Annotated in this window: 62 protein-coding genes and 1 riboswitch (1 of these 63 only partly in view); of the genes, 39 read left to right on the top strand and 23 right to left on the bottom strand. The window is 46.4% G+C overall.

The features are described from left to right. The 6 genes from argF to AACQ17_RS09455 form a co-directional block, all read left to right on the top strand. Window positions 1-186, top strand: partial view of an ornithine carbamoyltransferase gene (argF, locus tag AACQ17_RS09480; RefSeq protein ID WP_094124232.1) — the 3' end only. The gene continues 819 nt to the left of window position 1, outside the view; 186 of the gene's 1005 nt are visible here — the last part of the coding sequence; its start codon lies off the left edge, out of view; its stop codon occupies window positions 184-186. A gap of 459 nt (window positions 187-645) precedes the next feature. Beyond that, entirely contained in the window at window positions 646-1575 is a 930-nt protein-coding gene (pyrB, locus tag AACQ17_RS09475; RefSeq protein WP_013855987.1) for an aspartate carbamoyltransferase, read from the top strand. A gap of 16 nt (window positions 1576-1591) precedes the next feature. Further along, window positions 1592-2059, top strand: coding sequence for an aspartate carbamoyltransferase regulatory subunit (gene pyrI, locus AACQ17_RS09470; protein ID WP_010318833.1), 468 nt, complete (start codon window positions 1592-1594; stop codon window positions 2057-2059). A 120-nt stretch (window positions 2060-2179) separates the two neighbouring features. Then, the gene (locus AACQ17_RS09465) at window positions 2180-2569 is read left to right on the top strand and encodes a RidA family protein (protein ID WP_013855986.1); all 390 of its coding nucleotides are present in this window, start codon (window positions 2180-2182) and stop codon (window positions 2567-2569) included. A 190-nt stretch (window positions 2570-2759) separates the two neighbouring features. Then, window positions 2760-3311 carry a heme NO-binding domain-containing protein gene (locus AACQ17_RS09460; protein WP_013855985.1) on the top strand — a complete coding sequence of 184 codons (552 nt, stop codon included), beginning with the start codon at window positions 2760-2762 and terminating at the stop codon, window positions 3309-3311. After that, window positions 3304-4251 carry a sensor histidine kinase gene (locus AACQ17_RS09455; protein WP_017049799.1) on the top strand — a complete coding sequence of 316 codons (948 nt, stop codon included), beginning with the start codon at window positions 3304-3306 and terminating at the stop codon, window positions 4249-4251. The genes AACQ17_RS09460 and AACQ17_RS09455 overlap by 8 nt, the downstream gene beginning before the upstream one ends. 8 nt (window positions 4252-4259) lie before the next feature. Here AACQ17_RS09455 and AACQ17_RS09450 read toward each other — a convergent pair whose 3' ends face one another. From AACQ17_RS09450 to mlaF, 8 genes are all read right to left on the bottom strand, one after another. Continuing rightward, on the bottom strand, window positions 4260-5006 hold the full coding sequence (locus AACQ17_RS09450; RefSeq protein WP_088729160.1) for a 1-acylglycerol-3-phosphate O-acyltransferase: 747 nt from the start codon (window positions 5004-5006) through the stop codon (window positions 4260-4262). Between the two features lie 89 nt (window positions 5007-5095). After that, window positions 5096-6361, bottom strand: coding sequence for a UDP-N-acetylglucosamine 1-carboxyvinyltransferase (gene murA, locus AACQ17_RS09445; protein WP_026029130.1), 1266 nt, complete (start codon window positions 6359-6361; stop codon window positions 5096-5098). 9 nt (window positions 6362-6370) lie between these two features. After that, window positions 6371-6625 carry a BolA family iron metabolism protein IbaG gene (gene ibaG, locus AACQ17_RS09440; protein WP_013855981.1) on the bottom strand — a complete coding sequence of 85 codons (255 nt, stop codon included), beginning with the start codon at window positions 6623-6625 and terminating at the stop codon, window positions 6371-6373. 13 nt (window positions 6626-6638) lie between these two features. Next, window positions 6639-6947, bottom strand: coding sequence for an STAS domain-containing protein (locus tag AACQ17_RS09435; protein WP_010318828.1), 309 nt, complete (start codon window positions 6945-6947; stop codon window positions 6639-6641). After that, window positions 6944-7582: a phospholipid-binding protein MlaC gene (gene mlaC / locus AACQ17_RS09430; RefSeq protein WP_026029129.1), complete on the bottom strand. Its 639-nt coding sequence runs from the start codon at window positions 7580-7582 to the stop codon at window positions 6944-6946. Before mlaC ends, AACQ17_RS09435 begins: the two co-directional genes overlap by 4 nt. Window positions 7583-7602: 20 nt before the next feature. Beyond that, entirely contained in the window at window positions 7603-8094 is a 492-nt protein-coding gene (gene mlaD / locus AACQ17_RS09425) for an outer membrane lipid asymmetry maintenance protein MlaD (protein WP_010318826.1), read from the bottom strand. Window positions 8095-8096: 2 nt separating this feature from the next. After that, window positions 8097-8888: a lipid asymmetry maintenance ABC transporter permease subunit MlaE gene (gene mlaE / locus AACQ17_RS09420; protein WP_013855979.1), complete on the bottom strand. Its 792-nt coding sequence runs from the start codon at window positions 8886-8888 to the stop codon at window positions 8097-8099. Then, entirely contained in the window at window positions 8885-9682 is a 798-nt protein-coding gene (mlaF, locus tag AACQ17_RS09415; RefSeq protein WP_026029128.1) for a phospholipid ABC transporter ATP-binding protein MlaF, read from the bottom strand. Before mlaF ends, mlaE begins: the two co-directional genes overlap by 4 nt. A 271-nt stretch (window positions 9683-9953) precedes the next feature. Between mlaF and AACQ17_RS09410 the strand changes: the two genes are divergently transcribed. From AACQ17_RS09410 to mgtE, 12 genes are all read left to right on the top strand, one after another. Then, complete coding sequence (locus AACQ17_RS09410; protein WP_017046459.1) at window positions 9954-10919, top strand: calcium/sodium antiporter; 966 nt, start codon at window positions 9954-9956, stop codon at window positions 10917-10919. 19 nt (window positions 10920-10938) lie between these two features. Next, complete coding sequence (gene kdsD, locus AACQ17_RS09405) at window positions 10939-11913, top strand: arabinose-5-phosphate isomerase KdsD (protein ID WP_094146891.1); 975 nt, start codon at window positions 10939-10941, stop codon at window positions 11911-11913. After that, window positions 11910-12467 (top strand): 3-deoxy-manno-octulosonate-8-phosphatase KdsC, encoded by a 558-nt coding sequence (kdsC, locus tag AACQ17_RS09400; RefSeq protein WP_094124238.1) that lies wholly within the window; start codon window positions 11910-11912, stop codon window positions 12465-12467. The genes kdsD and kdsC overlap by 4 nt, the downstream gene beginning before the upstream one ends. After that, window positions 12464-13027, top strand: a complete 564-nt coding sequence (gene lptC, locus AACQ17_RS09395) for an LPS export ABC transporter periplasmic protein LptC (RefSeq protein ID WP_094146892.1) — start codon at window positions 12464-12466, stop codon at window positions 13025-13027. Before kdsC ends, lptC begins: the two co-directional genes overlap by 4 nt. Beyond that, window positions 13008-13508: a lipopolysaccharide transport periplasmic protein LptA gene (gene lptA / locus AACQ17_RS09390; protein WP_013855972.1), complete on the top strand. Its 501-nt coding sequence runs from the start codon at window positions 13008-13010 to the stop codon at window positions 13506-13508. Before lptC ends, lptA begins: the two co-directional genes overlap by 20 nt. Window positions 13509-13510: 2 nt before the next feature. Further along, window positions 13511-14236: an LPS export ABC transporter ATP-binding protein gene (lptB, locus tag AACQ17_RS09385; protein ID WP_094146893.1), complete on the top strand. Its 726-nt coding sequence runs from the start codon at window positions 13511-13513 to the stop codon at window positions 14234-14236. Between the two features lie 51 nt (window positions 14237-14287). Next, complete coding sequence (locus tag AACQ17_RS09380) at window positions 14288-15748, top strand: RNA polymerase factor sigma-54 (RefSeq protein ID WP_013855970.1); 1461 nt, start codon at window positions 14288-14290, stop codon at window positions 15746-15748. A 25-nt stretch (window positions 15749-15773) separates the two neighbouring features. After that, window positions 15774-16061: a ribosome hibernation promoting factor gene (hpf, locus tag AACQ17_RS09375; RefSeq protein WP_013855969.1), complete on the top strand. Its 288-nt coding sequence runs from the start codon at window positions 15774-15776 to the stop codon at window positions 16059-16061. Between the two features lie 2 nt (window positions 16062-16063). Then, complete coding sequence (gene ptsN, locus AACQ17_RS09370) at window positions 16064-16510, top strand: PTS IIA-like nitrogen regulatory protein PtsN (protein ID WP_013855968.1); 447 nt, start codon at window positions 16064-16066, stop codon at window positions 16508-16510. A gap of 16 nt (window positions 16511-16526) precedes the next feature. Further along, entirely contained in the window at window positions 16527-17384 is an 858-nt protein-coding gene (gene rapZ, locus AACQ17_RS09365; protein ID WP_010318814.1) for an RNase adapter RapZ, read from the top strand. A gap of 10 nt (window positions 17385-17394) precedes the next feature. Beyond that, window positions 17395-17673, top strand: a complete 279-nt coding sequence (locus AACQ17_RS09360; RefSeq protein ID WP_013855967.1) for an HPr family phosphocarrier protein — start codon at window positions 17395-17397, stop codon at window positions 17671-17673. 151 nt (window positions 17674-17824) lie between these two features. Continuing rightward, window positions 17825-19180, top strand: coding sequence for a magnesium transporter (gene mgtE / locus AACQ17_RS09355; protein WP_013855966.1), 1356 nt, complete (start codon window positions 17825-17827; stop codon window positions 19178-19180). 97 nt (window positions 19181-19277) lie between these two features. Here the strand turns inward: mgtE and pmbA are convergent, their stop codons facing one another. After that, window positions 19278-20621 (bottom strand): metalloprotease PmbA, encoded by a 1344-nt coding sequence (pmbA, locus tag AACQ17_RS09350; RefSeq protein WP_013855965.1) that lies wholly within the window; start codon window positions 20619-20621, stop codon window positions 19278-19280. A gap of 108 nt (window positions 20622-20729) precedes the next feature. Here pmbA and yjgA point away from each other — a divergent pair, with 108 nt between their 5' ends. After that, the gene (gene yjgA / locus AACQ17_RS09345) at window positions 20730-21257 is read left to right on the top strand and encodes a ribosome biogenesis factor YjgA (RefSeq protein ID WP_010318810.1); all 528 of its coding nucleotides are present in this window, start codon (window positions 20730-20732) and stop codon (window positions 21255-21257) included. A 55-nt stretch (window positions 21258-21312) separates the two neighbouring features. On the opposite strand, the gene thiQ is transcribed toward yjgA, so the two are convergent. From thiQ to mpl, 5 genes are all read right to left on the bottom strand, one after another. Continuing rightward, the gene (gene thiQ, locus AACQ17_RS09340; RefSeq protein ID WP_094146894.1) at window positions 21313-22017 is read right to left on the bottom strand and encodes a thiamine ABC transporter ATP-binding protein; all 705 of its coding nucleotides are present in this window, start codon (window positions 22015-22017) and stop codon (window positions 21313-21315) included. Then, window positions 22011-23606: a thiamine/thiamine pyrophosphate ABC transporter permease ThiP gene (gene thiP, locus AACQ17_RS09335; RefSeq protein ID WP_094146895.1), complete on the bottom strand. Its 1596-nt coding sequence runs from the start codon at window positions 23604-23606 to the stop codon at window positions 22011-22013. The genes thiQ and thiP overlap by 7 nt, the downstream gene beginning before the upstream one ends. A 13-nt stretch (window positions 23607-23619) precedes the next feature. Beyond that, a complete protein-coding gene (gene thiB / locus AACQ17_RS09330; RefSeq protein ID WP_094146896.1) occupies window positions 23620-24612 on the bottom strand; it encodes a thiamine ABC transporter substrate binding subunit in 993 nt (330 codons plus the stop codon). Between the two features lie 66 nt (window positions 24613-24678). Beyond that, window positions 24679-24798, bottom strand: a riboswitch (TPP riboswitch). A 29-nt stretch (window positions 24799-24827) separates the two neighbouring features. After that, complete coding sequence (locus AACQ17_RS09325; RefSeq protein WP_013855960.1) at window positions 24828-25457, bottom strand: flavin prenyltransferase UbiX; 630 nt, start codon at window positions 25455-25457, stop codon at window positions 24828-24830. Window positions 25458-25486: 29 nt separating this feature from the next. Then, window positions 25487-26845 (bottom strand): UDP-N-acetylmuramate:L-alanyl-gamma-D-glutamyl-meso-diaminopimelate ligase, encoded by a 1359-nt coding sequence (mpl, locus tag AACQ17_RS09320; protein WP_013855959.1) that lies wholly within the window; start codon window positions 26843-26845, stop codon window positions 25487-25489. Window positions 26846-27117: 272 nt separating this feature from the next. Between mpl and fbp the strand changes: the two genes are divergently transcribed. Next, window positions 27118-28128 carry a class 1 fructose-bisphosphatase gene (fbp, locus tag AACQ17_RS09315; RefSeq protein WP_013855958.1) on the top strand — a complete coding sequence of 337 codons (1011 nt, stop codon included), beginning with the start codon at window positions 27118-27120 and terminating at the stop codon, window positions 28126-28128. Window positions 28129-28305: 177 nt separating this feature from the next. Then, entirely contained in the window at window positions 28306-28833 is a 528-nt protein-coding gene (gene ppa, locus AACQ17_RS09310) for an inorganic diphosphatase (RefSeq protein WP_010318803.1), read from the top strand. A 234-nt stretch (window positions 28834-29067) separates the two neighbouring features. Here ppa and AACQ17_RS09305 read toward each other — a convergent pair whose 3' ends face one another. From AACQ17_RS09305 to tamA, 3 genes are read right to left on the bottom strand one after another with little or no spacing between them, the layout of a single operon-like run. After that, complete coding sequence (locus AACQ17_RS09305; RefSeq protein WP_029190032.1) at window positions 29068-29415, bottom strand: gamma-glutamylcyclotransferase family protein; 348 nt, start codon at window positions 29413-29415, stop codon at window positions 29068-29070. A 10-nt stretch (window positions 29416-29425) separates the two neighbouring features. Then, entirely contained in the window at window positions 29426-33223 is a 3798-nt protein-coding gene (gene tamB, locus AACQ17_RS09300) for an autotransporter assembly complex protein TamB (RefSeq protein ID WP_094147501.1), read from the bottom strand. After that, window positions 33220-34932: an autotransporter assembly complex protein TamA gene (tamA, locus tag AACQ17_RS09295; protein ID WP_013855954.1), complete on the bottom strand. Its 1713-nt coding sequence runs from the start codon at window positions 34930-34932 to the stop codon at window positions 33220-33222. The genes tamB and tamA overlap by 4 nt, the downstream gene beginning before the upstream one ends. A 167-nt stretch (window positions 34933-35099) precedes the next feature. Between tamA and msrA the strand changes: the two genes are divergently transcribed. The 8 genes from msrA (at window position 35100) to AACQ17_RS09255 (ending at window position 41290) form a co-directional block, all read left to right on the top strand. After that, window positions 35100-35738, top strand: coding sequence for a peptide-methionine (S)-S-oxide reductase MsrA (gene msrA / locus AACQ17_RS09290; protein ID WP_094147502.1), 639 nt, complete (start codon window positions 35100-35102; stop codon window positions 35736-35738). A 114-nt stretch (window positions 35739-35852) separates the two neighbouring features. Continuing rightward, complete coding sequence (locus AACQ17_RS09285) at window positions 35853-36404, top strand: YtfJ family protein (RefSeq protein ID WP_026027808.1); 552 nt, start codon at window positions 35853-35855, stop codon at window positions 36402-36404. A 140-nt stretch (window positions 36405-36544) separates the two neighbouring features. After that, window positions 36545-36838: a DUF2607 family protein gene (locus tag AACQ17_RS09280; RefSeq protein ID WP_083248854.1), complete on the top strand. Its 294-nt coding sequence runs from the start codon at window positions 36545-36547 to the stop codon at window positions 36836-36838. Window positions 36839-36919: 81 nt separating this feature from the next. Then, window positions 36920-37543 carry a zinc uptake protein ZrgA gene (zrgA, locus tag AACQ17_RS09275; RefSeq protein WP_170935194.1) on the top strand — a complete coding sequence of 208 codons (624 nt, stop codon included), beginning with the start codon at window positions 36920-36922 and terminating at the stop codon, window positions 37541-37543. 69 nt (window positions 37544-37612) lie between these two features. Beyond that, a complete protein-coding gene (locus AACQ17_RS09270; protein ID WP_013855948.1) occupies window positions 37613-38329 on the top strand; it encodes an ABC transporter ATP-binding protein in 717 nt (238 codons plus the stop codon). Beyond that, a complete protein-coding gene (locus AACQ17_RS09265; RefSeq protein WP_017046979.1) occupies window positions 38326-39585 on the top strand; it encodes an ABC transporter permease in 1260 nt (419 codons plus the stop codon). Before AACQ17_RS09270 ends, AACQ17_RS09265 begins: the two co-directional genes overlap by 4 nt. 9 nt (window positions 39586-39594) lie before the next feature. Continuing rightward, a complete protein-coding gene (locus AACQ17_RS09260) occupies window positions 39595-40095 on the top strand; it encodes a DUF3299 domain-containing protein (RefSeq protein ID WP_013855946.1) in 501 nt (166 codons plus the stop codon). A 295-nt stretch (window positions 40096-40390) separates the two neighbouring features. After that, window positions 40391-41290 (top strand): TIGR03899 family protein, encoded by a 900-nt coding sequence (locus AACQ17_RS09255; RefSeq protein WP_013855945.1) that lies wholly within the window; start codon window positions 40391-40393, stop codon window positions 41288-41290. A gap of 43 nt (window positions 41291-41333) precedes the next feature. On the opposite strand, the gene cysC is transcribed toward AACQ17_RS09255, so the two are convergent. From cysC to cobA, 4 genes are all read right to left on the bottom strand, one after another. Beyond that, a complete protein-coding gene (gene cysC / locus AACQ17_RS09250; protein ID WP_013855944.1) occupies window positions 41334-41951 on the bottom strand; it encodes an adenylyl-sulfate kinase in 618 nt (205 codons plus the stop codon). Window positions 41952-42029: 78 nt separating this feature from the next. Further along, complete coding sequence (gene cysN / locus AACQ17_RS09245; protein ID WP_094146934.1) at window positions 42030-43460, bottom strand: sulfate adenylyltransferase subunit CysN; 1431 nt, start codon at window positions 43458-43460, stop codon at window positions 42030-42032. Between the two features lie 17 nt (window positions 43461-43477). Then, on the bottom strand, window positions 43478-44386 hold the full coding sequence (gene cysD / locus AACQ17_RS09240) for a sulfate adenylyltransferase subunit CysD (protein WP_029190035.1): 909 nt from the start codon (window positions 44384-44386) through the stop codon (window positions 43478-43480). 91 nt (window positions 44387-44477) lie between these two features. Continuing rightward, window positions 44478-45356 carry a uroporphyrinogen-III C-methyltransferase gene (gene cobA, locus AACQ17_RS09235; RefSeq protein ID WP_019281492.1) on the bottom strand — a complete coding sequence of 293 codons (879 nt, stop codon included), beginning with the start codon at window positions 45354-45356 and terminating at the stop codon, window positions 44478-44480. Between the two features lie 289 nt (window positions 45357-45645). Between cobA and cpdB the strand changes: the two genes are divergently transcribed. The 8 genes from cpdB to AACQ17_RS09195 all read left to right on the top strand — a co-directional run bounded on the left by cpdB (window position 45646) and on the right by AACQ17_RS09195 (window position 53682). Next, a complete protein-coding gene (cpdB, locus tag AACQ17_RS09230; RefSeq protein WP_019281493.1) occupies window positions 45646-47607 on the top strand; it encodes a 2',3'-cyclic-nucleotide 2'-phosphodiesterase in 1962 nt (653 codons plus the stop codon). A 319-nt stretch (window positions 47608-47926) separates the two neighbouring features. Continuing rightward, complete coding sequence (locus AACQ17_RS09225; protein WP_019281494.1) at window positions 47927-48514, top strand: DedA family protein; 588 nt, start codon at window positions 47927-47929, stop codon at window positions 48512-48514. Continuing rightward, window positions 48511-49644: a hypothetical protein gene (locus AACQ17_RS09220; protein WP_019281495.1), complete on the top strand. Its 1134-nt coding sequence runs from the start codon at window positions 48511-48513 to the stop codon at window positions 49642-49644. The genes AACQ17_RS09225 and AACQ17_RS09220 overlap by 4 nt, the downstream gene beginning before the upstream one ends. Before the next feature lie 34 nt (window positions 49645-49678). Continuing rightward, the gene (locus tag AACQ17_RS09215; RefSeq protein ID WP_019281496.1) at window positions 49679-50227 is read left to right on the top strand and encodes a hypothetical protein; all 549 of its coding nucleotides are present in this window, start codon (window positions 49679-49681) and stop codon (window positions 50225-50227) included. A 1-nt stretch (window position 50228) separates the two neighbouring features. After that, window positions 50229-50996, top strand: coding sequence for an NRDE family protein (locus AACQ17_RS09210; RefSeq protein WP_094146935.1), 768 nt, complete (start codon window positions 50229-50231; stop codon window positions 50994-50996). Between the two features lie 10 nt (window positions 50997-51006). Next, window positions 51007-51444, top strand: coding sequence for a YHS domain-containing (seleno)protein (locus AACQ17_RS09205; RefSeq protein WP_094146936.1), 438 nt, complete (start codon window positions 51007-51009; stop codon window positions 51442-51444). 13 nt (window positions 51445-51457) lie between these two features. Continuing rightward, window positions 51458-51910, top strand: a complete 453-nt coding sequence (locus AACQ17_RS09200) for a hypothetical protein (RefSeq protein ID WP_094146937.1) — start codon at window positions 51458-51460, stop codon at window positions 51908-51910. Window positions 51911-51912: 2 nt separating this feature from the next. Continuing rightward, a complete protein-coding gene (locus tag AACQ17_RS09195; protein WP_094146938.1) occupies window positions 51913-53682 on the top strand; it encodes a lysophospholipid acyltransferase family protein in 1770 nt (589 codons plus the stop codon). Between the two features lie 50 nt (window positions 53683-53732). On the opposite strand, the gene dbpA is transcribed toward AACQ17_RS09195, so the two are convergent. Then, a complete protein-coding gene (gene dbpA, locus AACQ17_RS09190; protein WP_017042859.1) occupies window positions 53733-55118 on the bottom strand; it encodes an ATP-dependent RNA helicase DbpA in 1386 nt (461 codons plus the stop codon). Window positions 55119-55295: 177 nt separating this feature from the next. On the opposite strand from dbpA, the gene AACQ17_RS09185 reads away from it, so the two are divergent. Then, entirely contained in the window at window positions 55296-55748 is a 453-nt protein-coding gene (locus AACQ17_RS09185) for a GNAT family N-acetyltransferase (RefSeq protein ID WP_013855931.1), read from the top strand. Between the two features lie 23 nt (window positions 55749-55771). On the opposite strand, the gene AACQ17_RS09180 is transcribed toward AACQ17_RS09185, so the two are convergent. After that, window positions 55772-56335, bottom strand: coding sequence for a LysM-like peptidoglycan-binding domain-containing protein (locus AACQ17_RS09180; protein ID WP_026027801.1), 564 nt, complete (start codon window positions 56333-56335; stop codon window positions 55772-55774). A 235-nt stretch (window positions 56336-56570) separates the two neighbouring features. Here AACQ17_RS09180 and AACQ17_RS09175 point away from each other — a divergent pair, with 235 nt between their 5' ends. Next, complete coding sequence (locus AACQ17_RS09175) at window positions 56571-57191, top strand: FKBP-type peptidyl-prolyl cis-trans isomerase (RefSeq protein WP_010318783.1); 621 nt, start codon at window positions 56571-56573, stop codon at window positions 57189-57191. Window positions 57192-57288 lie beyond the last annotated feature (97 nt).

Raw genomic sequence — 57288 nt, 5'->3', positions numbered from 1 at the left:
CACTGCTTGCCTGCGTTTCATAACGACGAAACCACCGTAGGCAAAGAGGTGGCGGAAAAATATGGTATGAAAGGTTTGGAAGTCACCGAAGAGGTGTTTGAGTCTGAATATTCGATTGTGTTTGATGAAGCTGAAAACCGCATGCACACCATCAAAGCTGTGATGGTCGCGACTCTCGGCGCTTAAAAAAACAAGGCAACAATGGATCGAAGCCCGATGAACTTACATGAGTAAGTGATTTGGGTGAGTGAAAGCAGCTAACGCCGCGACAGTGCCAAAGCGACTTTTAATCCTCAAAATCATTGGTGCTGTCGCAAGGCAGCAAGAGAACGAAGCCCGATGAACTTACATGAGTAAGTGATTCGGGTGAGTGAAAGCAGCTAACGCAGCGACAGTGCCAATGATGAAGAGGATTGTGAGGTAATCGCTTGCGCTCACACAACGAAAGCGTATAATTCCCAGCAATTTGTCTGAGGGGTAGCTATGAAAACGGACGTTGTTATTCACATCTACAACGCAATTCGATTCAATGTAGGTCAGCGTGCTGACTTACTGGGCGCGTTATTTTTCCCCTCTCTTGATTTTTAAAGCCTCCCTATTGGGGGGCTTTTTTATGGCTACTAGAAAATTATAGGGAAGACGACCATGGTGAATTCGCTTTATCAAAAGCACATTATTTCGATTCCGGAGCTCTCTCGTGACGAGCTGGAATTGATTGTGAAAACCGCAGGCCAACTCAAAGCGGAACCAAAACCAGAGCTGATCAAGCACAAAGTGGTAGCAAGCTGCTTTTTTGAGCCGTCGACTCGTACTCGTTTGTCTTTTGAAACTGCTATTCAACGCATCGGCGGCAGCGTGATTGGCTTTGATAATGGTGGCAATACGTCACTGGCGAAAAAAGGCGAAACATTGGCCGATTCAGTACAAGTGATCTCCTCTTATGTGGATGCGTTTGTGATGCGCCACCCCCAAGAAGGCGCAGCACGTTTAGCCTCTGAATTTTCAAACGGCGTTCCTGTGATTAACGCTGGCGACGGCGCTAACCAGCACCCAACCCAAACACTGCTTGATTTGTTCACCATTGCCGAAACACAAGGCCGTTTAGATAACATTAATATTGCCTTTGTTGGCGACTTGAAATATGGCCGTACCGTCCATTCTTTAACCCAAGCTTTGGCTAAATTTAACCACATTCGCTTCTTCTTTGTTGCGCCGGATGCGCTGGCTATGCCTGACTATATTTGCGAAGAGTTAGATGATGCAGGCATTGAGTACAGCCTGCACACCGATATGGAAAGCGTTATTCCACAGTTAGATATTCTGTATATGACGCGCGTCCAAAAAGAGCGCTTTGATGAATCAGAGTACGCGCACATTAAATCGGCGTACATTTTGACAGCCGCCATGCTTGAAGGTGCGCGCGATAACTTAAAAGTGCTACATCCGCTTCCGCGTGTGGATGAAATCACCGTTGATGTGGACAAAACGAAGCACGCTTACTTCTTCCAACAAGCAGAAAACGGGGTCTACGCCCGTGAAGCTTTGCTGGCGCTTGTGTTAAACGAAACCCTGTAATAAAGGAGCCACAACCATGACTAAAGAGACTCAATTGCAGGTTGAAGCCATTAAAAACGGCACGGTTATCGACCACATTCCTGCGCAAATCGGTATTAAAGTATTAAAGTTATTCGATATGCACAATTCTCATCAACGTGTCACGATTGGCTTAAATTTACCCTCTTCCGCGCTGGGCGCAAAAGATCTGCTGAAGATTGAAAATGTGTTCATTAATGAAGCCCAAGCCAATAAATTAGCACTTTATGCACCGCATGCGACTGTCAACCAAATCGAAAACTACCAAGTGGTGAAAAAGCTAGCGTTGACACTGCCTGAGCAGATCAATGATGTTTTTGCCTGCCCAAACAGCAACTGTATTTCCCACAATGAACCGGTCGAAAGCAGCTTTAAGGTTTTCGAAAAGAAAAACGATATTCGTTTGAAATGTAAGTATTGTGAGAAAGTTTACTCACGTGAGATTGTGACCGAACGCGAGTCATAATATAACCCCATTTAAGTCTATCGATGCCTCACTTTAGTGGGGCATTTTGCACTTTACCTGCCGTTTCTTTAAAGGCAAACTGACGCCTACCCTTCCCATAAAAACAGATGGAACATAATCATGACTAAAGTACTTCATACCGAATCCGCTCCTGCCGCAATTGGCCCTTATGTACAAGGTGTCGATCTTGGCAATATGGTGCTAACTTCAGGGCAAATTCCAGTCAACCCAGTCACCGGCGAAGTGTCAGCAGATATCGCAGTGCAGGCTCGTCAATCTCTCGACAACGTAAAAGCCGTGGTGGAGTCTTCTGGCTTAACGGTTTCTGACATCGTAAAAATGACTGTATTTGTTAAAGATCTGAATGATTTTGGCACGGTGAATGAAGTCTACGGTAAATTTTTTGATGAGCATAACGTGGCAAACTACCCTGCGCGTTCATGCGTAGAAGTCGCTCGCTTACCTAAAGATGTGGGTATTGAAATTGAAGCGATTGCGGTACGTAAGTAAGCATTGCTCATAATCAGCACAGTGTAAGCACCACCAGCATGCCACTCTGACGTGAATGTGCTTTTTCAAACCTCGAACCCCGTTCGAGGTTTTTGTTTAATCCAAAAAATCAATTTTTACACCTCATACTTGCTACTTTAGGGTTAGTCACCAACACTTATCGTACTTTTGAACCGTTCGAGGTAGTGAGATGCAAGGGATTATCTATACCGTTCTTTCTGATTTAGTCATCGAAAAATTTGGCGCACTGTTTTGGGATCAAATGCTCGAGGATTTAAAACCTAGCTCTCAAGGCATCTACACCGCTGGAGAGCAATACTCCGATGACGAACTGCTTGCAATGGTGGCTTATTTGAGCGAGCAGAAAAACATCCCCACCGATGATTTAGTCCGGCTTTATGGGCAATACCTATTTTCTCGCTTGTACAACAGCCTTCCTGAAAATTATCCAAATAAAAACAATTTATTAGAGTTTTTGATTTCGGTCGATCAAGTGATCCATAAAGAAGTGAAGCGGCTCTACCCCGATGCCTATTTGCCGCAATTTCAATGTAAAAGCGAGGGCGATCGATTAACCATGTATTACACCTCGAAAAGAAAATTGTGCGCTGCGGCGGAAGGACTCATCATCGGCGCTTCAGAACAATTTGGTGAAGAAGTCGAAATCGAGCAGCCCCAATGCATGCATCATGGTGCTTCATTTTGTGAAATTGTTGTCACCTTTAAGGGCAAACATGAGTGAAATAGAACAATACCAACGCATTTATGAGCGTGAGCGTCAGGCTCGTTTGCTGGCAGAGCGGTTACTGCAAGAAAAAAGCCGCGAGCTTTACGATAAAATTTTAGAGCTGCAAGAGACTCTAGATCAACTTCATAGCGCGCAAGCACAGCTTGTACAATCAGAAAAAATGGCCTCCGTCGGTCTGCTGGCGGCTGGCGTTGCTCACGAGATCAATAACCCAATCGGTTTTTGTCTGAGTAATTTAAATACGCTGCGTGATTACTCTCACACCTATATAGGAATTGTCGCTTTGGTAGCACAGCACAAAGCCGAAATTGCTAACACGGATTTCTACCGCAATTATCAAGATTATTATCAACGACATGATATTGGTTTTGTCGAAAGTGATTTAACTGACATGCTTCAAGAGACTTCGGGTGGATTGCTCCGCGTAAAAGACATTGTCACTAGCCTACAAAGCGTTTCTCACTCCAGTGATGGCCGATTTGTCGAGTGTGAGTTAAATTCGTGTATTGAATCAACGCTACACATGGTCTGGAACCAATTTAAATATACGATGGAGGTCGAGCAGCGATTGGATGAGGCTTTGCCGAAAATCAATGGGATATCAGCAGAGCTACAACAAGTGTTTATGAACCTATTTATTAACGCCTCTCACGCTTGCGAAGCACAAGGAAAGTTAACGATTAGCACAGATTCTGTGGTCGAAAAAGGGAAACGCTGGGTGAGGGTGACAGTGGCAGATAATGGGCATGGCATGAATCAAGACATCATCAACAAGGTGTTTGATCCTTTCTTCACCACCAAACCTGTCGGCGTAGGGACGGGTTTGGGTTTATCGATTTCATACAGTATTGTTGAAAAGCATGGTGGGAAAATGCAGGTCGAATCTGAAGTGGGACAAGGCACCACCTTCATACTTCTTTTTCCCACCATTTAGTAAAGCAGTTACTGACTGCGTGATGTGACCTGCTTACCATCAAGCATCGCGACCTCTTCATCCAGCTGCGCTAATTTGGCCATCATCTGCTCACGGCATAATGTCGCTAATTCCCGTAAATTTTCTTTTCCATATCCTTCAATACTGATCGGTGGCAGCATCTCAACAATCACATGACCATTGTCCCAACGGTTAAGCTTAATATCATTAGTTGAGCTGCAAACGATGGGGATAATCGGTACACCTGCGCCAATTGCCGCATGAAATGCACCCATTTTAAAGGGCAGCATGCCACGGCCACGCGAGCGAGTACCTTCTGGAAACATCCACACAGACACATCACTGGTTTTTATGCTATCGACAACTTGATCAATGGTGCCTTTGGCTTTGTTGCGATTGGATCTATCAATTAAAATATTCCCTGCTAACCAATACAACTGACCAAACACAGGTGTCCAAACTAAACTTTTTTTTCCTACTGTCACGACTTTCGGCGTTACCGCCGCAGCAACAGTACACAGATCCCAGTTATTTTGATGATTCGCAATGTAGATGTGCTGGCCGCGTTGATAAGCATCTTCTGGGATACGCAGTTCTAATTTAATACCCATCAATTTTGACATACGGGCGAATAAACGCCCAAACGTAAATACATGTTTTGGATTGCGTGGACTAAGTAAGCAGTAACCACATCCAAAAACAAACATCACAATGGCAAACAGTGCGACTGCCAATAGACGCAAAAGAGCAATCATTTCAGTTCTCCATGGAACAAAGATAAAAAATGAGCAAGGATAAAAAAGCCGAAACCCAGAGATTTCGGCTCCATTGCATGAGCGAGAGTTTAACTGCTGACTTGAATGCGCTCAATATTAGCGCCAAGAGCCGACAGTTTATCTTCAATTCTTTCGTAACCGCGATCGATATGGTAGATGCGATCGACGATGGTTTCACCTTTTGCGATACAACCGGCAATCACTAGGCTGGCTGAAGCACGTAGATCGGTCGCCATCACCTGCGCGCCACTCAACGATTCCACATCACCACAAATCACGGTATTCCCTTCAATCTCCGCTTTTGCTCCCATACGCATCAGTTCAGGAACGTGCATAAAACGGTTTTCAAAGATGGTTTCAGTGATCTTACCACCACCTTTTGCCATCATATTAAGTAGGGTAAATTGTGCTTGCATATCGGTTGGAAAGCCAGGATGAGGCGCAGTGCGAATCGAAACCGCCTTAAGCTCTTTTCCGGTCATATCAAGGCTTATCCAGCCCTCACCCGTTTCAATCTCAGCGCCCGCTTCTTCCAGTTTTGCTAACACGGCCTCTAACAAATGCGAGTGAGTGTTGTGGCAAACAATTTTTCCGCGAGAAACAGCCGCCGCGACTAAAAATGTGCCCGTTTCAATGCGATCAGCCACAACAGCGTGTTTACCACCACCCAAACGTTCAACACCTTCAATGGTAATGGTATCGGTGCCTGCACCGGACACTTTTGCACCCAGCTTATTCAAAAACAGTGCGGTATCGACAATTTCAGGCTCACGCGCAGCGTTGTCGAGTACGGTTGTGCCTTCGGCAAGGGTTGCGGCGCACATAATGGTAATGGTGGCACCCACGCTCACTTTATCCATGACGATGTGTGCACCTTGTAGACGACCTTCGACACTGGCTTTCACGTAGCCATCTTCTAAGGTGATGGTGGCACCAAGCTGCTCTAAACCGTGAATATGCAGATCGACAGGACGAGCGCCAATGGCACAGCCTCCAGGTAGCGAAACTTGGCCATAACCAAAACGAGCCACTAATGGACCGAGAGCCCAAATAGAAGCACGCATGGTTTTGACTAAATCATACGGCGCGCAATATTCATCAATTTGACTAGGATCGACATGAACTGAGCCATTACGTTCGACTTTAGCGCCTAAACGTTTGAGCAGTTCCATTGTGGTATCAATATCGCGAAGGTGTGGCACATTGGCCACTTCTACTGGCTCAGAGGCCAAAATAGACGCAAATAAAATAGGCAGTGCAGCGTTTTTGGCACCTGAAATGGTCACTTCACCTTGAAGAGGTTGTGTTGACCCAATAACTCGAAACTTTTCCATCAATAAACCTTACAGCGACATCAACTTTTTATCACGAGCCCACTCTGTTGGTGTGAACGCTTTAATAGAAAGGGCATGAATGTCGTTTCTTTGAATGTACTCCATCAGTGGAGCATAAATAAGTTGTTGTTTTTTAACGCGACTCATCCCTGCAAAGCAAGCATCAACAGCGATAACTTCATAGTGGCTACCTTCACCTTTGACGTGGATCTCTTCAAGGTTTAGTGCTTGTTCTAATAACTGTTGTACTTTTGCGCTATCCACAATGTTCCCCTGCTTAATTCTTTATATGTTGAGCCATTAAACGATCAATGTTGCTCAATTGGAATAGTGTGCGCAGTTGCTCTGGCACGAAACTGAGCATTATATGACAGTTTCGTTTTTTTGCATGCTCTATTAGGTGGATTAACATCACCATTCCGGCAGAGTCTATGCGTTCAACGTTTTTCAGTTCAATCTCAAACTGTGTACTCACCGGGTTCCATTTTTGGATAAACGCCCATAAATCAGGCACATGCTCTCTGTCTAATGCGCCCGACAAAGCCGCAATCGGCATATCAGTTTGATGCCACTGCGGATGAATCATTGCGCTTTACCTTCAAAACGGATCGGCTGATCCGCCAATTGTTGCAGTTCATTGGCAACCGCTAAGATACCATCTTGGCGAATTTTACCGCTCCATTCAGATTGCTTACTGGAGAGCAAACTCACTCCTTCTGCAATCATATCAAAGACTTGCCATTCGCCATTTTTCTCTTTGCGCAATTTAAACTCAAGTTTGATGTTCGGTCGTGGCGTATCAATAATATCCACCTTCACGCTGGTAATGCGTTTATCATCCGACACCGCCTGTTCAGGCTCGAACTCAATAATTTGGTTACTGTATTGAGTCAATACTTGCGCGTATGCACTGACAAGATAGGCACGAAATGCGGTGATGAAAGTGGCGACATCTTCACGCTTGGCCCCTTTTAAGTTTGGGCCCAATAACTTCAGTGCCGCATACTGCTCATTGACGTAAGGCATCAGTTCTTGTTCCACGATCTCTTTCAAATATTCAGGATGGTGGTGAATCGCTTCTTGTTCGGCTTTCAAACGAGTAAATGCCGTTTCAGACACCTGCTTCATCATGGTATAGGGCTGGGTTTTATCCACATTGGCCGCTTGCACAAACATAGCGGCAAAGAGGGTAAATACAAAAATCAACGTCCGTTTAAACACTGTTTTTATAAACACTGTTGTTACTCCTTACCTTTTTCTTGTGAGCCACCACCGACGCTATACAGCACTTGGCCAATCAAATCTTCTAATACGAGGGCGGATTTTGTGTCTTCAATTAAGTCGCCCTCTTTTAACATCTGTTCATCTTCAAAGACAAAACCGGGCACAAGCCCAATGTACTGCTCGCCAATCAATCCAGAAGTTAGAATTTGCACACTCGACGTTTCTGGAAATTGATCATATTGACTGTTAATAGCCATAGTAACCACAGGCAGCAAGCTCTCTCTATCGAGTTTAATCTCGGCCACTCGCCCAACGACTACACCACCCACTTTGACTGGCGAGCGCACTTTTAAACTACCGATATTGTCAAATTCAGCTTTCAATTGGTAAGTATGGTTGGAACCCAACCCTTTTACGTCAGCGACCTGAAAAATCATCACCAGAATTGCGCAAATTCCAGCAAGGACAAAGCTACCGACCCAAAGTTCTATTTTTCGTGTTTGCTGCATGATTAATTCCCAAACATCAATGCGGTGAGTACAAAGTCTAGCCCTAAAACAGCTAAAGACGAATGCACTACGGTTCTTGTGGTGGCACGGCTAATACCTTCCGAGGTTGGAATAGCATCGTAACCGTTAAACAGTGCAATCCAAGTCACTGTGATGGCAAACATCACGCACTTGATCATACTGTTGCCAATATCTTGCCCTAGCTCTACCGATGACTGCATCGCAGACCAAAAACTGCCGTGATCAATCCCTTTCCAATCCACGCCAACAAGCTGGCCTCCCCAAATGCCGACCGCCATAAAAATCATCGCTAGCAACGGCATTGATATTAGCCCAGCCCAAAAGCGAGGAGCGATAATACGTTTGAGCGGATCAACCGCCATCATCTCTAAACTGGAAAGCTGCTCGGTGGCTTTCATCAGGCCGATCTCAGCGGTAAGTGCAGAACCAGCACGCCCAGCAAACAGCAGCGCAGTCACCACGGGCCCAAGTTCACGCAATAAAGAGAGCGCGACCATCTGCCCAAGGCTACCTTCCGCGCCGTAATCGACCAAAATCACATAGCCTTGCAGGCTCAACACCATGCCAATGAACAAGCCAGAAACGACAATAATCGCCAGCGACTGAACACCAACACTGTAGAGCTGCTTCACTAACAATGGAAAATTCTGAATAGGCCGTGGGCGGCTCACTAATGCGCCAAACAGCATCAAGCTCGCTTTGCCAAAGGCTTGGCAAAATTCGAGCGTACGGCGACCGAGCCCTTCAATCCAGTCAGTCAATGTAGACATCATGAGAATAAATCCTTTTCTAGGCTTTGCGCTGGAAAGCGAAATGGTACTGGGCCATCAGCCTCGCCTTGTAAAAATTGTTGTACGCGAGGATCGCTATTTTGATAAAGATCGTTTGGCGTTCCTTTGGCAATCACTTTGCCGTCAGCCAGCAAATAAACCCAATCGGCAATGCTCATCACTTCAGGAACATCATGAGAGACCACTATCGAGGTCACCCCCAAAGCTTGATTCAAATTGCGGATCAATTCCACCAGCACGCCCATGGTGATCGGGTCTTGCCCCACAAACGGCTCATCATACATGATCAGTTCCGGATCCAGCGCAATCGCGCGCGCTAATGCAGCCCTTCTTGCCATACCACCGGATAATTCGCTCGGCATGAGCAAGGCGGCACCGCGCAGACCAACCGCTTCTAATTTTAATAAAACTAATGTCTTAATCAGCGATTCATCTAATTGAGTGTGTTCACGTAAAGGGAAAGCCACATTATCGAACACATTTAAATCGGTGAATAACGCGCCCGACTGAAACAACATGCTCATTTTTTTACGAGCTTGATACAGCTTTTTGCGACTGAGCATCGGGATGTTTTGTTTGTCGAACCAAATCTCACCTTGTTCAGGAAACAGTTGTCCGCCAATAAGACGTAGCAAAGTGGTTTTACCAATACCCGATGGCCCCATAATGGCGGTAATTTTTCCTTGCGGAACGCTGAGACTCACGTCATCGAAAATCTTCCGTCCTGAACGGGAGAAGGTTAAATTCTTGATTGTGACAAGATCGTTGATTGGCATCATGAGTGTTTCACTATTGTTGTCCGCCCCAAAATGATGGGCAATCATAAGCATAACGTTCTAAAATTAAAAGCACTGTTCAATTACATCCTAAAGTAAAGCATCATCTTTCGCCAAAACAATCTTCCGGTCATTTATTGATGGATAGCTAACTAAACCATGAATTGAACGTAATTAATTGGATCTTCAGCTTCCCTTTTCGCAACCAACACGTCAAAATTAGCGGTTAATTGCATCATTTTTTCACTCATTTCATTAATTAGGTATCATCATGATCGAAGCGGTAGCGTTTCTCATTGTAGGTTTGGTGTTTTTAGTCTGGAGCGCTGACAAGTTAGTCTTTGGTTCTGCCGCGCTTGCTCGCAACTTCGGCATCTCGCCATTAGTGATCGGCATGACTATTTTAGCAATGGGATCATCAGCACCAGAGATGATGGTATCGGCAACGGCCGCTTTGGATGGGAAAACCGATACTGCCGTCGGTAACGTGCTCGGTTCTAACATCGCTAACATTGCTTTGATCTTGGGTATTACAGCACTCATCAAACCGCTTTCCGTCAGTTCTGCGGTACTCCGCCGTGAACTGCCGCTGATGATTGCGGTCACACTACTTGCTGGTGCGTTATTGTGGGATAACCACTTAGGATTCTATGAAGGTGTGTTGCTGTTTGCACTTTTCGCCGTGTTTATCATCGCGATGCTCCGCATTAGCCGTAACGAGCAAAAAAATGGTGACGCGCTGCTTACCGAGCAGGAATCTGAAATACCGCAGGGCGTGAGCAACGCAAAAGCGGCTATTTGGGTAGTGATTGGGCTTATCATTCTGCCGATTGCTGCCAGCGTGTTAGTCGATAACGCCGTCATTATCGCTAAGTTTTTTGGCATGAGCGACTTGGTAATTGGCCTGACAATCATCGCTGTTGGGACCAGCTTGCCAGAATTGGCCGCCTCACTCACAAGTGTGTTGAAAGGCGAAGATGATATGGCTGTGGGCAACATTATTGGCTCGAACGTATTCAATATTCTTGCCGTGATGGGCTTACCCGGCATTCTTAATCCATCGATACTCAGTGAGCATGCGATGGGACGCGATTTTTGGGTAATGCTTGGCGTATCTCTGCTACTGGTTGCCATGGCTTTAGGGAAATCGCGTAGTATTAACCGCATTGAGGGAGGCGTGCTCTTCCTCGCTTTTATCGGATACCAAGCTTATCTACTTATGAATATGACCGCTTAACCCAAACTCGGAGTATCGAATGTCGAATCAGTTTGATTATCGCAGTGTTGCACAGCAAGTTCTCGCCACCGAAATGGCGGCTTTACAGCAGCTAGAGCAATACTTTGACGACTCATTTTGCCAAACGTGTGAAATGATCATTGCCAATGATCACGGCAAAGTGGTGGTGATGGGTATGGGTAAATCAGGCCATATCGGTAAAAAAATTGCCGCGACCTTAGCCAGTACTGGCACTTCGGCATTTTTCGTACATCCAGGAGAAGCGGCGCACGGTGATCTTGGTATGATCGAGCGTGGCGACATCGTAATTGCTATTTCAAACTCTGGCGAATCCTCGGAAATTTTATCACTGTTTACTGTGCTAAAACGGCTCAATATTCGCATCATTAGCATAACAGGCAACCCGTCATCGAATATGGCAAAGTTGGCCGATCTTCATTTGCAAATCACTGTCCCACAAGAAGCATGCCCGCTTGGCCTTGCGCCAACCTCCAGCACCACCGCAACGCTAGTGATGGGCGATGCGTTAGCCGTCGCACTCTTGCAAGCACGCGGCTTTACCGCTGAAGATTTTGCGCTGTCTCATCCCGGTGGGGCTTTAGGTCGAAAATTGTTGCTCAAGCTCTCTGATATCATGCACATTGGCGATGCACTACCAACAGTGCAACCAAATGCATTGATCCGCGATGCCTTACTTGAGATCAGTCAAAAAGGGTTGGGGATGACCGCGATAGTTGACAGCAACATGCAGCTTATTGGCATCTTTACTGATGGCGATTTACGCCGCATCTTAGACAAACGAATCGATATTCACAGCGCGGCAATCAGCGAGGTGATGACGCAAAACCCAACGGTAGCAAACCCTAACATGCTCGCGGTCGAAGGGTTAAACCTAATGCAAGATAAACGAATCAATGGCTTGATGCTGTGCGAAAATGGCACATTGGTCGGTGCATTAAACATGCACGATTTGCTCAAAGCAGGAGTGATGTGATGACCATGATTGATACACTCTACGGCCCGGTCTCACTGCCTATTCTCGACATAGCCAAGCAGATAAAACTGCTGATCTGCGATGTGGATGGCGTCTTCTCTGATGGCTTAGTTTATATGGGCAATCAAGGCGAAGAGCTAAAAACCTTCCACACTCGAGATGGCTACGGCATAAAATCATTGATGAATGCTGGCATTGAAGTGGCGATCATTACAGGTAGGCAGTCAAAAATTGTCGAAAACCGTATGGCCGTATTAGGCATTACATTGGTTTATCAAGGTCAGGATGACAAGGTCAAAGCCTATAACGATATTTGTCGCCAGCTCAATATTGCCCCAGAACACACAGGGTATATCGGTGATGACTTGATTGATTGGCCGGTAATGGAAAAAGTCGCGCTGAAAGTCTGTGTCGCGGATGGTCACCCGCTATTAGTTAAACGCGCAAACTACGTGACCCATATAAAAGGTGGGCATGGCGCTGTACGCGAAGTGTGTGATTTGATTTTGCAAGCTCGCGGTGAGTTAGATGTGCACAAAGGCTTAAGTGTATGAGTTTATCTCGTGTCCTCTATGTGATACTGATTTTTATCGCATCGTGGTCAGCCTATTACTTGTTCGATAAAGAACAAAATACCGATATACAAATTGCTCCGAACTTGGAGTTACCGTCGTTTAGTGGAAAAAATCTCGACAACACCACCTATAACGAGCAAGGTATCCGCAGCTACATCATTCAATCGACGCATCTGGATCATTACGCAAAAAGTGGCGACACCATTTTCGAGTACCCGATACTCAAAGTCTTCCGTGATGGTATTTTGCAAGAGTGGGAGATTACCGCTAAACGCGGCGTACTCGATGAAGAGCAAGTACTCACACTGTATGACGACGTACTGGCAAAAAACCTATTAGCAGATTCTGGTTTTGATACGCTTTCAACCATTAAGATGAGCATTCAACTCAATAATCGCGATTTTTGGGCCGATAATCAGGTCGATTTGGTTGGGCCACAATTCGAAACACAAGGACAAGCGATGAAAGGCAACTTTGCCGACAATACCGCTATTCTTTATAACCATGTACAAGGTAGATATGAAACTCTCACACCTTAGTCTTATTGCTTGTTTAGCGATTTCTGGTCACGCATTGGCATTGTCCACCGATAATGCTCAACCAGTTTACATCGATTCTGACAGCCAACAGCTCGACATGAAAAGCAACAAAGTGACTTTCCTTGGTGATGTCAAACTCAAACAAGGCAGTATCAGTATCAACGCCGACAAAGTGATTGTAACCCGTGATGCAAAAGATGGCTCAATTCAAGAAATTGAAGGATATGGCAACCTCGCCACTTTTTCGCAATTAACCGACGATGGCAAAACCTTGTATGGTGAGGCGAAAGAGCTCTATTACAAATTGGCCGATGATCAGTTGACGATGATCGATCAAGCCATGTTGTCACAAGATGATAGCATCATCCGTGGTACGAAAATTCGCTACAAAATTTCGTCACAGAAGCTGATGGCTGATGGTAACTCTAACGAGCGAGTATCGACCGTGCTTCAACCGCAAGCCACTACGACACAAGAATAATTATGGCCATACTTAAAGCAGAACATTTAGCGAAAAGCTATAAAAAACGCAAAGTCGTCTCTGACGTCAGCTTGCAAGTAGAATCGGGGCAGATTGTTGGCTTACTCGGCCCTAACGGCGCAGGAAAAACCACATCGTTTTACATGATCGTCGGCCTTGTCGCTCGTGATGAAGGTAAGATCAGCATTGATGATCACGACATCAGCATTTTACCTATGCACAGTCGCTCACGCTTAGGGATCGGCTACTTACCTCAAGAAGCGTCTATTTTTCGAAAATTATCGGTCGAAGATAACATCATGGCGGTACTTGAAACCCGTGAATCAATGAGCCGTGAAGAGCGCCAAGATAAACTCGAAGATCTACTAGAAGAATTTCACATTCAACATATCCGCCATAGTGCGGGGATGGCGCTATCGGGTGGTGAACGTCGTCGAGTTGAAATTGCCCGCGCTCTTGCCGCAAACCCACAATTTATTTTGCTTGATGAACCCTTTGCAGGGGTCGACCCCATTTCCGTTATCGACATTAAAAAGATCATCCAACACCTGCGAGATCGTGGCTTAGGCGTTTTAATCACAGACCACAACGTTCGAGAAACATTGGACGTCTGTGAAAAAGCCTATATTGTAAGCCAGGGTCGTTTGATCGCAGAAGGTACACCACATGACGTGCTCAATAATGAAGAGGTAAAACAAGTTTATCTCGGTGAACAATTCCGTCTATGATTAAGTAGAGAGTGACATCAATTCTAAAAATAATAAGGTAACTGGCACTGAATGAAACCCTCATTACAACTGAAGCTCGGCCAACAATTAGCGATGACACCGCAGTTACAACAAGCCATTCGTTTGTTGCAACTCTCCACATTGGAACTCCAGCAAGAGATCCAAGAGGCTCTAGAGTCTAATCCATTATTGGATGTTGAAGAGGCCTATGAAGAGAATGCCACCGCTGATGTTCATAGCATCAATGAGGAGAAAGAAGCCAGTGCTGAGGTGTTAGATATTGAGCCACAAGACAGCTCTGACTTAATTGAAAAATCCGAAATCAGCAGCGAGCTTGAGATCGACACCACATGGGATGATGTCTACAGCGCGAACACAGGCAGCACAGGGATCGCCCTTGATGATGACATGCCCGTGTACCAAGGTGAAACAACGCAAACCCTGCAAGATTATCTACTGTGGCAATTAGATCTCACACCGTTTAGCGACACCGACCGCAGCATTGCTCTTGCCTTGATTGACGCCATCGATGACTACGGTTATCTCACCGTTTCTTTGGATGATATTTTAGAAAGCTTTGCCGATGAAAATATCGAGCTTGATGAAATTGAAGCCGTTCGTAAACGTGTTCAGCAGTTTGATCCCCTCGGTGTGGCTTCAGTCAACCTTCAAGACTGCCTGCTTTTACAATTAGCGACCTACCCTGCCAGTACCCCTTGGTTAGAAGAAGCTAAACAGCTGCTGATCCAACACATCGATCTGCTCGGCAACCGTGACTACAAGTTGATCATCAAAGAAACCAAGTTAAAAGAAGAAGATCTGCGAGAGGTATTGCAGCTCATTCAACAACTTGACCCAAGACCGGGAAATAACATTTCAACCGAGCACGCCGAATACGTTGTGCCCGACGTGTCTGTTTACAAAGATCACGGCAAATGGGTGGTAACAATAAACCCAGATAGCGTACCAAAACTTAAGATAAATCAACAATATGCAGCATTAGGCAAAGGTAACAGTGCCGATAGCAACTACATTCGCAGCAATTTGCAAGAAGCAAAATGGCTTATTAAGAGTTTAGAAAGTAGAAACGAGACACTGCTCAAAGTTGCCAAGTGTATTGTTGAACATCAACGTGATTTCTTTGAGTATGGTGAAGAGGCGATGAAGCCAATGGTACTCAATGACGTTGCTTTAGCGGTAGAAATGCATGAATCCACCATATCAAGGGTGACAACGCAGAAGTACATGCATACTCCGCGTGGTATTTTCGAATTGAAATACTTCTTCTCCAGCCATGTCAGTACCGACAGCGGGGGAGAGTGTTCATCGACTGCAATACGAGCACTGATTAAAAAACTGGTGGCCGCTGAAAATACAGCCAAACCATTAAGTGACAGTAAAATTGCAGATCTACTGGCTGACCAAGGGATTCAGGTAGCTAGACGGACGATAGCTAAATACCGTGAATCGTTGGGCATTGCTCCATCGAGTCAGCGCAAACGCCTACTGTAAGGCACAAAACAGAGAAGGAAAGTCTATGCAAATCAACATTAATGCCCATCACATTGATCTGACCGATTCAATGCAAGACTATGTAAACTCGAAGTTTCAAAAACTTGAGCGATTTTTTGACCATATCAATAACGTACAGGTTGTTTTACGTGTTGAAAAAGTACAACAGATCGCTGAAGCTACGCTCCACATAAATCAAGGTGATATCCACGCCGTGGCCGACAATGAAAATATGTATGCTGCCATTGATAGTTTGGTGGATAAACTCGTAAGACAACTCAACAAGCATAAAGAAAAGCTAAGTAGTCATTAATCATGCAATTAAGCGAAGTACTCTCATTGGACTGCACGAAAAGTGCGGTCCAATGCACCAGTAAAAAAAGAGCCCTAGAAATCATTAGCGAAATCGCTGCTGAGTATTCAGGTCAAAATTCCACCGAGCTGTTTGAATGCATGCTCAGCCGAGAAAAAATGGGCAGTACTGGTATTGGTAATGGCATCGCCATTCCTCATGCAAGAATGACCAACAGTGATCGTGCCATTGCCGTTTTGCTGCAGTGTGAAGAACCGATTGAGTTTGATGCCATTGATAATCGACCTGTCGATCTACTGTTTGCGTTGCTCGTTCCTGAAGAGCAGTGCAAAGAGCATTTAAAAACGCTTGCTTGTATGGCCGAGCGCCTCAATGACAAACAAGTTTTGAAACAGCTTCGAAGTGCACAAAGCGATCAAGAGCTGTACGACATCATGACTAACCAATAACCACCGAGCCGAAACTATGCGTTTAATCGTTGTGAGTGGTCAATCAGGCGCAGGGAAAAGCGTTGCTTTACGAGTACTGGAGGATCTCGGCTACTATTGTGTCGATAACCTTCCCGTCAACTTGTTGGATGCGTTTATTCAATCAGTCCAAGGCAGCAAACAAAATGTCGCGGTAAGTATTGATATCCGTAACTTGCCTCAGGAGCCTAGTTTGGTTGCGGATGTTTTAGAGCAGCTAAAACAGAATAACGACGTTAGTGTACTGTTTCTCGATGCCAGTAAAGAGACACTACTCAAGCGCTACAGCGAAACGCGTCGTATCCATCCTCTCTCATTAAACGCCGATAAACCTTCACTTGCGCAAGCGATTGAATTGGAAAAGTCGCTGCTTGCACCGCTCAAAGAGCAAGCCGATTTAGTGCTCGATAGCAGTAATCAATCGTTGCATGAGTTAAGCGAAACCGTACGCATGCGAATTGAAGGACGTGAGCGCAAAGATCTGGTGATGGTCTTTCAGTCTTTTGGCTTCAAATATGGACTACCCAGTGATGCAGACTACGTGTTTGATGTCCGTTTTTTACCCAACCCACATTGGGAACCCGATCTTCGCCCATTAACAGGCCTGGATGCGCCAATTAAGTCGTTTCTTGAACGCCATAGTGAAGTAATTGAACTTAAACAACAAATTCAAAAGTTTGTTGAATACTGGCTGCCGATGCTCGAAAAAAACAACCGTAGTTATCTCACAATTGCGATTGGTTGCACCGGTGGTAAGCACCGCTCCGTTTACCTGACTCAACAGCTTGGCGAGTACTTTGCTCAATTGGGTCACCAAGTACAGATACGCCATACATCATTAGAAAAACAGCAATAGGAGCGATGGTATGCCACTATTAAGTAAAACGGTTTTAATCCAAAATCGCTTGGGCCTTCATGCTCGTGCAGCCGTTAAGCTGGTTGAACTGTCGCAATCTTTTGATGCGGTGGTCACCATTCAAAGTGAAGAAGGAAAAGAAGCCACTGCAGACAGTGTAATGGGTTTATTGATGCTCGAATCCGCACAAGGTCAATACATCACCATCAATGCTGAAGGCTCACAAGCAGAGCCTGCTTTGCAAGCGGTTAGTTCGCTGATTGAACATAAATTCGATGAAGACGAGTAAGCACAAGGCTTACACTCCACTCTCCCACAGACAGCGCATGCGCGCCCCTGATAGTCAAAATAAATTCAGTGCTTAATAAGAACTTATTAAATAAGGCCTAGAATTAAGTTACTATTCAACACATTGTAAGAATCCTAAGTAGGGGGAAACCATGGCCGAGCAAATTGAATTTGATCAAGCTCACCTAACCCTCCAAGAAGTCAGCGAAGCTTTAGAAAATGGTCGTTTTGTCCATGTCCGTCGCCAATTGCAGGACATGGAGCCAGAAGATATTGCTCACCTCTTAGAAGCCTCTCCACGTAAAAGCCGGGAGGTGTTATGGCAACTCACCGACCCAGAAGACTACGGTGAAATCCTTGATGAGCTCAACGAAGACGTCAAAGATGCCCTAGTTTCCAAAATGGCACCCGAAAAACTGGCGGAAGCGACCGAAGGCATGGACACCGATGACGTGGCCTATGTACTGCGTAGCTTGCCAGATGACGTGTCACGCGAAGTGCTTTCGCAGATGGACAGCGCTGATCGCCAGCGCGTTGAAACCGCGCTCTCCTATTCAGAGGAAACAGCCGGCGGGATCATGAATACCGACGTGATCACCATTCGTGGTGACGTTGATATTGACGTGGTTTTACGCTATTTACGCATGCGCGGCGATCTGCCCGAAGCAACCGATGCACTTTACGTGATTGACGATGAAAGTAAGCTGATTGGGCATCTCTCACTCACCACCTTGCTGACCACGCAACCGGATATTCCAGTAAGTGAAGTCATGGATGATGCCGATGAGGCGATTTTGGTCACCACCAGCGACTCCGATGTTGCCAGCCTGTTTGAACGTCGCAACTGGGTGTCCGCGCCTGTGGTGGATGAAAACCAACACTTGGTCGGTCGGATCACCATTGATGACGTCGTTGACATCATTCGTGAAGATGCCGAACACTCAATGATGAGTATGGCTGGTATGAACGATGACGAAGATACCTTTGCTCCGGTAGTCAAATCCGCACGTAAACGGACCATCTGGCTTGGGGCAAATGTTTTGGCCGCCCTAGCCGCCGCCTCTGTTTCCAACATGTTTGAAGCAACACTGGATCAAATGGCTGCCATTGCCGTGCTAATGACCATTGTGCCCTCAATGGGTGGTGTCGCAGGTAACCAAACCGTGGCCTTGGTCATTCGTGGTTTAGCATTGGGACATATCGGTGACAGTAACCAACGCGAATTGCTATTCAAAGAAGCGGCAATCGGTTTTTTAAATGGCATCATGTGGGCTACCATTATTGGCGGCATTGTGGTGGCATGGAAAGGCAATTGGATGCTTGGCGGCATCATTTCCGCAGCAATGATGGCCAACCTACTCATTGCCGGGATCGCCGGCGTCACCATCCCAATTTTACTGAAAAAAATGAAAATCGACCCGGCTCTTGCTGGCGGAATGGCGTTAACAACCGTCACCGATGTGGTTGGGCTTTCGGTCTTTCTCGGCTTGGCGACCATTTTGATGTAACCCTATTTTGATGTAACCCTATAGTGATACATACCCAAACCACCCATAAAAAAAGCTTGGTTGTTATACCAAGCTTTTTCATATTCAGCTTAAGCGATTATTCGCCCGCAATTTTCATCGATTCAAGTAAAATAGACCCAGTTTGGATTTGCGAGCGTGTTTCGACATCACTCCCTACCGCCACCATTTGCTGGAACATATCTTTCAAATTACCCGCGATAGTAATCTCAGATACAGGGTATTGAATCACACCGTTTTCAACCCAGAAACCAGCGGCGCCACGCGAATAATCACCTGTCACTGCATTAACACCTTGGCCCATCACTTCAGTGACTAACAAGCCTGTACCCAACGCTTTGAGCATCTGCTCAAAATTTTGCCCTGTGGATTGAACATACCAGTTATGGATGCCACCCGCATGACCAGTTGGAGTCATCTTCATTTTACGAGCGGCATAGCTGCTCAGAAGATAAGTCGAGAGCACGCCATCGGTAATAATTTGGCGGTCTTGAGTAAATACCCCTTCACTATCAAATGGGCTTGATGCCAACCCACGTAATACATGGGGTTTTTCGGCAATATTGAACCAATCGGGTAAAATTTTCTCGCCTAACTTATCAAGTAAAAAGGAAGATTTACGATACAAGCTGCCACCACTGATCGCCATCACCAAATGGCCAATCAAACCTGTCGCTACATCTGCGGCAAACATCACCGGAACTTTGCCCGTCTTCAGTTTTTTTGCATCTAAACGGCTGATGGTTTTTTCTGCAGCTTGTTGCCCGACCAGCTCTGGCGACCATAAATCGTCGCGGTGACGTGCAACGGTATAGCTATAATCACGCTCCATCTCACCATTTTTACCCTCACCAATCACGCAGCAGCTAATGCTATGACGGCTAGAGGCATAACTCGCGAGCAAACCATGGCTATTACCATACACTTTCACACCGTAATGGCTGTCATAACTTGCGCCATCACTTTGTTTGATCTTGTTGCTGTAAGCTAACGCTTTCTCTTCTGCAGCAATGGCAATTTTAGCGGCCATGTCCGGGTTAGGTTCATCGGGATGGAAGAGATCTAAATCAGGAATATTTCGCACCATTAACTCTTTAGGTGCAGGGCCTGCATAAGGATCTTCAGAAGTGTAAAGCGCAATATCAAGCGCTGCAGCGACCGTCTGCGCAATTGCTTTTTCACTGAGATCTGACGTCGACGCACTGCCTTTACGTTGCCCACGATACACAGTGATGCCTAATGCCCCATCACTGTTAAATTCTACGTTTTCAACTTCACACATTCGCGTCGAAACACTCAGGCCGGTACTTTTGGTGATCGCCACTTCGGCAGCATCAGAACTGAGCGCAGCCATCTCTAATGCCTTAGCAACCGCCGCTTCAAGTTCGATGCGCTGCTGAGCAACTTGTTGTTTTACGTCCATATCTCATCAATTATTAGCAAACAATGTCATTAGGATAACAAGAATTTCGCTTTCTCCCCACGATTCTTGCTAAAATAGCTGACATACATAACTCAATAGATGAAGAAAATGGCGCGTAAGAATCAAAAAGCTCCTTGGGAAGAAGAAGAGGAGATCATTTGGGTTAGCAAAACCGAAATGAAAAACGACATGACTGAGCTACAAAAACTGGGTGAAGAGCTGGTTGCTCTGAAGCCATCTCAGTTAGCAAAAATTCCGATGTCTGAAGATTTGATGGATGCCATCAAAGATGCTCAGCGTTTTAGCATGGAAGCCAGACGCCGCCAACTGCAATACATTGGAAAAATGATGCGTACCATCGATGCCGAACCAATTCAAGCGGCATTGGATAAACTGCGTAACAAGCACTCACAAAATACCGCCATGCTGCACAAGCTCGAACAGATGCGTGATCGTATTGTGGAGAAAGGTGACAGCGCGATTGAAGATGCGATGGCACTCTATCCAGAGATGGATCGTCAACGTCTGCGCCAATTAGCGCGTCAAGCAAATAAAGAGAAAGCCAACAGCAAACCACCAAGAGCATCACGAGAGATTTTCCAAGTGCTCAGAGAGCATAACGATAAGTCAGTTTAACCTGTCATAGTGCTGATTAGACGCAAAAACCTCACCTAAACGTGTGAGGTTTTTTTTATTCCCCTGCACGCACAAAATCACTGAGCTGCGCGTCTGCGTGTTGCGCGGAAAGTGCCTCAATGCGATCACTCACTAACACATGTCCTTGAGCCATAAACGCAAAATGGCTCGCAATCGCTTTGGCATCACTAATATGGTGCGTCACCATCACAACAGTGATCGCTCGTTCTGCGGCTAACTGCTTAACCAAAAGCAGCATCTCTTCTCTGAGTAGCGGATCCAAGGCGGAAAAAGGCTCATCCAGCAGCCAGATAGGATGTGGTTGTACAAAACAGCGCGCCAGAGCAACTCGTTGACGCTGCCCCCCTGAGAGCTGATCAGGCAAGCGATCAAGTAGCGCTGCCAAACCCACTTGCTGCGCGGCGCACTCAACTAACGCCTTTTGCGAAGTGGTTAATTTCAGCCCCGGATGTAACCCAAGGCTAATATTTTCACGCACAGTGAGATGGGCAAAAAGATTGTGCTCTTGAAACAGCATCGAAAAAGGACGCAAGTGTGGCTCCTGCCCAAGTAAGGATTGCCCTTGCACTTGGATATCGCCGCTTTTCGGTGCAATAAAGCCCGCAACTAAGCTCAGTAAAGTCGACTTGCCCGCGCCACTTGGCCCCATCAAAGAGAGAATCGCCCCTCGCGGTACAGAGAGCGAAAATTCAAACCACTCCTGTTGATACTCATAGTGTACGGCCTTGAGTTCTAACATTGCTTTACCTTTGAATATGAGTGAAATAACCGCTCAATGAGGGCAAAACAACCCACACTGAGTAACAACAGCGTAAGAGAAACCACCGCCGCCGCTTGCATTTGGTAACTGCCCAGCAGTTGGAACAGGTAAAGCGGTAAGGTTCTAAACTCTTGGCTACCAAATAGAGCAATCGCACTTAAATCGCCCATTGAGAGCAAAAAGCTGATCGCAAAGGCATGCGCTAAGGGTTTACGCAACGCACGCAGCTCAATCACTTGCAAACGCTGCCACCCTTTAATGCCAAGGCTGGCACATAACCATTGATATTGCTGCGCGATATGCAGCATAGGTTGCGCCAATGTTTTCAACACATACGGCAATGCCATTAAGCCATTGACGAAAAAAACCACCCAATACGCTAGGCTAAATGCATCGGTCCAGATACGCAGCAACAGAAAAAGCCCGGTGCTGATAACAAGCCCTGGCGTGACCAAAATAATCGCGCCAATCAACTCTAGTTGGTCCGCCTTACGGTTGTGCTGCTGCAGGCGCAAAGCGCGAGTCGTGATGAGTATGGCAACCCCAGCCGAAACAGCAACCACGCTTGCCAATAACGCCACTTGCAGTGAAGCCCAAAGCGCACGCCAGAATTGCTCATCGCTCAAGACGTGAAAAAGCTGCGAATTTAAACCGCTCAAGATGACCATCACCAGCGGCGGAAGTACTAACAGCAACGCAAGGAAGATCCATGCGCCGTCCCAGCATTGTGCTTTTCGATTGTCTCGACTAACCACATAATCACTCGCTTGACGCCCTGTGGTGATGGCTAACGGCTTCGCTAAGCGTGAAATGGATAGAGACAGCAGCCCGCATAACAACATCTGCCACAGCGCAAGCAGCGCGCCAGCTTGTAAATCAAAATCAAATTTGATCGCCTGATAAATCGCCAGCTCAATCGTGGTTGATTTAGGCCCGCCGCCAAGTGCCATCACAGTGGCAAAACTGGTAAAACAGAGCATGAACACCAAACCACAGACATGAGGAAGCTGCTGACGTAAACGTGGCCATTCAACCCAACGAAATTTGTGCCAATGACTCATGCCAAGATGCGCGCATAACTTATGTTGTTCTGCCGGGATCGACTCTAACGCTTGCAGCAATAAACGGCTGGCATACGGGAGATTAAAAAACAGATGCGCCAGTAAAATACCGTTTAATCCGTAAATGGAAAACGGCAGTTTGCTATCAAACCACGCAAGCAGCGAGGCGAGCAGGCCGCTATTACCATAAATGGCCAACAAACCAAATACGCCCACCAGCACTGGAAGCACTAAGGTCGTTGCAAACAATTTGATCAGCAGCGCACGTCCGCAAAATCGACGACGGTAAAGTGCGTGAGCGACAGGAACCGCGAAACCAACACTGAGCAGCATCGACGAGCTGGCTTGGTAAAAACTAAATTGAGTAACATGGCGATAATACGGGTCTTGCCATACGTGCATCACATTTAAGCTGGGTGCTTGTAACAGCAACGCCGCCAACGCACTGATGACAAAGGTCGCGACAAGCATCGCGACCCCAATGCCTATTTTAGGAATAGCATTCAAACTTTATCGAACCTTAAAACGTTAAGGCGGTTTGCCACTCACGGATCCACGCTTTACGCATCTCAGACACCTCTTGTGCGCTAAAGGTGAGCGCCTTTGGTGGCACAGCCAGCGTTTCAAAACCTTTCGGTAGCGCGACAGACGTCACAGGATACATCCAGTTTCCGGTTGGCATCACCGACTGAAATTGATCACTTAAAATAAAGCGCATGAACTCATCGGCCAATTTGCCGTTATCACTGTGTTTTACTTTCGCAGCCACTTCCACTTGCATGTAGTGTCCTTCGGCAAAATCAGCAGCCGCGTACTTGGCGTCATTTTCCGCAATCAAATGATAGGCTGGAGAGGTGGTGTAAGAGAGCACCAGATCGGACTCACCTTTTAAAAACATCGCATAGGCTTCTGACCAACCTTTGGTGACTGTCACCGTCTTATTGGCGAGCTGTTGCCATGCTAAATTGGCTTTCTCACCATAGACAGATTTCATCCACAGCAGTAAGCCTTGACCGGGTGTTGAAGTGCGCGGATCTTGATAAATCACTTTAAGATCATCGCGCTTTTCTACCAACTCTTTTAAGCTTTTTGGTGGGTTTGCTAATTTCTCTTTATTGTAAACAAAGGCAAAATAGCCGTAATCATAAGGAACAAATGTTTCATCACTCCAACCACCGGGTAGCGTGACTTGGCCCGTCTCGACATTATGATCTGCCAATAAGCCAGTCTGTTTGGCCTCGGCCATTAAGTTGTTATCTAAACCGAGTACGATGTCTGCTTTACTGTTATTACCTTCAAGACGCAAACGGTTTAGGATCGATACCCCATCATCGAGTGCCACAAACTGAAGATCGCAAGCGCATTGTGCTTCGAATGCTTTTTCAATCGCCGGTCCCGGGCCCCATTCTGATGCGAACGAGTCATAGGTATAAACGGTAAGGATATTGTCAGCGGCATGCGCTGAAAAAGAGGTGATGGTAGCAAGTGCAATGGTATTAAGAGTGGTGTTCAACTGGTCGCTCTCCTTGGTTGAGCGGCACAGGCTTGAGGAGGATGAGAATATTCCATTATTCCTATTCTGAGATCCTAACCCAATTCCTACGCCAGCATTATCTGGTTCAGGTTTACGGGTCCCAAGCTCACGCTTGATCTCAGCAGCATTCATTGAGATGAATGATTTGCTCCCCGTTGAGTGAGGTGGATTGTAATTGGAATTAACGCAATAAGCTATACCGTTGGACGTGAGTCATATCCCCAACGCGGCACAAGCCCTTGTTCAACGCCCAAATGGTCTAAAATACGCGCCACCATAAAATCGACCAAGTCTTCAATTGACTGCGGCTGATGATAAAAACCGGGGGCAGCGGGCATAATGGTGACGCCCATTTGCGACAACTTGAGCATGTTTTCTAAATGTAAGGTGGAAAACGGAGTTTCGCGCACCACTAACACCAATTGGCCACGCTCTTTCATCACTACATCGGCAGCACGTTCGATCAAATTATCGGACATGCCATGGGCAATCGCCGCAACGCTGCCTGCCGAACATGGGCACACCACCATCTGTTTTGGCGCGGCAGAGCCCGAAGCCACTGGAGAGAACCACTCTTCTTTGCCGCACACGACAAGCTGTGAGGCATCGCAGTGTAAATGTTCCACCAACGCTGCTTTGGCTGCCTCAGTCCCACTGGGCAACTTCAAACCGTGCTCGGTTGCAAGCACAACGCGCGCGGCCGAAGAGATCAGCAGATACACTCGGTAATCTGCAGCCAATAAACACTCCAACAGACGAAGTCCGTAAGGAGCACCTGAAGCGCCAGTAAAGGCTAAAGTGATGGCTTTCTGTTGTGTTGTCATAACTCTCTATTTCGTTTGTGTCGCTGGCATTACATGGCTTGATTTAATGCAAGTAGGAGCTTGTTATGAATACCTTCAAAGCCACCATTGCTCATCACCAAAATGTGATCGCCCGGCTGGGCTTCCTGCGCAATTTGCGCGACGAAAGCATCAATATCATCATTCACTTGCGCTGGTTGTGAGCATTGGTCAGCCACATCCTGCACCGACCAAGCAAGATTGTTCGGCTGATAGAGATAAACTGAATCGGCTTGCTGTAATGACGCCGCTAAAGTTTGCTTATGTACGCCCAACTTCATCGTAGCCGAACGAGGCTCTAAAACCGCGATAATTTTCTGATCGCCTACCTTGTTACGTAAACCACCCAAAGTAAGTTCAATGGCCGTTGGATGATGAGCAAAATCGTCATACAACGTAATACTGTTCACTTCGCCTTTGAGCTCTAAACGACGTTTGGTATTGATAAATTTGCCCAAAGCTTGACAGGCTAAATCTGGAGTGACCCCCACGTGACGCGCCGCGCCAATCGCCATTAAGGCGTTATCGACATTATGATCGCCAACCAAATCCCAAGTTACGCGCCCCACGCGTTCATTGCCAAAGAACACATCAAATTGCGAACCATCACGCGTGATTTTTTCAGCTTTCCACTGCGCTTGCTCACCGGTAAACTCGGTTTCGCTCCAGCAGCCACGTGCGAGAACATCCGCTAATGCGCGCTCTTTTTGCGGAGCAAAAATACGGCCATTGCCCGGCACAGTACGCACTAGATGATGAAATTGGCGCTTAATCGCTTCAAGATCGTCAAAAATGTCTGCATGATCAAACTCTAAATTATTCAACACTAAAGTGCGTGGGTGATAATGGACAAACTTAGAACGCTTATCGAAAAAAGCACTGTCATATTCATCGGCTTCAACCACGAAAAACATGCTTTCGCCCAAACGCGCAGAAATGCCAAAGTTGCCAAGTACGCCTCCCACCAAAAAGCCCGGTTGGTAACCACAATCTTCCAAGATCCACGCCAACATGCTCGACGTGGTGGTTTTACCGTGTGTACCAGCCACCGCAAGAACCCAGCGGTCATGCAACAGGAACTCTTGCAACCATTGCGGGCCAGAGGTGTAACGCAAGTTGTGGTTCAGCACATATTCAACACACGGATTGCCGCGACTCATGGCGTTGCCAATCACCACCAAATCAGGCTTGGGCTCTAATTGAGCAGGGTCAAAGCCTTCGATAATCTCGATCCCTTGAGACTCCAATAACGTACTCATCGGTGGGTAAACGTTGGCGTCGCTGCCGGTAACTTTATGACCTAATTGCCGCGCTAAAACGGCAACACCGCCCATAAACGTACCGCAAATCCCAAGAATGTGAATATGCATAAATCCTAGCCTCGCACATGGCGTTGTGAGTGATTGCCTCCATTATCACCATCCATTTAAGAAAAGCGAGCATGTTTGCAACTTCTAAAAAGTCGACAAACAAATTGAGATCTCAATCTGTTACTTCATTACCATTAAAAAGATCTAAGCCCTAGAATCGCAGTGTTACCCAAACGTTATCAAATGGGTCACTCGTTTCGGCCGACATCCCAACAAGAGGATGCGTTGTGAAACAATCACTCCCCCCTATATAGCTATGTTAAGGAAATAACATGTCTGAGATTCGCACTCTTGGCGAGTTTATTGTTGAGAAACAACATGACTTCCCCCACGCAAGCGGTGATCTTTCATCTCTGTTGTCCTCTATTCGTCTTGCGGCAAAAATTGTTAATAGAGAAATCAACAAAGCAGGCCTTGCTGATATTACCGGTGCAGTTGGTACGGATAATATTCAAGGCGAAGAACAACAAAAACTCGATGTGTACGCCAACGAAAAATTTAAAGCGGCGCTTGAAGCGCGCGATCAAGTATGTGGTGTCGCCAGTGAAGAAGAAGATGAAGCGGTTGCGTTCAGCAAAGAACTCAACAAAAACGCAAAATACGTGGTGTTGATGGACCCGCTGGACGGCTCATCTAACATCGATGTCAATGTCTCTGTCGGCACGATTTTTTCTATTTATCGCCGCGTATCGCCAGTCGGCACGCCACCAACACAAGAAGACTTCTTACAACCCGGTAATAAACAGGTTGCGGCTGGTTATGTTATTTACGGCTCTTCAACCATGTTGGTGTATACCACCGGCAACGGCGTAAATGGCTTTACTTATGATCCGTCACTCGGCACTTTCTATCTTTCACACCCCAATATGATGACCTTCGATGATGGTAAAATTTACTCCATCAATGAAGGTAACTACATCCGCTTCCCAACCGGCGTCAAAAAATACATTAAATACTGCCAAGAGAATGTGCCTGAAGATAATCGCCCTTACACGTCACGTTACATTGGTTCGCTAGTGGCGGATTTTCACCGTAATCTGCTCAAAGGTGGGATCTATCTATACCCAAGCACGCAAAGCCATCCAAACGGCAAGCTGCGTCTATTGTATGAATGCAATCCTATGGCGTTTTTGATTGAACAAGCAGGCGGTATTGCTTCTGACGGTGTCAATCGCGTGTTGGATATTAAGCCGACAGAACTGCATCAACGTGTGCCATTCTTCTGCGGTTCAAAAAATATGGTCCATAAATTGGAAGAGTTCTTGGAACTCAATCGCGATTAAATCAGCTCAATGAGCGCCTAACTCTAGGCGCTTTTTTTATCGATAAATATGAGGCAAGACTCTCTTTTTACGGTTTACACCGTTTCCTATTTACCGCTAAAGTTGCAACACAAGCGTTTACGTTCTGTTAATCAACCCAAAACAATTCAAGTCCAGCGACGAAAAAGGAAATGCTAAATGAGCTTAAACAACGTTCCGGCAGGAAAATCACTGCCTGATGATATTTACGTGGTGATTGAAATTCCAGCCAACGCCGACCCAATCAAATACGAAGTCGACAAAGAATCTGGCGCGGTATTTGTGGACCGTTTCATGTCTTCACCTATGTTCTACCCATGCAACTACGGTTATGTGAATCACACCTTATCGCTCGATGGCGATCCTGTCGATGTGTTGGTGCCCACGCCTTATCCGCTCATGCCAGGCTCGGTGATTCGCTGCCGCCCAGTTGGCGTATTGAAGATGACCGATGAGTCTGGTGAAGATGCCAAAGTGGTGGCGGTTCCTCACTCCAAGCTCACCAAAGAGTACGACCACATTCAAGACGTAAATGACCTGCCAGCACTACTGAAAGCGCAAATTACACAGTTCTTTGAACGCTATAAAGAGCTTGAAGCGGGCAAATGGGTCAAAGTCGATGGATGGGAAGATGCCGCTGCCGCGCGAGCTGAAATCCTGACTTCATTTGAACGCGCTCAAAAATAGTCACCATCATTAAACAGTCACGATAGTTATATACCCAAACAACTTGGAGTTGCAGGTAGGCGGCAAGTGAGTGAGTCCCCATGAGCATAGGCAAACTATGTGATTGGGGTGAACGAACGTAGCCAACACCGCTGCAGCTTCAAGTAGGAAGGGGATAAGTGTCGTTATAAATAAAAAGCCACATCCTGCTAATATGCGGTGTGGCTTTTTTATTTCCATTTTCAACGCCGTTCGTTACACCCGTTGGCACCAGTCTCCAGAATCAATCACAGCAGTAAGACGGCTGTGATCTTGATAGAGATAAATCCACGCACGGCCAAATGGGGTTTCGATCGTTTCACGGCGATATTCGATGGGAATATCTTCTAAAAGATCGAGTTTTGCTAGTGTCTGCTCATCCACTCGATATACCTCACCGACTATCGATTGCTGTCCCTGAGCCAAGCCAGGATATGGACCTAGATCATACAGCGCATAGTCAGCTGGCGTGTAGAACGATCCTAACATTTCGCTTGTCTCAAGCAGATGCGCATTACTTTCACCACGGCGTAATGTGCCGTAGACAAAAACCAGATGTTGCATATGACTGTCCCTAGTTAAATTCAAACTGATACAAAAGATCCACCGCGCTATCTAAACCGGATACCGCTTCAACGTACAAATCCCTCATCAAGCGGTAACGCACGGTAAATTCGCCCACCGAGCTGAAAATACCAACACCATATTTCACTTGTAGCCCAGGTAAAATATAGCCGCTTACCGTCACTTGTGAATCATCACCGGAACCGGCCGTATCCAATTGCAGATCTTGCACACCGAAGGCTTGACCAATTTCGCCCACCACCTTACCGCTTTGTGCCAAGCTCAAACCAATCAGTGCAGTGGTCATCGCATTGCCACCCGCCTCGCCATCAATATTCTGACCACGAAGTAGGTAAGAAAGTGCATTAGCTTGTGGCATCGCGGGTTCTGAAAAAATGGAGACTATGGGTTCATCGGCAGAGCCGGTCACTTTTACCCCTGCAATCACGCCATCTTGTGTGTTATCTGGGTTGCGCACCGCTTTAATCGAAACATAAGGTTGATCAACCGGTCCATTCATTAAAATTTTGCCTTCTTGGATCAGCAAATCTTGTCCAAAGGATCGATACGAACCATTTTGGATATTTACTTCTCCAGTAATAAAAGGGCCTTTATCCTTTTGCGCCACATTGAGGCGGCCAATCAAGCCGCCTTGCAAACCAAAGGCACTGAGCCGGAAATCATCACCAATCGAGATGTTTACATTCGTTTCAACGTTAAATGGCATGGTGCTTTGCTCGCTCACAGGCTGTAAAGCAGCGTCCAATATCACTTGATCTTTGGAGACACCAATCGCGCTCGGAGGCAACTCTTCTACCACGATACGTCCCCAAGGCAGGTTAATATTCCCTGTCACAGTGGCCAGTTGAGGTTCTAGTGTGATGCTCATGTCTGGGATAACTTTAATCTTGACGATAGGCGGTAGATCCACCAATAGCTCATCGGCCAACACGCGTAGGTTGGCACGCCACTGCTCTATTTTCTGCCAGTCGGCATCCCCCTTGATACTCAACTCGCCATCCGCAGTTTGAATCGCAGCATTGAGCAAGGCTTGGTAACCATTAAAGTCCATCGCCACTCGGCCCGAGGTAACATCCAGCGGCGAAATATCGCCTTTGACGACAATGTCATCCACCACCACGCTGCCTATCACTTTCGGGTGCAACATCGGCCCACTGAAGGCAAGTTGACTGCTAATCTTCGATTTCGCTTGGCTATAATCCCCAAGCAGCGGCTGTAGAAAATCAATATTAAAAGTGGAAAGCGTTAATGCGCCATCCATCATTTTTTCTTTTGCCATTAGATCCGCAATGGTGATTTGCCCCGACAGATCGCCATTATCGGTCACATCCACTAGCCAACGAGCAAACAGCTTGTTCTGTTCAAGCGTACTTTCAATAGTGACGCTATCCCAACCTAAAGTAATGGCTTGGTCGATGTGCTGCGTGACTGCACCTTGGCTTAAGCTGAGTGACACTTTCGCTTGAGGCGCAGTATTGGGCGCCCATTGAGCTGTGAGACTGACATCGGCTTGGCCTTTAAGTTGAGTCTCTTGCGGTAAAAACATTGCGATTTGCTGAAAATCAAAATGGTTGAGAGAAAGCTCGGCCGCGCCACTTTGCCCCACAGTCGCATCTTTATCTAAGCAGAGCGATGCTCCCTCTTGCTGCCAACAATGCGCGGCAATCGTAGCTTGTTGTTTCTCGATATTAACCGCAACAGGTGTCGCTTGGTTTAATAGCCACGGCCCTTGTTCTGTGGACAGTTGTACTCGTTCCAGCGCACCTTGCCACTGCATCGTCGGCTTATCTTCAAAAGATCCGCTGATCGCCAAGCTGGTTGAAATCAGATTTGAAATGACGTCTAAGCTCAGTTGATGCTGCGCCTGCGTGCCTGAAAAACGCAAGTCCACACTATCAACTAACTGCTGCTGGTAGCCCAACTGGCTCGCCTGCAATTTCACTTCGGCTTGTGGCACAGGAAGTGGCGTAACATCACCAGTTAAAGTCACCTGCTTTAAGGTCGCTTGTTGCTGCCAAGCAAGATCATTTGCATTGAGGCGCAGCTTGATTTGTGGCTGCTGTAAATCACCACGCAGATAAATATCGCCAATCACTTTGCCGTGCAAATCAGGAACACTTTTCACCAGATCCGCAAAATCAACCGATAAGCCCATACGCCACTCTTTATCCAGCTCACCTTTGGCCGTAATCTGGTTGGGTCCATGGGCTAACGTTAAGCCGCTGGTCGACACAGTAAAAGCGCCTTTCCCTGTCATATCTGATGCGTTTAATTGACCTTCAATATTCAGTGGGTAGCCACGCAACACACCCTCAATATCCAAAATAGGCAGCGCAACGTTCCAACCGCCCTGCTCGGTCAGCTCACCCGTGGTTTCGAGCTTACCGCTGATCACGCCTTCGGCTTGCGGCCACTGTAATCCCGGCTGAATCTGTTCTAAATTCAGCGCCGCTTGCCAGTGAATTGGGGCTTGCCAGTTGGCCATCACTTGGCCAGCAATTTGCCCCCCTAAGGTATCGATTAGCAAAGAATCTAAGTTGATTTGCTGTAAAGTACCTTTACCAGCAACATCCAGCGTCACATCGGGCAGATCTTTACCTTGCAGTTGGCCATTGAGCGCCACGCTATATCCGTCGAGTGAGCCTTGAGTTTTTAAACTCGGCACGCGAACAAAATAGTCTCCTTGCCCAATCAATGGCCACTGTGCTTGAACATCATCCAACGAAATATCAAACGGGATCTCAGGTTGCAGTAGCGCCAATTGCGCATTTAAGTTTGCTTGCGCAAGCCCGCCCAGTTTCGCGTTGAGCGTTAAATCACCCAAGCTACCCGAAGCCTCTAGCGCCAGTGTTTGCCCCTGAGCTTCGGCCATTTTGAGCGTGCTTTTTAAAGAGAGATTGAGCGGATAGTCTCCCTTCAACTGCGCATCAGCTTTTAGGTTGGCAATCAATTGTGGCAGCTCAAGCTCAAGTGATTTTAATGAAACACTGCTCTGATAAGCATTGGCGACCAAACCAAGATGCTTGACAACCAAAGGCTCAGCTTGCTGAAGAGTAAACTGGTTGATATCAAAACGCTCCACTTCCAATTGCAGCGGAATGATCACCTCTGGCAAGGTGATGGGCGTTTTCACCGTAGGTGCCACAGTCGATGATACGGTTGTGGATTGAGTGGATTTGGATTGTGCGCTTGAGGCTGAATCGACATCTTCATTGGTCGCAAGCTTCAGTTGAATATCGCTCCAACTGGTTTTGCCAATCCGTAAGCGATTACCTTGAAATGAGGCATGAGTAGAAAATTGCTTCCATGCCAGCGTATTACCCAAAATATCCAGCTGAATATCATTGAGCTCCACACGGCCAACCTTAATTGGCACCGGTGTAGAGATTGACGTAATGGGATCAGAGGCAGACGAAGACTCACCTTGCGTCGAAGGGGGAAGCTCTGGCAGTGCCAGCCTTAATCCACTGATCGCAAGTTCATTTAAGCAAATTGAAGGCTCCAATAAGCAGCTAGCACTTATGGCTAATGTCACTCGCTGCACATCGAGATCGAGCTTTAATGCCTCATCGGAAAAGGTGACTTGGTTGAGCGTGAAACGTGGAAAAATGGCACCTTGAGCGCTGGCAACCTGCAGTTGTGGCAGCGCTTTTTGTGCTCCCCACAATAGGCCGTTAAGCCCTGAGTTGGTAAACAACAAGGCTGCGAGTGCAATAAATACCGCGCCCAACAAGGTGAATAAAATCGCCGATGCCCATTTGGTTATCTTCAACATCACTTTGGTCATAGTTCAGGCCCCAAGGTGAAATGCAGCTGAAATTCATCGCCGGGATTGGCGTCGAGCCCCCATGCAAAATCTAAGCGGATCGGTCCAACCGGAGAAGCCCAGCGAATCCCAGCCCCCACACCAGTTTTCCAATCCGGCGAGTCATTAAAGGCATCGCCATAATCGACAAACAGTGCGCCCCACCAATTTCCAACCAAGCGATATTGATACTCCAACGAACTGGTGGCGATGTATTTGGCCCCAGTCAGTGCGCCGCTGGCATCTTTAGGTGAGATAGATTGATAGCTATACCCTCGTAAATTGTTATCGCCACCAGCAAAGAAGCGCAGAGAAGGCGAGAGTTTGTCAAACTCTTCACTGAAGTTTGCGCCACCGTCTAAACGCAATAAACCACGATGGTTTTGCCCAGCGCTGCGTATCCAAGCCGTGCCCGCCAACAACCGCACCACACGCGTTTCAGAGACGAAATTTGGATCGCCATACTCAAGTGTGATGCTCTGTTTATCGCCCCACATCGGCATTGAACCACCACGAACACGCGTACGAGAATAGGTCGCTCCCGGTAATACAAACTGGCCGACATCGCTTTGCAAACCTTGTTCGTAGTTTTCTATCAAATAACGAACGAATAGGGTTCGATGCCAACCACCATCACGCAGCCAGTGGCGTTCAAACGATAAGTTAGACTCCAAACTCTTCGTATCACGGTTATCGACATTCTTCATTCCATACTGAATTCGATAATATTCACGCCGCACATCTTCTAGCGGTATTTTGTAGCCAGCGGTAATGGTCTGCTCTGGGGCAGAAAGGGAGAAGCTGCTATCAAAACTGTGGCCGAGGCTGTTAACCCAAGGTTTCTTCCACTTGAATGAACCACGCACTCCCACATCCGTTGAGTAACCTAAACCGGTTTCAAGCTGATTTCGAGCTTGCGGTGCAAGGGAAACCTTCATCGGCAGTTCGCGACCGTTCTCCAGTTGGCTAAGATCGGGTTCAACAAAAACAGAGGAAAACCAATCGGTATTGGATAAGTTTTGGTTATATTCCCCTACCTTGGAAACAAGGTAAGGATCATTGGTTTTATAGGGCTGAAGCGAGCGAACTCGCTGATCTTCAATTTGGCTGCCAGTAATGAGCGAAGGACCAAAATGGTAACGAATACCACTGTTAAAATGAAGGCGTACGAAAGCTTCATTCAACTCTGGCGCAACTTCCAAACGGCTTAATTCAAAATTCCCGTTAAAATAACCTTTTTGCAACGCTAAGTTACGGATACCCGATTTCAAAGCATCGTACTGGCCATGATTAACCGCCGCGCCCACTTTAAGGGCATTGCGGTTAATGAGATTGGCAAAATCAGCATCAGATTCAGCTTCCCCGCTAATCACCACATCCATCTCTTTAATGGTTGTTAGCGGTCCAGGATTGATATTGACCATCAGCTCTTGCTCATCGCTCACCACCACAAACTCAAATTGAGGATGGTAGTAACCCAGCGCGACAAGCGCTTCCGTCATGCTTTTCTCTAAACGAGATTGAAAACGAAGATGCGTTGAATAGTCGCTCTCTGGAATCGACGATAAATAGGCTTCAACGTTGTTTTCTAATTCACCCTCTAAACCATTAATGGTTAACGCCACCTTGGCATACGCCGAAGTGGAAATAAGTAGCATCGTGAATAGAACTGGTAATGATTTTCGTCTCATGCTTAATTAAAGGAACAGTTGAGTAAACAGATCGTTAATGGATGGAAATCATACCGCCAATAGCAAGCTCCGTCTGTATGAAATCAGTCAATTATTCGGGCTGAATGTGAAACAGTGGCTCAACAACAATAAATAAAGCCAAAAATCGGTACACAAAAGGAAAGCTCATGCTCAATAAACAAACAATGGTCAGCGCACAAACAGCACTGAAAGGACGAGAAACCCCTATGTCAGTGGAGGAAATTCATTACGTTAACCACAGCAACATCACTGAGCAGCCTAATGAGCATCAGCAACAAATAGTGATTGGTATGGGCTGTTTTTGGGGCGCTGAACGCTTATTTTGGCAACTCGATGGTGTGGTGTCGACTTCAGTAGGCTATGCTGGCGGCTTTACCCCAAACCCAACTTACGAAGAAGTATGCAGTGGTGAAACTGGCCATACTGAAGTGGTACGCGTAATCTTTGATCCACAGCGCTTGCCATTAGAAAATCTATTAAGTCATTTTTGGGAAAAGCACGATCCGACCCAAGGCATGCGTCAAGGTAACGATAAAGGCACTCAGTATCGCTCCGCCATCTATACCTATTCAGAGCAGCAACAGCAAATAGCACAAGCCTCAAAGCAGCGATACCAGCAGGCGTTGTCAGCCAGTCAACGAGCCTTAATTACCACCGAAATTGCACCCGCTGGTCCTTACTACTACGCCGAAAGCTATCATCAACAATATTTAGCTAAAAATCCGAATGGTTATTGTGGGTTAGGAGGAACAGGCATCTGCTTCCCACCCCAGCTCAGCGAATAAAGCGTGTAGAATTGAGGCTTTGTTAGCATTTTGTTAACCGCTTAATGGCCTCTTTTCGTGGTTTTATTGATTCTATGCTATACCTTTGTTGCTCAACTAAAAGGGACCCCTACAATGAAAAGTAAACGAGTGATCGCCATTCTAATGGCCTGCTGTCCAGCGCTTGCCATGGCACACAACATTACCCAAGGTCAGCAAGTTGCTGATGTTTCAGTGGAAAAATATGGTGAAATCATCCTACAAGATGATAAAACGGCCTTTCAAACTTGGGATACCAGCCAACTGCTAGGCAAAGTGCGCGTCATTCAAGCCATTGCTGGTCGCAGCAGTGCTAAAGCGTTAAATGCACCATTGATGGCCGCCATTACGGCCGCACAATTTCCCGCAGAAAGTTATCAAACCACCTCGATCATCAACCAAGATGATGCGATTTGGGGCACAGGATCGTTTGTCAAATCTTCCGCTCAAGACAGCAAGAAAGAGTTTCCGTGGTCTTCCATGGTGCTAGATGAAGCGGGAAATGTAGCCAAAGCGTGGGATTTAAAAGAGGAATCATCAGCGATCATCGTTCAAGATAAGCAAGGTAAGGTACTGTTTGTTAAGGAAGGTGCATTGAGTGATGAGGAAATTCAAACGGTTTTAGGCTTGATCAAACAGAATTTATAATAACCTTAGGTGGCCGATAACACGGCTGCCTTTGCTAAACATATCGTGGTGAAAGGTGCTTTTATAAAAATAAGAGTACGCTTTATTCTCACAATATTGTTATATTATAACAATTATCATTTTACTACTGTATTGGTTTGATGTTTACCCGTCTACGTTGCCCCCATTACCGAGCTCAAAGCATTGCATTATGTGCCATGCTGCTGATGCTATGGTTGAATGTCGCTTATGTAGATCATCACCTCGATACTAATCCTGCACATCACGCGCAGCACCATTGCCAACTTTTTTCTGGCTTTCAAAATGGTCTAAGCAGTGCGCTGCCTATCCTTCCTGCCGTTAGTGGCAGCGAAATTCGATCATCAGTAGAGAAAACTCAGCGTCGCCCCTCAGTTCATTACGCTTATCTTGCTCGCTCGCCTCCTCACTTTTAGACGTCTTATCTAGTTATTTATGATTTGTTACCCAAAGCCAACGCGCTAAGGGCTATTTTGATGTTTAAAAGGAATCACCCAATGTTTATCCAACGTAAACTCGCTCTCTCTATCGGCCTAATCTTAAGCACGCCAGCACTGGCAAATGAAGAGTTTCGCCAACATGAGGCTCATGTACATGGCCACGTCGAGTTCAATATTGCTCAAGATGGGCAAGATTTACTGATTGAAATCACCGCCCCCGGCTCTGATGTAGTCGGCTTTGAACATGCACCACAAAATGATGAACAACAACAGCGCTTAAATAAAGTCCTGGAGCAGTTCAGCCACGCCGATGGCATTTTCCAACTGCCCGCTCCGGCCAAGTGTCATTTAGAAGAAAGTCGTATCGCCCATACGTTAAATGGTGAGCACCACGACCACGACCATCATGAAAAACATGATGATAAACATCAAGATAAAGATGCTCAACACGCACACCATGACCATAAAAAAGATGTGCATGATGAAGGCGAGCACAGTGGTCACGGTGAATTCACGATTCAGTACCAATATCACTGCGATAACATGCCGCAATTGCAGTACCTCGACACGCAATGGTTTAACTTGTTCCCAAATACCCAAACAATCTCTGCCAATGTACTGACAGACAAAGCACAATCTGCCTCTGAGTTGAAAACAAACAGCACTCGCATTACGTTTTAAGGCGTATAAGCAACAACCTAGAGTAAGCACACACTTACTCTAGGTTCATTGTCGTTAAAGGAATTCACAATGAGTGATTTGCATATTCTATCGCTGACGTCTGTCATTGAATTGAAAGAGGTCGAATTTCGTTGGCCGAATAGCTCACAACCAGCCTTATCTATCCAGGATCTTTGTGTAAAACGTGGAGAGCACCTTTTTATTAAAGGGCCAAGTGGTTGTGGCAAATCGACCTTACTGAGCTTGCTGACTGGGATCAACCAAGCACAACGAGGGGAGGTCTCTATTTTAGGCACCAACCTGTCGACGTTAACTTCCCGTCAACGGGATCGTTTTCGAGCCGATCACATTGGCTACATTTTCCAACAATTTAATTTATTGCCTTATCTCTCAGTGATTGAAAACGTTACGCTACCTTGCCATTTTTCCAGCACTCGCAAGCAGAATGTGGCAGGCGATCTGATTGAGAAAGCAAAACAGTTACTCACTCGCCTACATCTTGCACCTGAACTACTGACTAAACCGGTTATCGAACTGAGTATTGGCCAGCAGCAGCGTGTCGCGGCGGCGAGAGCACTGATTGGAGAACCCAAGCTGATCATCGCCGATGAGCCAACCTCGGCGCTGGATCACGACAATCGACTCGCGTTTATCGAACTGTTATTGGAAGAGGCGAATCGGGCAGGTTCAACGCTGGTGTTTGTGAGCCACGATCCCACCTTAGAAGCTTTATTTGACCGCGCAGTTTACCTCCCTCAATTGAATCAGGCAGGAGTGACAGCATGAATGTAATTACCAATCTGGCGTGGAAAAGCGTACTTAACCGCAAAACCACAGCACTACTCTCCATTCTGACGGTTGCCATTTCAGTCATTCTGTTAATGGGGGTTGAACGCATTCGAACTCAAGCTAAAGAGAGCTTTGCCAACACCATTTCAGGGACGGATCTAATCGTCGGCGGCCGCTCTGGACAAGTCAACTTGCTGCTCTATTCGGTATTTAGAATTGGCAATGCCACCAATAATATCGACTGGAAAAGCTACCAAGCCTTCAGTGAGCATCGCAGCGTCAAGTGGGCGATCCCCATTTCCTTGGGTGATTCACACCAAGGGTTTCGCGTTATGGGCACTAATCACCATTATTTCGAGCATTTCAAATATGGAAGTAAGCAACCACTCACCTTCTCTCAAGGCACTGAGTTTCATGGTTTATTTGAAACGGTATTGGGTTCAGATGTCGCCGAAACCTTAGGTTACCATATTGGCAGTGACATCATTATTGCGCATGGGATAAGCGATGTGGGTTTTAGCCGCCACGACAACCTCCCCTTTAAAGTGGTGGGCATTTTAGCGCCAACGGGAACGCCCGTAGACAAAACGGTGCATGTCTCATTAGAAGCGATTGAAGCCATTCACGTGGGTTGGGAATCGGGTGCGCATTTAGGCAATTCACCATCCAAAGAGCAACTTGAACAACACAACTTTCAACCCAAGCAGATCACCGCCATGTTGATCGGTTTAAAATCGAGAATTCAAACCTTTGCACTGCAACGTGAAATCAATAACTATCGCCAAGAACCTTTGAGCGCCATTATGCCCGGCGTCGCTCTGCAAGAACTGTGGGGTATGATGTCAATAGCAGAACAAGCTTTAATGGCGGTGTCGGTCTTTGTGGTGGCGGCAGGGTTACTTGGTATGCTCAGCAGCTTACTGACAAGCTTGCAGGAAAGACGCCGTGAAATGGCGATTCTGCGCGCCATGGGTGCACAACCTAAACATATTTTTGCTCTGCTTATCAGCGAAGCGACGACGCTGACCTTCATTGGCATCTGCGTTGGATTAGCGGGGTTATATTCACTGCTCGCACTGGCGCAACCTTTTATTGCGCAGCATTATGGCATTCAAATCACACTCAGCACCTTAAGCGGCTATGAGTGGCAATTATTAGCTTATGTACAGCTGGCTGGCATTATTATTGGTGTTATCCCGGCTCTACGCGCCTATAGACAATCACTTAGCGATGGAATGACCATTCGAATTTAGGACTTAACGATGAAAAAACTACTGCTTATCAGCACGCTGCTGCTATCAGGCTTGTTACCGATGTACGCACAAAGTAATGAGCAAGTACTGACGCTCGATTGGATCGATCTGATCCCCGAGAACGAACGTAACCAATTCAACGCCGATGGCATGCCAGCATTGAACCATGATGGCGAAATGACGGCTGCACAATCAAAAATCGGCGGGGTTAGAAAAGAGCTCAATGGCAGCGTGGTCAAAATACCCGGCTTTGTGATCCCACTGGAAGGTGACGCCAATAACGTTACTGAGTTTCTACTGGTGCCCTACTTTGGCGCATGCATTCACGTGCCGCCACCGCCACCAAATCAAATTATTTATGTGAAATATCCGCAAGGTGCTCCAATCCAGCAGCTCTGGGATGTAATTTATCTGATTGGGACACTGAAAACCGAAAGTGTTAGCCACGATCTGGCCGAAACAGCGTATGTGATCGAAGGCACTGCGATCGAAGAATACGACGACATGTAGTTAACAAAATAGCAACCTATTGATTCATCTAAACTAAACGATATATTTAGATAAATACGCTAGCAAAGCGACATATATCAACAATAGTAAAGTAATCGATAGGTGCTTTTTCAGTCTATTTTCTTTCCAACACTTCATAAGCGCCCCACAAATTCCGATAACAATTTTAACAAGTTATTATCATTAGGGATAGCGCAAATTTATGATCTAGAACGAATGTTTTTCCTAGATGGAAAATGCGTTACACGTTACATTTTAATCCATGAATGAAATGGGTGATTGAAGCGGACATAAAATGGCAGATACCAACAACCCTGTAGTGATTGAACATCAAGCCAACTCAGGTCAAAGCCACGAAAAAAAATCGAGCTATATCAAAGACAGTGGTAGTCGCATTTTGAATATTGCTCAATATCACGGCTTAGATGCGCTGCTACAAACGGATCCGCCAGAAAAAACCTCGCTTGATCGCGCCTTATTTAGAGAACAGCAACGTAAAGAACAGCGACAAAAAAACCTAGAGCAGATCGTCAAACTGGCGCATATCTCTTGTAAAAATGAGACCGCGGGAGAGCCTGATCAAGATTGGTTACACCGCTTTTTCGATATGGCGCAAGACATCCACAACTCTTCGATGCAGCGACTTTGGGCGCAAGTACTCAAACGCGAGGTGACCAACCCCGGTTCAACCTCAATGAAAGCACTGCAAGTATTACAAGACATGACACCAAAAGAGGCGCAGATACTCCAAAAAGCCTCAGCGTTAGCCTGCTGTTTTGGTAGCGATAACAGCCGCAAGCTGTTGGTCGGCATTCGTGCTACTAACGGTATTTTTAGTTTAGGGAAGCGCATCAGCACATTTGTCATCAATATGGGTAGTTTCCAATTACCCTATTCGAGCCTGTTGGTACTGATCGAGCTTGGCTTACTGCATGCCACTGAACTGGAATCTGGAGAAATTGAACTTGAACCGGCACTGCTGTTGACCTATCAAGGCAAGAATCTGTCACTGCAATCGATGAGTAAAGGGGTAAGGCTGCTCTATTACCGTTTCAGTCCCACTGGCAATGAGCTGTGTAAGCTACTGGGTAATAAACCGAATATGCAGTACTACGATCAGATGTTGGCGGTGCTTAGCCAGAAATTCACTGTCCACACCGAAGTTGCCAGCAGCTCTTTTCATCACGCCGTCTAGCCTCAAAAAATAAAGGGCTCAAGCTGATGAGCCCTCTTCTACATTAGGCGATAATCGCTCGCACTTGCAGCGCTGTTAGGCAAATTTCCACCAGCTCATCAATGCTTTTTTCGCCAGCCGCAAGATCGATCTCAGGGCTTTGCGGCGACTCATACTCAGAGTCAATGCCCGTAAAATTACTGATTTCACCAGCGCGCGCTTTTTTATACAGCCCCTTCGGGTCACGCTGCTCGCACACGTCCAACTTGGTATTGACAAACACTTCGATGAATTCACCTTGTGGCAGCATATCGCGCACTAATTGACGCTCAGCGCGATGCGGTGAAATGAATGCTGATAACACGATTAACCCAGCATCGGCCATCAGCTTCGCGAGTTCACCAATACGGCGAATATTTTCTCGCCGATCTTGCTCTGAGAACCCAAGGTCGCTGCACAAGCCGTGGCGTACATTATCCCCATCGAGTAAATAGGTGTGATACCCGAGTTGAGCTAAACGCTGTTCCAACGCACCAGCAATGGTTGATTTTCCCGCCCCTGACAACCCCGTAAACCACAATACTGCTGGCTGTTGTTGTTTTAAATTGGCGCGGAACGACTTATCCACCGTATGCTGATGCCAGACAACATTTTCATCTTTATTGGCCAAATTCGTACTCATTACTCAATCCTTTTTTGTCTCAAACTAGCCAATAGAGGGACGCTGTAAGCGGCAATCCCTCCCACCGAATCACCACAGTTAAGCCTTGAGTAACTGACGAAGATCTTTGGCTTCCCAGTGTGGAAAGTGCTTGCGGATCAAGGTATTCAATTCCACTTCAAATGCAGAATGGGCGCCTTGAGCATGAGTGATGTTTTGCAAACTATCTCGAACCAAGCCCGCTCCCACCGTCACATTCGTCAGGCGATCGATGATGATAAAACCGCCAGTATTGGCACTGTCTAAGTATTTATCCAGCGCGATCGACTCTGTTAGCGACCATTCACACAAGCCAATGCCATTGAGCGGCAACTCTTCACTGTGATAATTCGATAAATTATTAATATCGTACTGGTGACGCACCGCTTGCAACTGACCGACAGTTTTCTTACCCGCAATTTTGATGTTGTATTCACGCCCGGCTTTGAGTGGTTGTTCTGTCATCCAGACCACATCGGCTAATAGATGGTTAGTTGATTCAACCTGCGCTCCTTGCAGCACAATAAGATCACCACGGCTGATGTCAATTTCATCGCTGAGCGTTAACGTCACCGCTTGGCCTGCTTGCGCTTGCGGCAAATCTCCATCGAAAGTAACAATACGTGCCACGGTGGATGTTTTTCCAGACGGAAGTGCAGTGATTGCATCTCCAACGCTGATGCTGCCCGCTGCAATCGTGCCAGCAAAACCGCGAAAATCGAGATTCGGTCGGTTCACATACTGCACTGGAAAACGAAACTCACCGGCTCCTTTTTGCTGATCAACGTCCACCGTTTCAAGCAGCTCCAGCAGTGATGGGCCTTGATACCAACGCATATGTTGGCTTGCTTCGACCACGTTGTCCCCTTCCAGAGCAGAAAGCGGGATGATCTGAATATCAGTATCACCTTGCAGATGCTTTGAAAATTCCACGTAGTCTTGACGGATCTGCTCAAAACGCTCTTGTGAGTAATCGACCAGATCCATCTTATTCACCGCCACCACAAAATGCTTCAAACCTAACAGATTAGCAATGAATGAGTGGCGACGCGTTTGATCCAAAATGCCTTTACGGGCATCGATCAAAATCACCGCGAGATCGCAAGTGGATGCGCCTGTCGCCATATTGCGCGTGTACTGCTCATGCCCCGGAGTATCGGCAATGATGAATTTGCGTTTTTGAGTAGAGAAATAGCGATACGCCACGTCAATGGTGATCCCTTGCTCACGTTCCGCTTGCAGGCCATCAACTAACAGAGCTAAATCGGGGCGCTCGCCCGTCGTGCCAACACGCTGGCTATCGGAATGGACGGCGGCCAGTTGATCTTCATAAATCTGTTTTGTGTCATGAAGCAAACGACCAATCAAGGTACTTTTTCCATCATCAACTGAGCCACAAGTCAGAAATCTCAGTAACGATTTGTGCTGGTGTTGCGTGAGATAAGCTTCAATACCGATCTCAGAAAGCTGAGCCTGAACTGCACTATTCATAATCTTTCCTTAGAGGCTTAGAAATAACCTTGGCGTTTTTTCAATTCCATCGATCCTGATTGATCGTGGTCGATCGCGCGGCCTTGTCGTTCACTGGAAGTGGCCACCAGCATCTCTTCAATGATGCCCGTTAGCGTATTGGCCTCTGATTCAATTGCGCCAGTAAGTGGATAACAACCTAACGTGCGAAAACGCACACTCTTGTGCTGAACTTCTTCTCCAGGTTGCAGCTTCATCCGCTCATCATCGACCATGATCAGCATCCCATCGCGTTCGACAACTGGGCGAATGTCCGATAAATACAGCGGTACGATCTCGATGTTTTCCAAATAGATGTATTGCCAAATATCCAATTCAGTCCAGTTCGACAATGGGAAAACACGAATGCTCTCACCTTTATTGATTTGGCCGTTGTAGGTTTTCCATAGCTCCGGACGCTGGTTCTTCGGATCCCACGTGTGGTTCTTGTCACGAAAAGAATAAACACGCTCTTTCGCGCGTGATTTCTCTTCATCACGACGCGCACCACCAAAAGCAGCATCAAAACCATATTGGTTCAACGCTTGTTTTAAACCTTGGGTTTTCATGATGTCAGTATGCTTTGAAGAACCATGCTCAAAAGGGCTGATCCCCATCGCGATCCCTTCTGGGTTTTTGTGTACCAAAAGCTCAAAACCATACTTGTGCGCCATACGATCACGAAATTCGATCATTTCACGAAATTTCCAATCGGTGTCCACATGCAGTAGTGGGAAGGGAATTCTCCCCGGATAAAAAGCCTTGCGCGCTAAATGCAGCATCACCGAAGAGTCTTTACCAATCGAATACATCATTACTGGGTTATCAAATTCAGCGGCCACTTCACGTAAAATATGAATACTTTCGGCTTCGAGCTGTTGTAAATGGGTTAAGCGTTGTTGATCCATCTGCATGCTTCCTTTTCGCTCGCATTGCGAGCCTTGTGCAATGAGAAATTGGTTTGAGTATTGAGTTGGAACTAACTGACTAGCCTTGCAATCAGGCGTAATTCACTTGGTTTTGCTGCGCGGGTTGTTCACCAAACCAATGCAGTTTTTCCGACAGCGCCACCACTTCGCCCACCACAATCAAGGCCGGAGCCTGCGCCCGCGCCGCCAGTTGTGATAAGTCACTGAGCTGCCCTTTGAAGACTTTTTGCGAACGCTGAGTACCGCGTTCAATAATCGCGATTGGTGTGTTGGCTTGGCGTCCATGTTCAATCAACTGCTGCTGGATATAACTCGACTTCATCAAGCCCATGTAAATGACTAAGGTTTGATTACCACGTGCCAGTGTTGACCAATCCATGTCATCGTTTTCCGCTTTAAGGTGACCGGTGACAAACAGAGCGGATTGCGCATAATCGCGATGAGTCAGTGGAATTCCCGCATAGGCCGTTGCGCCTGCCGCCGCTGTAATACCGGGGATCACCTGGAATTTCACCCCCGCATCAAACAGCACTTCCAACTCTTCACCACCGCGGCCAAACATAAACGGATCGCCGCCTTTAATACGCACGACTTTGTAACCTTGCTGCGCAAAATCGATCAGCAATTGATTGGTTTTTTCTTGAGGAACACTATGGTGTCCAGCGCGCTTACCCACGCAGACTAAGATGGTATCGCTCGGCACCAGCGCCATAATTTCATCAGACACTAGGTAGTCGTACAACACCACGTCAGCTTGTTGTAGAAAGCTCAACGCTTTGAGCGTCAGCAGTTCTGGGTCGCCCGGCCCTGCACCAATCAAAGCCACTTCACCGCAGGTCAATTGGCTTTTGACGTACGATGGAGCGCTACTTGCCAAAGCATTATTGTTGACCGCAACTAAGCGCGGCCCTTTGATTGGCAACTGAGAAATGGTTTCCGTCGTACTCATTGTTGTTATCCATAACTTAATTCATGGATGCATTATGGCGGGCTCTTCATATTACCTGAAATTCTAAAATTTCATTTTTTATATCAAAAGCTGATAAGGGAATGGATAATTCCGAATAAGAAGTGACTATCTCTCTGATTAAAAGCCAATCAATGATGAGATCTTGTCGACAGAATGCCGGTGAGTTAACGCGTAACATCACAAATTGATATTCATTGAAATCATCGTTTCATAAGATTTTGTTACATTAGACGAGTTATTTGTTCCCTACCCCTAACTGGAGTACACAATGAAAGTGGCAGTGAAACCTCTCTCCATCGCGATTTTGAGCGGTATGTTAGCAATGGCTGGCCCAGCAATGGCGGACACCATTAAACTGCGTATCGTCGAAACGACCGATATTCACACAAATGTGATGGATTACGATTACTACAAAGACAAACCATCGAACCAAATTGGTTTATCTCGTGCGGCGACGTTAGTGAAGCAAGCGCGCAGCGAAGTCGAAAACAGCATTTTGGTCGATAACGGTGATTTGCTCCAAGGTAGCCCAATGGGCGACTATATGGCCGCCAAAGGCATCAAGGTTGGTGAGGTTCACCCAGTTTACAAAGCGATGAATCAGCTCGGCTACGATGTGGGTAACATTGGTAACCATGAATTTAACTACGGTTTGTCCTTTTTAAAGGAGAGTATTAACGACGCCGCATTCCCGTATGTCAATGCCAACGTCTATGACCAACAAACGGGCAAACACCTCTTCAATCCCTATCTCATTAAAACGCACACGTTCAAAGATACCGATGGCAAAGAGCACCAAATTAAAGTGGGTTACATTGGTTTTGTCCCACCACAAATCATGGTGTGGGATAAGAAAAACCTGGATGGCAAAGTGTTTGCCAAAGACATCAAGCAAACAGCCGAGGAGCTGATCCCGCAGATGAAAAAAGAGGGTGCCGATGTGATCGTGGCAATCCCGCACTCTGGTGTCTCAGCTAACCCATATTCCGTTGGTGCAGAAAACTCGGTTTACTACCTCACCCAAGTAGAAGGCATTGACGCGATTGCTTTTGGTCACTCTCACGCGGTATTCCCTAGCCAAGATTTTGCCAAACTGCCAGGAGCAGATGTGACTAAAGGCACCATTAATGGCGTAACCGCTGTCATGCCGGGGCGCTGGGGTAGCCATGTTGGTGTGATGGATCTGACTTTGCAAAGCAAAGATGGCCAATGGTCAGTCGTGAATGGTCAATCCCAAGCTCGCCCAATCTTCGATAAAGCCAATAAGAAATCATTGGCAGCAGCCGATACAGGCATAGTGAAAGCCTTAGAGTCGGACCATAAAGGCACGCGAGATTTCGTGAATCAACCGATTGGCCAAGCGAATGATGTGATGTACAGCTTTTTAGCCTTGGTGCAAGATGACCCAACCGTGCAAATCGTTAACCTTGCACAAAAAGATTATGTGGAACGCTTTATTCAAGGCGACCCTGATCTTGATGGTTTGCCGGTGTTATCGGCCGCAGCCCCTTTCAAAGTTGGTGGCCGTAAAGATGATCCTGCCGGTTTCACCGAAGTCGAAGCTGGCCAACTGACATTTCGTAACGCAGCAGATCTCTATCTTTACCCTAATACATTAGTCGCGCTGAAAATGACGGGTAAAGAAGTGAAGGAGTGGTTGGAATGCAGCGCGGGGCAGTTTAATCAGATTGATCCGCACAGCACTCAACCACAATCCTTGATCAATTGGGCTGATTTCCGCACGTATAACTTTGATGTGATGGATGGGGTGAATTACCAAATCGATGTTACTCAACCTGCCAAATACGATGGTGATTGCAAAGTGGCGAATAAAGATGCTGAGCGCATTGTAGGATTAACTTATCAAGGTAAACCTATCGATGTAAAACAGACCTTTATTGTCGCCACCAATAACTACCGCGCTTACAGCAATAAATTTGCAGGCACTGGCGCACAATTTGTTGCCTTTGACTCACCCGACGAAAACCGCACGGCCGTCGCCAACTACATTTCGCGCGTGAGTAAAGAAAAAGGTCAAGTTACGCCAAGTGCTGATAACAACTGGTCGTTTGCTCCGATTAAAACCAATACTGCATTAGATATTCGTTTTGAAACCTCTCCAAGCGAGAAAGCAGCACAGTTCATCAAAGAGAAAGGCCAATACCCAATGACTTTGGTGGAAAACGATGAGGTTGGTTTTGCGGTTTACAAGATTGACCTTACCCAATAAACCCCCACTCAAATCGATTGAAAGAGGCCTATGAGTTAAGGCGCTTTCACCCCACAAACGCAGCCTTTCGCTGCGTTTTTTATTTCCCGCTCGACAACCCTAACTCTGATCTTGATGGTTCTTGACTATCCACGCTTCATTTAAGGCTCGTTACAACCTCTGTTTAATTTTCAAACATTAGTTTGATTAAATTTAATTATAAAAATTCATCAAACATGCAATTTTTCTATTCTTTGGCAGGTCTTTGTCCTCGTAATGAGAATAAAAGCGCAATCAGCGCCTTATTCTATACTTGATCATAATTTGCTAAGGAGGAAGTGTGGCGCTTGCTATCGACATTCAAACCTTTCTAACAGCCGAAAGTCATTCACTGACTTTACTATTCATCGGCGTAATTTTGCTTTCCTATTTGTTAGAGGATGTCGCTATTGTCACCGCCGCCACACTGGCTTTGCAAAATCTCATGCCCCCCGGCTTGGCGTTGTTGGCTATTTTTGTCGGCATTGTTAGTGGCGATCTCGGTTTGTATTACTTAGGCCAAGTGGCACAACGCGTTCGTCCGCTTCGTTATCAAGCGCTGACCAATAAACATTTTCGAACCGTCCGTCGCAAACTGCACCATCATACTTTTTTAAATCTGTTTATTATTCGCTTTGTCCCCGGCCTAAGAACGGTGGGCTTTACTTTGAGCGGCTTTTTTTCTATTCCGTTGGCGCTATTTCTGTGCTCCGTACTGACGGCCACAGCACTGTGGACACTGATCGTTTTTTCAACGCTTTATTACCTAGGGAGTCAGGTTTGGCAACAGTCCTCTCATTATCAATGGATCATTATTCCTATCGCGGTTGGGCTATTAATGCTCACTAATCGTCTTCTCAACAAATCATTTTCTAAAGGATTGTCATGAACGCCAAATTAGAAATACCTTGCATTACACATGGCAAAATCAACGCGGGTATGCCGCTTTTAGAGCAAGACACCAAACGCAGCATTTCTCCTTATGAATTTCTGCCCAGTTGGTTTTTCTACACTCCGGTGGTGATTCAAAGCCTGCTGCAAGGGCTGCGTTATGGCAACTGGGGCTTACCCTTAATTGCAAACCCCGGCATCAAGCTCAGCGGCATGGTTGGAGAGTCAAAACACGACATTCTTAATCTAGCCGGTGAATACGCTCAGCAGTGGATATCGCCCTTTATCACCCGAACGAAAAGCCATCAAACCGCTCAGCAGCAAACAGCACAGGCTCTGTCTGCAATGCAACAAGCATCGTTGGATTTCCCTCTTGTCGCTAAACCAGATTTAGGCTGCCGCGGCGTAGGCGTAAAACTGCTGCAAAATGAACAGCAACTGAGTGACTACATTCAATCATTCCCAATTAACGCCCGTTTTTTACTGCAACAAAAAGCGCCGTATCAAGCTGAAGCTGGCGTGTTTTATGTGCGCTATCCCGGTGAGGCTCAAGGCAACATTATTTCCATCACGCTTAAATACGCCCCGTTTGTCACTGGGGATGGCATTCACACTTTAAAGCAGTTAATTGAACGCTGCCCACGCGCAGGGCAACTCCCTCATCTCTATTTTCCTCGCCACCTTGAGAAGCTCGATTGGGTTCTTGAAGCAGGGCAAGAGTTTCAACTCGCCTTTGCGGGCAGCCATAGTCGCGGATCGATTTTCCGCAATGGTAACCGTTACATTACTCGCGCTCTCACCAACAAGTTAGATGAGATTTTTAACAATGTTGACGGGTTTCACTATGGGCGGCTCGATATCAAGTTTGCCAATATTCACCAATTGATGGCTGGAGAACAGTTCACGATTTTGGAAATCAATGGCGCAAGCAGTGAAGCCGCTCATATTTGGGATAGAGAAACACCGCTGCGAGAGATCTTCTCGACCTTACTCAGACAGTACCGAATCTTATTCGACATTGGCGCGCAACAGCGAAAGTTAGGCCATCAAACACCCAAAATGGCTGAACTGCTGAACGCTTGGCGCAAAGAAAAGGCCTTAACCGAACACTACCCAAGCACGGATTAACCTTATCCATAAGAACAATCATAGGGATAGAAATATGTTTGCAATCACCACAAGTTCACAACAAAGCGCATCGCAGCCTAATCATGCCCCCGTGATCCAAGGCGGCATTGAAACACTGGAACAAGCGCACCAGTTTCTCGAACAGTTAGAAGATAGGCACTACACCCACTTAGCCACGCCAATTGTCGCCAGTTCAGTGGGGCAACATTTTCGTCATTGGTTGGATCTGTTTCATGCGCTGGCTAACTCAACTAGCACTATTGATTACAACCAACGCCGTCGGGGCCACCTCGTTGAGACGTCCCGCGCTGCGGCCTTGGCCGAAATTGAGTATTTAATTCAATGGTTAACGCAGTGCTCGGCCTCACTCCAAAAATCCGTTACGGTACTTGTTGAAACCTCATTGCAGGAAACGCAAGTGTGCTCTCTCTCATCAACATGGGAGCGAGAGTTAAGCTTCGCCACTTTGCATGCACAGCACCATTTTGCGATGGCTAAAGTGGTCGCTCATTTGCTGCATGTAGAAACCGATGCCGCTTTCGGCTTAGCGCCAGCCACGGCCTCCTTCATTCGGAGGCAATAACATGTGCTCAGTTTCTTGGTTACTCGACAAACACGGCTATCATCTGTTTTTTAACCGTGATGAACAAAAAAACCGCCCATTAGCGTTGCCGCCTAAACAATACACGCAAGCTGGTGTTGAAGTGTTGATGCCGATTGATCCTGCCGGTGAAGGCAGTTGGATCAGCCTTAATGAATGCGGTTTGGCTTTGTGCTTGCTCAATAATTACCAAGGTAAAACCCCCCAAGGAGCCGATGCCGAACGCTTAGTGAGCCGCGGTCAATTGCTTAAGCATTTATCCAGTCAAGTCAGTGTCGAGAAGGTTATCCAAGCGTTTACACAGCTTAATCTTCAGCAATTTGCACCATTCACTTTGCTTGCTTTCGACCCTAATTTAACTGATGTACAAGGCAATGTAATGGCTCTGGCGTGGAATGGTGAACAGAGCCAAATCGCGGTGACGCAATCGCCTCTATTTTCATCCAGTGTCGATTTAGAACAGGTGCAACACTACCGCTCGCAGCTCTATCAAGCTTTAATCGCCGAGGAAGATAGTGTGCAACAGCGACTAAAGTTTCACGCCCACCACCATGTCGCCCATCCACATTGGGCACCCTGTATGCATCGTCAAGATGCGCACACCGTTAGCTTTACCTATTTACGCGTCACACAACAGCAGCAGTATATGACCTATATCTCAGGTTCACCTTGCTTACAGCTCAGTGAGACATCACTCCACCAGCAGCGTGATGAGATCGACAAAACCACACCTTGGGTCGCCAATTTATGAGGAATCAACAATGAAACGTTTACTAGGACTATTACTGCTGTTTGTCAGCAGCGTGAGCCTCGCTGAGGATGAAATTTACACCAGCTTTCTGAGCAATAAAGCGCTGAGTGGTTATGACACCGTCGCCTACTTCACCGAAGGAGAGCCAGTAAAAGGCTCCTCCGATTTTTCGACCCTTTATAAAAATGCGCAGTGGTATTTTTCTTCAAAAGAGAACCTTGAACTGTTTCTGAATAACCCTAACCAATATGCGCCGCAGTATGGCGGCTACTGCGCTTGGGCCGTCTCTGAAAAGAACGATTTTGCTCCGGGAGATCCCAATCAATGGGCGATTGTCGACGACAAGCTCTATCTCAATTACGACAAAAAGATCAAAACATTATGGGATGCCAACCAAGCGGTGCACATCCAACAAGCCGATAAAAATTGGCCCAATTTAATTAAGTAGTAGGAGCCACACCATGACGTTTAAAGCTAGCCAGCATCTCCCCTCAATCTTGATTGCGTTTGTTTTTATTCAATCGCTTGTCTTTAAGTTTTCCGGCTCTTACGAAACCAACTATATTTTTGGCACCTTAGGTGCGTGGTCTGGCCTCGGTTGGTTTGCTGTATATGGCGGGTATTTAATCGGAACGGCTGAACTGATAGCCTCTATTTTGCTGTTTAGCCGCTGGCATGGCCTTGGTGCACTGATGAGCGTCGGCATTATGAGTGGTGCGATTTTCTTTCATTTATTTACGCCTCTTGGCATTGTGATGCCAGAGTTTAACCAAGTAGGAGAAGTGGTCGGCAATGATAGCGGCCTGCTATTTGCGATGGCTTGTCTTGTTTGGTTGTGTGCGGCTTTTTTGGTGCGACGTGATCTCAAAAACGGTGATGGTTTATTGCACCAGTGGCTGAATAAAGGAGTGTGATTATGCTAGCCAGTCCTTTTCGTTTACCGCGGCACACCCCATTTGGCGTCGCAGAATCGATTGTTGAATGGGCCTCTGGGCTTGCAACACTGGATAAACTGTATCAGCAGCGTCCTGCCAAACCCTCTTGCTTTGAGTTTATGCGCTACACGCTAGCGGCACTCAATATCGAATATCGCCTTGCTTTGGGCAGCATCGATAACATTCCACAAACAGGGCCGGTGGTGATCGTCGCTAACCACCCGCTGGGCGCAATTGAAGGGGTGATATTAGCCGATTTAATTGGTTCAGTACGCACCGATATTAAAGTGCTGGCGAATCAGTTGCTAAAGCGCCTGCCTGAAATTAGTGAACTCTTTATCGGTGTCGATGTGTTCAATAGCAAAAGTGCTCGCAGCACCAATGCGCAAGCCATTCGAGATGCGAATCTTCATTTGGCTCAAGGTGGCTTATTGATTATCTTCCCTGCTGGTGAGGTATCTACTTACCCCAAAGGATCGCAAACACTGTCGGATATCGAATGGAGTCAATCCGTCGCCAAATTTGTTAAACGCGCCCAAGCCACCACCGTCCCGATCTTTATTAATGGTAAAAATAGCGCACTGTTTTATCAAGCGGGGCGAATTCATCCACTACTACGAACGGCATTGCTCGGCCGCGAGCTACTGAATAAGCAGGCGCACAACATTGAAATTTCCATCGGCAATCCCATCCCCTATTCCGAAGTAAAAGCATTTGAACAAGAACGGGACATTGTTCATTATCTGCGTCTCAATACCTATTTAATGAGTGCAGCACCCACTGCAACGCCATCCTCACCAGAGTTAGTAACATCGCCCCTTCCTATTATTGATGCGCTTATTGTAGAGAAGCTTGAGCAAGATCTCGCCGCGCTGCCAAGCGAAAGCAAGCTCTTAGAGCAAGGTGATTGGATTGTCTATTGCGCCGCAAGCGAGCAGTTGCCCCACATACTGCAAGAGATTGGTCGAATTCGTGAAGAGAGTTTTCGCGCCGTAGGTGAAGGAAGCGGCTTAGCTTGTGATCTTGATGAGTATGATCGCCATTACTACCAACTCTTTGTTTGGCACAAGAAAGACCGTCAAATTGTTGGAGCTTATCGATTGGGGTTAGTGGATGAACTGATAGCGAAGCAAGGGTTAGCAGGGCTCTATTCCCGTAGCTTATTTCAGTATGATGAAGCCTTCATCAACACACTCGATACCAGTATTGAGCTAGGCCGCTCGGTGGTTTCCTCGAAATACCAGCGCAACCTCAACTCACTGTTAATGCTGTGGAAAGGTATTGCTGCGTTTGTCGCGCGTCATCCACAATATACGCACTTGTTTGGCCCAGTAAGCATTAGCAACGATTACAGCCACACCGCGCGACAATTAATGTCCGCCACACTCTCTATTCATCATTATGATCATGAAAAGGCAACCTTGGTTTCACCTTCCACTCCACTACGGTGCAATGGGAACACATTTTGGCAAACCAACTTGCTCTCCTCTTTGGCAAGCATTTCTCTGCTGTCGAAAGTGTTAGCAAAAATGGAAAATGGCAAGGGCCTTCCTGTATTGCTGCGCCAATATTTAGGGATGAATGGCAAGCTCGTCTGTTTTAATGTCGACCCCGCGTTTAACAATGCGTTAGATGGCTTAATTGTAGTGAACTTGAAACAAGTTCCGCTGCATACACTGGCAAAATACATGGGTAAGGAGCAGGCCAGCGCTTATTTGGACTCGACACCCGTCAGTTCAAAACCCTCATAAACGCAAAAGCCAGCGAGTTGTTCGCTGGCTTTAATTCTAAATGAAGGGGCTTATTTTAGAAGGCGTGCTCTAAATTGGCGTCCTTTCATCTTACCGCTTTCCATTTTCTTCAGTGCTTTTTTCGCCACCGATTTATGGACTGCAACGTAGCTGCGCATCGGTAACATGTTAATTTTACCGACATATTGACCGTCAATACCGTCGTTACTGGTCAACGCCCCTAGAATATCTCCCGGGCGCACTTTCTGCTTTTTACCGCCATCAATCTGGATAGTGACCATATTGGCTTGATAAGGCGCGTTGTTTAGCGCACTGGCATCAGGCAATTTAGCAGGTTCGATGGGCATATCCATATATTCATCAATCATCGCCACTCGGTGCATTTCACTGTCACTGAAGAAGCTAAAGGCTAAACCTTTACTGCCCGCTCGACCAGTACGCCCAATGCGGTGCACGTGCACTTCAGGATCACGTGATAACTCAAAGTTAAATACCGCATCTAAGTTATCGACATCAAGGCCACGTGCCGCCACATCGGTTGCAACTAAAATGGAGATACTTTTATTAGCAAACTGCACCAAAGCTTGGTCACGGTCACGCTGCTCTAAATCACCATGCAGTTCCACCACACTAAAGCCCTTGTGATGTAGATCTTCAGCAACACTTTGTACTTCTTTCTTTGTATTACAGAACACCACGGCAGATTCAGGCTGATGGTGTAAAAGCAGCAGTTCTAACGCGCGATCACGCGCCTCTGTTCCCTCTACTTTATAAAAATATTGCTGAATGCTGGACGTATCATGGGTGGATTCAACTTTGACCATTTCAGGCTCACGCATAATCCGCTGCGCAATTTGTTTGATTTGATTTGGGAACGTAGCACTAAACAGCAAGGTTTGACGGCTGGTTGGCGTTTCATTGATGATCGCATCCAGCGCTTCTTGGAAACCCATTTCGAGCATTCGGTCCGCTTCATCAAGCACTAACGTATTGAGTTCAGAGAGATCGATACGACCTTTGTCTAAATGGTCAAGAATACGCCCCGGAGTACCAACCAAAATATGTGCACCGTGCTCTAACGAACCAATTTGTGGCCCCATTGGCATGCCGCCACACAAGGTGAGCACTTTAATATTATGAATGGCGCGGCCGAGTGTACGAATATCCGTTGCGACTTGATCGGCTAACTCCCGCGTTGGGCATAGCACCAAAGCTTGAACGCGAAAACGCTTAACGTTGAGGTTAGATAATACGCCTAAACCAAACGCTGCTGTTTTTCCTGAGCCTGTTTTTCCTTGGCCAATCACATCCTTACCCGCCAAAATGGTTGGCAAGCTTAACGCCTGAATCGGCGTCATCTTGGTGTATCCCAAAGTATCGAGGTTAGAAAGAAGTTCTGGTTGTAGATTTACCGTTGAAAAAGAGAGATTACTCAAGAGACCGTCCTTTCGTTAGACGAAAATTAAACGCCTATTATCGTTATTTAACCTCGTGTGGCTAGTGAATCTTTATTTATCATTCATCAAGTTTGTAGCTCACTCTTAACCTTTGTTAATGAATCATGCACTTAAGCTTGATAGAGTAACGACATCCATTTTTAAAGGGGCACTACGATGATTACTTGGCACTGTCTTTCATTCTCACAATTAACCACTCATCAACTTTATGCGCTACTTAAACTGCGCGTCGATGTCTTTGTGGTCGAACAAACCTGTCCTTACCCTGAATTGGATAATAAGGATATTCAGCCGGGTGTTTTTCATTTAATTGGTGAACAGGATCAGCAGATTGTTGCCTGCGCGCGCTTACTCCCTGCGGGGATTAGCTACCCAAGTGTCAGTATTGGTCGCATTGCAACCCAAAAAGAAGCGAGAGGAAATGGCCTTGGACACCAATTAATGCAGCAAGCATTAGCCGAATGCCAGAAGCTGTGGCCCAATCAAGATATTGAAATTGGTGCACAGCACTATCTTGCTAGCTTCTATCAAAGTTATGGTTTTCAACAAACGTCGGCGATGTATCTAGAAGATGATATCCCGCATATCGACATGCAGCTCAGCAAGTAAATAACCCTCTTGATCAAAGCGTGTTATTTACTACGGCCAAATCCGCCATCTGAGCGCCTGAAAAACATCACTGATTGATCGTTTTTCTCAAGTTGCAAGATATCGAGTTGCCCATCAGCCGCGAGTTTGAAGCGAACTAATTGGCCTTGGGTAATTTGGCTGAGCGGTTTGTCACTGCCTTCAATTTTGACTAAGGCATTAAGATCAGACATCGGTAAATCATTTGCCCGAAAAACCTGCGACAAAGTGTCCCCGTTTTTAACCGTGTACTCTCGCCAGAACTCAGATTTACGATCGGTTTGTTGAGGCGTTTTTTGTTCACTCAACCCAACCGTATTAATGCTGATTTCCACACGCTCACTACTTTTCGGTAGAGCGGCCTGCTCTGTTCGCTCAGGAAAAGGAATAATAATGAGCAAACACACTACTGGAACGATCGCTAATAAAGCGCGCTGGTGAAGCTTAGGCAGCGCCAGCCAAACTGTGCGAACACGTAAAATAAGGCCACGCCAATCGAATGCATGCCACTTCTGTTGGATAAACGCTAAATAATCAGTTTGCGGTTTCTTCTTGTGACGACGATTCATCTTAACCCGTCTCCTTTTCTGTCGAGCTACAGTATAAAAACTCAAGAGGGATCAGTATAGAGCCAAGGTGGCGATAACGTAAACGTTGACACAATCTTGAACATTTTTCTTTGGGATCTGCGATTTGTCACAACCTGAAGGTTCAATATTGGATATTTCCCATTAGCATTTCATCCCATGCTTGAAACTGATATCCTTTGGCACTTGTTTATTTACATAAAAAGAGTGACTGTTTATGTCTGAAGTAAAATTTGACACTGTAGAGCAAAAAGCAAGCTACGGTATCGGTCTACAAATGGGCCAACAACTTGCGGGTAGTGGTCTAGAAGGACTTAACGTTGACGCCATCGCCGCAGGTATCGCAACCGCATTAGTAGGCGACATGCCATCAATTGAAATTGATGAAATCAATAATGCACTGCAAGAGTTGCACATGCGTGCAGAATCTCTACGCCAAGAAGCTGCCAAAGCAGCCGCCGCCGATGGTGAAGTATTCTTAACAGATAACGCACTACGCCCTGAAGTGACCGTGCTTGAATCTGGTCTACAGTACGAAATTCTTACAGAAGGTACGGGGGATATCCCGACATCTGACAAGCAAGTACGTGTTCATTACCACGGTGAATTGACTGATGGTACAGTATTTGATAGCTCTGTATCTCGCGGTCAACCAGCTGAATTCCCAGTAACAGGTGTAATCAAAGGTTGGGTAGAAGCACTACAACTGATGCCTGTGGGTTCAAAATGGAAACTCTATATTCCACAAGATCTTGCCTACGGTGAGCGTGGCGCTGGCGCTGCAATTCCTCCTTTTGCAGCTCTAGTATTTGAAGTAGAGCTACTCGATATTCTATAAATAGAATTGATAGTGAGAAGGTTGGCATTCGCTGACCTTTTTTTATTAGTATTTCTTACTTAGCATCTATCAAAAACGACACTACGCATACTTATCT

It is taken from the genome of Vibrio sp. V10_P2A27P122, assembly GCF_963874335.1.
GTDB lineage: Bacteria > Pseudomonadota > Gammaproteobacteria > Enterobacterales > Vibrionaceae > Vibrio > Vibrio anguillarum.
The sequence above is the reverse complement of the archived record's forward strand: the minus strand, read 5'-3'. Positions and strand labels throughout refer to the sequence as shown.

Bases quoted from the DNA above. Each gene is read 5' to 3' on its own strand.
- pyrB (WP_013855987.1), top strand. From the start codon at position 646: ATGGTGAATTCGCTTTATCAAAAGCACATTATTTCGATTCCGGAGCTC.
- pyrI (WP_010318833.1), top strand. From the start codon at position 1,592: ATGACTAAAGAGACTCAATTGCAGGTTGAAGCCATTAAAAACGGCACG.
- AACQ17_RS09465 (WP_013855986.1), top strand. From the start codon at position 2,180: ATGACTAAAGTACTTCATACCGAATCCGCTCCTGCCGCAATTGGCCCT.
- AACQ17_RS09460 (WP_013855985.1), top strand. From the start codon at position 2,760: ATGCAAGGGATTATCTATACCGTTCTTTCTGATTTAGTCATCGAAAAA.
- AACQ17_RS09455 (WP_017049799.1), top strand. From the start codon at position 3,304: ATGAGTGAAATAGAACAATACCAACGCATTTATGAGCGTGAGCGTCAG.
- AACQ17_RS09450 (WP_088729160.1), bottom strand. From the start codon at position 5,006: ATGATTGCTCTTTTGCGTCTATTGGCAGTCGCACTGTTTGCCATTGTG.
- murA (WP_026029130.1), bottom strand. From the start codon at position 6,361: ATGGAAAAGTTTCGAGTTATTGGGTCAACACAACCTCTTCAAGGTGAA.
- AACQ17_RS09435 (WP_010318828.1), bottom strand. From the start codon at position 6,947: ATGATTCATCCGCAGTGGCATCAAACTGATATGCCGATTGCGGCTTTG.
- mlaD (WP_010318826.1), bottom strand. From the start codon at position 8,094: ATGCAGCAAACACGAAAAATAGAACTTTGGGTCGGTAGCTTTGTCCTT.
- mlaE (WP_013855979.1), bottom strand. From the start codon at position 8,888: ATGATGTCTACATTGACTGACTGGATTGAAGGGCTCGGTCGCCGTACG.
- mlaF (WP_026029128.1), bottom strand. From the start codon at position 9,682: ATGCCAATCAACGATCTTGTCACAATCAAGAATTTAACCTTCTCCCGT.
- AACQ17_RS09410 (WP_017046459.1), top strand. From the start codon at position 9,954: ATGATCGAAGCGGTAGCGTTTCTCATTGTAGGTTTGGTGTTTTTAGTC.
- kdsD (WP_094146891.1), top strand. From the start codon at position 10,939: ATGTCGAATCAGTTTGATTATCGCAGTGTTGCACAGCAAGTTCTCGCC.
- lptC (WP_094146892.1), top strand. From the start codon at position 12,464: ATGAGTTTATCTCGTGTCCTCTATGTGATACTGATTTTTATCGCATCG.
- lptA (WP_013855972.1), top strand. From the start codon at position 13,008: ATGAAACTCTCACACCTTAGTCTTATTGCTTGTTTAGCGATTTCTGGT.
- lptB (WP_094146893.1), top strand. From the start codon at position 13,511: ATGGCCATACTTAAAGCAGAACATTTAGCGAAAAGCTATAAAAAACGC.
- AACQ17_RS09380 (WP_013855970.1), top strand. From the start codon at position 14,288: ATGAAACCCTCATTACAACTGAAGCTCGGCCAACAATTAGCGATGACA.
- hpf (WP_013855969.1), top strand. From the start codon at position 15,774: ATGCAAATCAACATTAATGCCCATCACATTGATCTGACCGATTCAATG.
- ptsN (WP_013855968.1), top strand. From the start codon at position 16,064: ATGCAATTAAGCGAAGTACTCTCATTGGACTGCACGAAAAGTGCGGTC.
- rapZ (WP_010318814.1), top strand. From the start codon at position 16,527: ATGCGTTTAATCGTTGTGAGTGGTCAATCAGGCGCAGGGAAAAGCGTT.
- AACQ17_RS09360 (WP_013855967.1), top strand. From the start codon at position 17,395: ATGCCACTATTAAGTAAAACGGTTTTAATCCAAAATCGCTTGGGCCTT.
- mgtE (WP_013855966.1), top strand. From the start codon at position 17,825: ATGGCCGAGCAAATTGAATTTGATCAAGCTCACCTAACCCTCCAAGAA.
- pmbA (WP_013855965.1), bottom strand. From the start codon at position 20,621: ATGGACGTAAAACAACAAGTTGCTCAGCAGCGCATCGAACTTGAAGCG.
- yjgA (WP_010318810.1), top strand. From the start codon at position 20,730: ATGGCGCGTAAGAATCAAAAAGCTCCTTGGGAAGAAGAAGAGGAGATC.
- thiQ (WP_094146894.1), bottom strand. From the start codon at position 22,017: ATGTTAGAACTCAAGGCCGTACACTATGAGTATCAACAGGAGTGGTTT.
- AACQ17_RS09325 (WP_013855960.1), bottom strand. From the start codon at position 25,457: ATGACAACACAACAGAAAGCCATCACTTTAGCCTTTACTGGCGCTTCA.
- mpl (WP_013855959.1), bottom strand. From the start codon at position 26,845: ATGCATATTCACATTCTTGGGATTTGCGGTACGTTTATGGGCGGTGTT.
- fbp (WP_013855958.1), top strand. From the start codon at position 27,118: ATGTCTGAGATTCGCACTCTTGGCGAGTTTATTGTTGAGAAACAACAT.
- ppa (WP_010318803.1), top strand. From the start codon at position 28,306: ATGAGCTTAAACAACGTTCCGGCAGGAAAATCACTGCCTGATGATATT.
- AACQ17_RS09305 (WP_029190032.1), bottom strand. From the start codon at position 29,415: ATGCAACATCTGGTTTTTGTCTACGGCACATTACGCCGTGGTGAAAGT.
- tamB (WP_094147501.1), bottom strand. From the start codon at position 33,223: ATGACCAAAGTGATGTTGAAGATAACCAAATGGGCATCGGCGATTTTA.
- tamA (WP_013855954.1), bottom strand. From the start codon at position 34,932: ATGAGACGAAAATCATTACCAGTTCTATTCACGATGCTACTTATTTCC.
- msrA (WP_094147502.1), top strand. From the start codon at position 35,100: ATGCTCAATAAACAAACAATGGTCAGCGCACAAACAGCACTGAAAGGA.
- AACQ17_RS09285 (WP_026027808.1), top strand. From the start codon at position 35,853: ATGAAAAGTAAACGAGTGATCGCCATTCTAATGGCCTGCTGTCCAGCG.
- AACQ17_RS09280 (WP_083248854.1), top strand. From the start codon at position 36,545: ATGTTTACCCGTCTACGTTGCCCCCATTACCGAGCTCAAAGCATTGCA.
- zrgA (WP_170935194.1), top strand. From the start codon at position 36,920: ATGTTTATCCAACGTAAACTCGCTCTCTCTATCGGCCTAATCTTAAGC.
- AACQ17_RS09270 (WP_013855948.1), top strand. From the start codon at position 37,613: ATGAGTGATTTGCATATTCTATCGCTGACGTCTGTCATTGAATTGAAA.
- AACQ17_RS09265 (WP_017046979.1), top strand. From the start codon at position 38,326: ATGAATGTAATTACCAATCTGGCGTGGAAAAGCGTACTTAACCGCAAA.
- AACQ17_RS09260 (WP_013855946.1), top strand. From the start codon at position 39,595: ATGAAAAAACTACTGCTTATCAGCACGCTGCTGCTATCAGGCTTGTTA.
- AACQ17_RS09255 (WP_013855945.1), top strand. From the start codon at position 40,391: ATGGCAGATACCAACAACCCTGTAGTGATTGAACATCAAGCCAACTCA.
- cysC (WP_013855944.1), bottom strand. From the start codon at position 41,951: ATGAGTACGAATTTGGCCAATAAAGATGAAAATGTTGTCTGGCATCAG.
- cysN (WP_094146934.1), bottom strand. From the start codon at position 43,460: ATGAATAGTGCAGTTCAGGCTCAGCTTTCTGAGATCGGTATTGAAGCT.
- cysD (WP_029190035.1), bottom strand. From the start codon at position 44,386: ATGGATCAACAACGCTTAACCCATTTACAACAGCTCGAAGCCGAAAGT.
- cobA (WP_019281492.1), bottom strand. From the start codon at position 45,356: ATGAGTACGACGGAAACCATTTCTCAGTTGCCAATCAAAGGGCCGCGC.
- cpdB (WP_019281493.1), top strand. From the start codon at position 45,646: ATGAAAGTGGCAGTGAAACCTCTCTCCATCGCGATTTTGAGCGGTATG.
- AACQ17_RS09220 (WP_019281495.1), top strand. From the start codon at position 48,511: ATGAACGCCAAATTAGAAATACCTTGCATTACACATGGCAAAATCAAC.
- AACQ17_RS09215 (WP_019281496.1), top strand. From the start codon at position 49,679: ATGTTTGCAATCACCACAAGTTCACAACAAAGCGCATCGCAGCCTAAT.
- AACQ17_RS09210 (WP_094146935.1), top strand. From the start codon at position 50,229: ATGTGCTCAGTTTCTTGGTTACTCGACAAACACGGCTATCATCTGTTT.
- AACQ17_RS09205 (WP_094146936.1), top strand. From the start codon at position 51,007: ATGAAACGTTTACTAGGACTATTACTGCTGTTTGTCAGCAGCGTGAGC.
- AACQ17_RS09200 (WP_094146937.1), top strand. From the start codon at position 51,458: ATGACGTTTAAAGCTAGCCAGCATCTCCCCTCAATCTTGATTGCGTTT.
- AACQ17_RS09195 (WP_094146938.1), top strand. From the start codon at position 51,913: ATGCTAGCCAGTCCTTTTCGTTTACCGCGGCACACCCCATTTGGCGTC.
- AACQ17_RS09185 (WP_013855931.1), top strand. From the start codon at position 55,296: ATGATTACTTGGCACTGTCTTTCATTCTCACAATTAACCACTCATCAA.
- AACQ17_RS09180 (WP_026027801.1), bottom strand. From the start codon at position 56,335: ATGAATCGTCGTCACAAGAAGAAACCGCAAACTGATTATTTAGCGTTT.
- AACQ17_RS09175 (WP_010318783.1), top strand. From the start codon at position 56,571: ATGTCTGAAGTAAAATTTGACACTGTAGAGCAAAAAGCAAGCTACGGT.